49 protein-coding genes, 1 tRNA gene, 1 other RNA gene and 1 riboswitch (1 of these 52 running past the window's edge) are annotated in these 57,045 nt (G+C 62.5%); of the genes, 23 read left to right on the plus strand and 28 right to left on the minus strand.

The features are described from left to right. The 3 genes from FIU85_RS01965 to FIU85_RS01975 form a co-directional block, all read right to left on the minus strand. On the minus strand, positions 1-111 hold the 5' portion of the coding sequence (locus tag FIU85_RS01965; protein WP_152495651.1) for a sigma-70 family RNA polymerase sigma factor. It extends 540 nt beyond the left edge of the window; 111 of the gene's 651 nt are visible here — the first part of the coding sequence; it begins with the start codon at positions 109-111; the stop codon falls past the left edge of the window. Between the two features lie 173 nt (positions 112-284). After that, positions 285-500 (minus strand): hypothetical protein, encoded by a 216-nt coding sequence (locus tag FIU85_RS01970; RefSeq protein ID WP_152495652.1) that lies wholly within the window; start codon positions 498-500, stop codon positions 285-287. Between the two features lie 92 nt (positions 501-592). Continuing rightward, positions 593-2,791 carry a hypothetical protein gene (locus FIU85_RS01975; protein WP_152495653.1) on the minus strand — a complete coding sequence of 733 codons (2,199 nt, stop codon included), beginning with the start codon at positions 2,789-2,791 and terminating at the stop codon, positions 593-595. 122 nt (positions 2,792-2,913) lie between these two features. On the opposite strand from FIU85_RS01975, the gene FIU85_RS22470 reads away from it, so the two are divergent. The 5 genes from FIU85_RS22470 to FIU85_RS01995 all read left to right on the plus strand — a co-directional run bounded on the left by FIU85_RS22470 (position 2,914) and on the right by FIU85_RS01995 (position 5,729). Beyond that, positions 2,914-3,048 (plus strand): hypothetical protein, encoded by a 135-nt coding sequence (locus FIU85_RS22470; RefSeq protein WP_302849162.1) that lies wholly within the window; start codon positions 2,914-2,916, stop codon positions 3,046-3,048. Positions 3,049-3,110: 62 nt separating this feature from the next. Then, on the plus strand, positions 3,111-3,566 hold the full coding sequence (locus FIU85_RS01980) for a DUF2924 domain-containing protein (protein ID WP_152495654.1): 456 nt from the start codon (positions 3,111-3,113) through the stop codon (positions 3,564-3,566). Further along, positions 3,563-4,873: a recombinase family protein gene (locus FIU85_RS01985; RefSeq protein ID WP_152495655.1), complete on the plus strand. Its 1,311-nt coding sequence runs from the start codon at positions 3,563-3,565 to the stop codon at positions 4,871-4,873. The genes FIU85_RS01980 and FIU85_RS01985 overlap by 4 nt, the downstream gene beginning before the upstream one ends. Then, the gene (locus tag FIU85_RS01990; RefSeq protein ID WP_152495656.1) at positions 4,870-5,253 is read left to right on the plus strand and encodes a hypothetical protein; all 384 of its coding nucleotides are present in this window, start codon (positions 4,870-4,872) and stop codon (positions 5,251-5,253) included. The genes FIU85_RS01985 and FIU85_RS01990 overlap by 4 nt, the downstream gene beginning before the upstream one ends. Before the next feature lie 80 nt (positions 5,254-5,333). Further along, positions 5,334-5,729, plus strand: coding sequence for a hypothetical protein (locus FIU85_RS01995; protein ID WP_152495657.1), 396 nt, complete (start codon positions 5,334-5,336; stop codon positions 5,727-5,729). Between the two features lie 795 nt (positions 5,730-6,524). Here FIU85_RS01995 and FIU85_RS02000 read toward each other — a convergent pair. Beyond that, positions 6,525-6,788, minus strand: a complete 264-nt coding sequence (locus FIU85_RS02000; RefSeq protein WP_152495658.1) for a hypothetical protein — start codon at positions 6,786-6,788, stop codon at positions 6,525-6,527. A 772-nt stretch (positions 6,789-7,560) separates the two neighbouring features. Here FIU85_RS02000 and FIU85_RS02005 point away from each other — a divergent pair. Continuing rightward, positions 7,561-8,193, plus strand: coding sequence for a tyrosine-type recombinase/integrase (locus tag FIU85_RS02005; protein WP_152495659.1), 633 nt, complete (start codon positions 7,561-7,563; stop codon positions 8,191-8,193). Positions 8,194-8,486: 293 nt separating this feature from the next. Here the strand turns inward: FIU85_RS02005 and FIU85_RS02010 are convergent, their stop codons facing one another. Continuing rightward, entirely contained in the window at positions 8,487-9,587 is a 1,101-nt protein-coding gene (locus tag FIU85_RS02010; RefSeq protein WP_152495660.1) for a tartrate dehydrogenase, read from the minus strand. A gap of 124 nt (positions 9,588-9,711) precedes the next feature. Here FIU85_RS02010 and FIU85_RS02015 point away from each other — a divergent pair, with 124 nt between their 5' ends. From FIU85_RS02015 to FIU85_RS02025, 3 genes are all read left to right on the plus strand, one after another. Further along, entirely contained in the window at positions 9,712-10,626 is a 915-nt protein-coding gene (locus FIU85_RS02015) for a LysR family transcriptional regulator (protein ID WP_152495661.1), read from the plus strand. A gap of 123 nt (positions 10,627-10,749) precedes the next feature. Beyond that, complete coding sequence (locus tag FIU85_RS02020; RefSeq protein ID WP_152495662.1) at positions 10,750-11,718, plus strand: TAXI family TRAP transporter solute-binding subunit; 969 nt, start codon at positions 10,750-10,752, stop codon at positions 11,716-11,718. A gap of 97 nt (positions 11,719-11,815) precedes the next feature. Continuing rightward, complete coding sequence (locus tag FIU85_RS02025) at positions 11,816-14,017, plus strand: TRAP transporter permease (RefSeq protein WP_152495663.1); 2,202 nt, start codon at positions 11,816-11,818, stop codon at positions 14,015-14,017. Between the two features lie 453 nt (positions 14,018-14,470). On the opposite strand, the gene FIU85_RS02030 is transcribed toward FIU85_RS02025, so the two are convergent. The 10 genes from FIU85_RS02030 to FIU85_RS02075 form a co-directional block, all read right to left on the minus strand. Further along, positions 14,471-14,560 (minus strand) — tRNA-Ser (locus FIU85_RS02030). Positions 14,561-14,653: 93 nt separating this feature from the next. Beyond that, on the minus strand, positions 14,654-17,140 hold the full coding sequence (locus tag FIU85_RS02035; RefSeq protein WP_368372987.1) for a DUF3772 domain-containing protein: 2,487 nt from the start codon (positions 17,138-17,140) through the stop codon (positions 14,654-14,656). Beyond that, the gene (locus tag FIU85_RS22250; protein ID WP_152492317.1) at positions 17,137-18,168 is read right to left on the minus strand and encodes a cysteine synthase A; all 1,032 of its coding nucleotides are present in this window, start codon (positions 18,166-18,168) and stop codon (positions 17,137-17,139) included. The genes FIU85_RS02035 and FIU85_RS22250 overlap by 4 nt, the downstream gene beginning before the upstream one ends. Before the next feature lie 58 nt (positions 18,169-18,226). Continuing rightward, complete coding sequence (locus tag FIU85_RS02045; RefSeq protein ID WP_152492316.1) at positions 18,227-19,189, minus strand: NUDIX domain-containing protein; 963 nt, start codon at positions 19,187-19,189, stop codon at positions 18,227-18,229. A gap of 4 nt (positions 19,190-19,193) precedes the next feature. Further along, the gene (locus tag FIU85_RS02050; protein WP_254701839.1) at positions 19,194-19,598 is read right to left on the minus strand and encodes a TrgA family protein; all 405 of its coding nucleotides are present in this window, start codon (positions 19,596-19,598) and stop codon (positions 19,194-19,196) included. A 44-nt stretch (positions 19,599-19,642) separates the two neighbouring features. Further along, entirely contained in the window at positions 19,643-20,809 is a 1,167-nt protein-coding gene (locus FIU85_RS02055) for a cyclopropane-fatty-acyl-phospholipid synthase family protein (protein WP_152494458.1), read from the minus strand. Positions 20,810-20,925: 116 nt separating this feature from the next. Continuing rightward, complete coding sequence (locus FIU85_RS02060; RefSeq protein ID WP_152495665.1) at positions 20,926-22,350, minus strand: deoxyribodipyrimidine photo-lyase; 1,425 nt, start codon at positions 22,348-22,350, stop codon at positions 20,926-20,928. A gap of 55 nt (positions 22,351-22,405) precedes the next feature. Continuing rightward, positions 22,406-23,632 (minus strand): aminotransferase class V-fold PLP-dependent enzyme, encoded by a 1,227-nt coding sequence (locus FIU85_RS02065; protein ID WP_152495666.1) that lies wholly within the window; start codon positions 23,630-23,632, stop codon positions 22,406-22,408. Positions 23,633-23,739: 107 nt separating this feature from the next. Beyond that, positions 23,740-25,446, minus strand: a complete 1,707-nt coding sequence (locus FIU85_RS02070; RefSeq protein ID WP_152495667.1) for a BCCT family transporter — start codon at positions 25,444-25,446, stop codon at positions 23,740-23,742. Positions 25,447-25,494: 48 nt separating this feature from the next. Then, positions 25,495-25,911 (minus strand): universal stress protein, encoded by a 417-nt coding sequence (locus FIU85_RS02075; RefSeq protein ID WP_152492312.1) that lies wholly within the window; start codon positions 25,909-25,911, stop codon positions 25,495-25,497. Between the two features lie 289 nt (positions 25,912-26,200). Here FIU85_RS02075 and ssrA point away from each other — a divergent pair. Beyond that, positions 26,201-26,549, plus strand: a transfer-messenger RNA (tmRNA) gene (gene ssrA / locus FIU85_RS02080). Positions 26,550-26,602: 53 nt separating this feature from the next. On the opposite strand, the gene FIU85_RS02085 is transcribed toward ssrA, so the two are convergent. Next, positions 26,603-27,040, minus strand: a complete 438-nt coding sequence (locus tag FIU85_RS02085; protein WP_152495668.1) for a DUF2383 domain-containing protein — start codon at positions 27,038-27,040, stop codon at positions 26,603-26,605. Between the two features lie 302 nt (positions 27,041-27,342). Between FIU85_RS02085 and chrA the strand changes: the two genes are divergently transcribed. The 5 genes from chrA to FIU85_RS02110 all read left to right on the plus strand — a co-directional run bounded on the left by chrA (position 27,343) and on the right by FIU85_RS02110 (position 31,021). After that, the gene (gene chrA / locus FIU85_RS02090; protein WP_152495669.1) at positions 27,343-28,587 is read left to right on the plus strand and encodes a chromate efflux transporter; all 1,245 of its coding nucleotides are present in this window, start codon (positions 27,343-27,345) and stop codon (positions 28,585-28,587) included. A gap of 67 nt (positions 28,588-28,654) precedes the next feature. Then, entirely contained in the window at positions 28,655-29,143 is a 489-nt protein-coding gene (locus FIU85_RS02095; protein ID WP_152495670.1) for an SspB family protein, read from the plus strand. 89 nt (positions 29,144-29,232) lie between these two features. Further along, entirely contained in the window at positions 29,233-30,630 is a 1,398-nt protein-coding gene (gene fumC, locus FIU85_RS02100) for a class II fumarate hydratase (protein ID WP_152495671.1), read from the plus strand. Then, on the plus strand, positions 30,627-30,806 hold the full coding sequence (locus tag FIU85_RS02105; protein ID WP_152495672.1) for a DUF4169 family protein: 180 nt from the start codon (positions 30,627-30,629) through the stop codon (positions 30,804-30,806). Before fumC ends, FIU85_RS02105 begins: the two co-directional genes overlap by 4 nt. After that, positions 30,803-31,021: a ribbon-helix-helix domain-containing protein gene (locus tag FIU85_RS02110; protein WP_152492306.1), complete on the plus strand. Its 219-nt coding sequence runs from the start codon at positions 30,803-30,805 to the stop codon at positions 31,019-31,021. The genes FIU85_RS02105 and FIU85_RS02110 overlap by 4 nt, the downstream gene beginning before the upstream one ends. Before the next feature lie 147 nt (positions 31,022-31,168). On the opposite strand, the gene FIU85_RS22580 is transcribed toward FIU85_RS02110, so the two are convergent. The 4 genes from FIU85_RS22580 to FIU85_RS02130 all read right to left on the minus strand — a co-directional run bounded on the left by FIU85_RS22580 (position 31,169) and on the right by FIU85_RS02130 (position 34,976). Beyond that, positions 31,169-31,426: a hypothetical protein gene (locus FIU85_RS22580; RefSeq protein WP_172978774.1), complete on the minus strand. Its 258-nt coding sequence runs from the start codon at positions 31,424-31,426 to the stop codon at positions 31,169-31,171. A 58-nt stretch (positions 31,427-31,484) separates the two neighbouring features. Next, the gene (locus tag FIU85_RS02120) at positions 31,485-32,852 is read right to left on the minus strand and encodes a cytochrome P450 (protein WP_152495674.1); all 1,368 of its coding nucleotides are present in this window, start codon (positions 32,850-32,852) and stop codon (positions 31,485-31,487) included. Beyond that, positions 32,849-34,057 (minus strand): hypothetical protein, encoded by a 1,209-nt coding sequence (locus FIU85_RS02125; protein WP_152495675.1) that lies wholly within the window; start codon positions 34,055-34,057, stop codon positions 32,849-32,851. Before FIU85_RS02125 ends, FIU85_RS02120 begins: the two co-directional genes overlap by 4 nt. A gap of 166 nt (positions 34,058-34,223) precedes the next feature. Next, positions 34,224-34,976, minus strand: coding sequence for a cytochrome c biogenesis CcdA family protein (locus FIU85_RS02130; protein WP_152495676.1), 753 nt, complete (start codon positions 34,974-34,976; stop codon positions 34,224-34,226). Between the two features lie 105 nt (positions 34,977-35,081). On the opposite strand from FIU85_RS02130, the gene FIU85_RS02135 reads away from it, so the two are divergent. From FIU85_RS02135 to thiC, 3 genes are all read left to right on the plus strand, one after another. Beyond that, positions 35,082-35,309, plus strand: a complete 228-nt coding sequence (locus tag FIU85_RS02135) for a sulfurtransferase TusA family protein (protein ID WP_152495677.1) — start codon at positions 35,082-35,084, stop codon at positions 35,307-35,309. A 197-nt stretch (positions 35,310-35,506) separates the two neighbouring features. Next, a complete protein-coding gene (locus FIU85_RS02140; RefSeq protein ID WP_172978067.1) occupies positions 35,507-35,872 on the plus strand; it encodes a phasin family protein in 366 nt (121 codons plus the stop codon). 64 nt (positions 35,873-35,936) lie between these two features. Then, positions 35,937-36,058: riboswitch (TPP riboswitch) on the plus strand. A 106-nt stretch (positions 36,059-36,164) separates the two neighbouring features. After that, positions 36,165-37,964 (plus strand): phosphomethylpyrimidine synthase ThiC, encoded by a 1,800-nt coding sequence (gene thiC / locus FIU85_RS02145; protein WP_152495679.1) that lies wholly within the window; start codon positions 36,165-36,167, stop codon positions 37,962-37,964. 250 nt (positions 37,965-38,214) lie between these two features. Here the strand turns inward: thiC and FIU85_RS02150 are convergent, their stop codons facing one another. The 7 genes from FIU85_RS02150 to purC all read right to left on the minus strand — a co-directional run bounded on the left by FIU85_RS02150 (position 38,215) and on the right by purC (position 47,120). After that, entirely contained in the window at positions 38,215-40,953 is a 2,739-nt protein-coding gene (locus FIU85_RS02150; protein WP_152495680.1) for a ribonuclease E/G, read from the minus strand. A gap of 469 nt (positions 40,954-41,422) precedes the next feature. Next, positions 41,423-42,178: an SDR family NAD(P)-dependent oxidoreductase gene (locus tag FIU85_RS02155; RefSeq protein WP_152495681.1), complete on the minus strand. Its 756-nt coding sequence runs from the start codon at positions 42,176-42,178 to the stop codon at positions 41,423-41,425. Between the two features lie 63 nt (positions 42,179-42,241). Next, entirely contained in the window at positions 42,242-43,576 is a 1,335-nt protein-coding gene (locus FIU85_RS02160) for a sigma-54 dependent transcriptional regulator (RefSeq protein WP_152492296.1), read from the minus strand. Between the two features lie 6 nt (positions 43,577-43,582). Further along, positions 43,583-45,358 (minus strand): ATP-binding protein, encoded by a 1,776-nt coding sequence (locus FIU85_RS02165; protein WP_152492295.1) that lies wholly within the window; start codon positions 45,356-45,358, stop codon positions 43,583-43,585. A 78-nt stretch (positions 45,359-45,436) separates the two neighbouring features. After that, complete coding sequence (purQ, locus tag FIU85_RS02170) at positions 45,437-46,105, minus strand: phosphoribosylformylglycinamidine synthase subunit PurQ (protein ID WP_152495682.1); 669 nt, start codon at positions 46,103-46,105, stop codon at positions 45,437-45,439. Further along, positions 46,105-46,344 (minus strand): phosphoribosylformylglycinamidine synthase subunit PurS, encoded by a 240-nt coding sequence (gene purS / locus FIU85_RS02175; RefSeq protein WP_103761394.1) that lies wholly within the window; start codon positions 46,342-46,344, stop codon positions 46,105-46,107. The genes purQ and purS overlap by 1 nt, the downstream gene beginning before the upstream one ends. Positions 46,345-46,358: 14 nt before the next feature. Next, positions 46,359-47,120 carry a phosphoribosylaminoimidazolesuccinocarboxamide synthase gene (gene purC / locus FIU85_RS02180; protein WP_152492292.1) on the minus strand — a complete coding sequence of 254 codons (762 nt, stop codon included), beginning with the start codon at positions 47,118-47,120 and terminating at the stop codon, positions 46,359-46,361. 159 nt (positions 47,121-47,279) lie between these two features. Here purC and FIU85_RS02185 point away from each other — a divergent pair, with 159 nt between their 5' ends. From FIU85_RS02185 to bmt, 3 genes are all read left to right on the plus strand, one after another. Beyond that, on the plus strand, positions 47,280-47,594 hold the full coding sequence (locus tag FIU85_RS02185) for a DUF1476 domain-containing protein (protein ID WP_152495683.1): 315 nt from the start codon (positions 47,280-47,282) through the stop codon (positions 47,592-47,594). 162 nt (positions 47,595-47,756) lie between these two features. After that, entirely contained in the window at positions 47,757-49,670 is a 1,914-nt protein-coding gene (locus tag FIU85_RS02190; RefSeq protein ID WP_152495684.1) for a phosphatidylglycerol lysyltransferase domain-containing protein, read from the plus strand. Between the two features lie 32 nt (positions 49,671-49,702). Continuing rightward, a complete protein-coding gene (gene bmt, locus FIU85_RS02195) occupies positions 49,703-50,725 on the plus strand; it encodes a betaine--homocysteine S-methyltransferase (protein WP_152495685.1) in 1,023 nt (340 codons plus the stop codon). Between the two features lie 293 nt (positions 50,726-51,018). Here bmt and FIU85_RS02200 read toward each other — a convergent pair whose 3' ends face one another. After that, positions 51,019-53,451 carry an FAD-dependent oxidoreductase gene (locus FIU85_RS02200; RefSeq protein WP_152495686.1) on the minus strand — a complete coding sequence of 811 codons (2,433 nt, stop codon included), beginning with the start codon at positions 53,449-53,451 and terminating at the stop codon, positions 51,019-51,021. Between the two features lie 490 nt (positions 53,452-53,941). On the opposite strand from FIU85_RS02200, the gene FIU85_RS02205 reads away from it, so the two are divergent. Next, the gene (locus tag FIU85_RS02205; protein WP_152495687.1) at positions 53,942-56,359 is read left to right on the plus strand and encodes an FAD-dependent oxidoreductase; all 2,418 of its coding nucleotides are present in this window, start codon (positions 53,942-53,944) and stop codon (positions 56,357-56,359) included. A gap of 32 nt (positions 56,360-56,391) precedes the next feature. Then, a complete protein-coding gene (locus tag FIU85_RS02210; RefSeq protein WP_152495688.1) occupies positions 56,392-56,988 on the plus strand; it encodes an NTP transferase domain-containing protein in 597 nt (198 codons plus the stop codon). Positions 56,989-57,045 lie beyond the last annotated feature (57 nt).

Below are 57,045 nucleotides of genomic sequence, written 5' to 3' on the forward strand. Positions count from 1 at the left end.
GTTGGGATCGCCGTACCGTGCATGCTGGTGTTCCAGCAACGCCGGCACGTCCGGAAAACCTGCCAGATCGGGATGTTTGCTTTGAATGTCGCGGAAGTAGTTTGTGATCACCAGCCGCTCCGTCTGCCGGAGAAGCTGCGCGTGAAGCGCGTGCCAAGAGGCTCGCATGAGACGCCTGCCTTTCGGCCGGGCGTCAGGCGCCTCATCGTGGCCAGGTCAGGGCGTCGCGCGCCTCTCGGATTGAAAAAGAAAAGCGTGCGACCGTCAGGCCGCCCGCTTGGAGATCAGGTTTCGTTCAAGGTGTCGCAGCTCCGGCACACCGCAGATGCAGGGCGCGAGATGCGGTAGCGGTGCCCGCGCGCGAACTGCACCAGGATCGCCGATCCGTGCCGGCGGCCGAGCAGCTTGCCGCAGCAGGTGCAGCGCCAGTCGGCGCTGACCGCTGGTCCGCTCGTGTCATGTGCAGAAACTTTGTACTGGATGGTGGTTCGTGTCGTCATTTGTAGGCTCCTGACATAGTGGAGCCCGTCACATGACGCTTGGAATCAGAGTTAGTCAGACCCCGTGACCGGAGCCGGACCGGAGTTGAACGTCAGATGGCAATCTGCCATTTGCCCTTCCCAGGACTTCGAAGGAATTCTGCTTTCAACTTGTTCCAAAGCGGTTGGTTGAAGATGTTCGCCAGCGACTGGTCCTTGGCGATCCCGTCGACAAGGTCGGCCGTCGCCATCGGCATCGGGCCAGAGTTGTGGGCATCGACCAGGCGCTGAATAACTACGATGCGGTTCTCACCCTTAATATCGATGGTACCTGTACCTGGAACAAATAGGATTGCCATGTTGTCGCCAACGCGGGCAAGTTCCACGGCCTGTCCACCTCTGGCAAGCAGTCGATGTCGACGAAATACAGACCGGAGCTTGTCTGCAACCAACGCGATTTCCGGTTGATCACCTTCGATCTGATCGGCAAGCGGCGTCATTACATTCGCGGCCAGACACGGCCCCGCCGCATTTCCTGCCTGAAGGACGAGTCCTATCCCGAGGTGGTGGCGGGCCCGAAGCTCCGTATCGACAGAGGACCTTATCTTCTCATTATCAATACAGCGAACGAGGTAGACCGGAACATCCCTCTCGTCGACGACAAGCATTCCGAGGTAGAAAAGGTACTTGTTGATTTCTTCGATGGCTGGCGCATCCAGTGTGCCCTCAAGGCGCTCCTTCAGGTGGTCTTCGACCCAACCGTTGCGCACCCTGTAAAGCCTGTAGTAATCCGGGATTCCCGAAGCTACGTGCCCGTCCGTAATGGTTAATTCTGCCACTTTGTAGTTTTTCGAGTCTGCATCTCTCTGTTCGACCTTGACGTCCACCCCGGCCACTACAGGACCGATCTGGTCCTCGTCATCGAGCAGATCGTCTCCCTCCCATCCGACAGGCACCAGAAAGCCCAGCTCGGTCAGAATGCCCGGATCTACCTTACGCGCCTGAAGCCACGCGCCGGATACATTGTCGCGCCCGATGTCCCATATGGCCAACAACGCAGGGATGACAGCCGTACTCTCCTTATCGGTGGGCGCGCGGCCCTCGCGGAGGATGTTCCAGTGACGCAGCAGACGATGTCCCAGTACCCGTTCAAACGGATCATCAAGGCTAAGAAGGCTGCTGGTGTTGCGATCGGTCAGCGTGAAGTTGAGGGTTTTCACCTCTGCACCAGCCCGGCGATACCGAACCGCGATTTCGACGAAGCGGATTGCAACTGCCTTTTCGAAGGTCTTCGCGAGTCCCGGCTGATCGTCAATGATCTCAGAAATGGACTGATCGATCGTGGTGGAGAGCGAGAGACGGTTTGCCAAATTGCCAATGCTAATGTCCGCACGGATGACCCTCGCGCGGTCAATCACAGCCTCCTCAAGATCCGGCAGCTCCAGGTCGAGCTCCTTCAGGAAATGCGAGATATCATAAGCCTGAAAATCTACCGGCTGATTAGAATAAGTCTGGTCCAGCGCCGTTTCAACGAAGCGCTCGGCAATGGTGTGCCGTAAGTTTCTGTTGCCCGCTCGAACGTGAACACGTCCGGTGGACGGCGTATAGACGATCATCGCCTCTCCGGGCGGCCGAAAATAGATGCTTTTGCGGTTGCCTTCGTCGTCAATCTCCCGAACGCTTGCAGGCGCATTGGGATGAAAGAGCAGATACATCTCTGCGGAAGGTTCATCTCCATCCTCGGGTATTTCAAATTTGTCGATACTGTAGCCTTCGCCACGATCAAGCTCGGCGTTGAGGTCCGCGAGAAGATCATCGAGCACTTTGCTACCTTCCTCAGGCCCACCCTCGATCGAGGGTTCGGCCATGAAGGTCTGATAGTGTTTGTCGTAGCGGCGATATAGACGCAGGTGCAGACTATTTTCCACGGCTTCGAATAAGCCAGGATCATTGAGAAACAGCCAAAGACTTCTGGCAAGTCGATCTCTCTGATTTCGCAAGTCCATGGCGCGTTGGGGTTCTAGTCGGGTGCGTGCCAGACCTTCCAATACATAATCGCCTCTATCGCTTGCCACCGTGACGATTCTCGCAGCCTGTTCTTCGAGTGGGCTGAGTTGCTGCTTGGTCTCTGTTCTGAGCATGCTGCTTACGTCAATATCGACGTCCTGTTCCCAACCTTCAGATTTGTAGGGGTCGAGCCACTTGAGGCGGTCGAAGACTCCACTTCGAAGAAACGCCGCCAGCAGTTCTGGCTCGGCGTCATCGAACAGACGAGATAGGTTTGGACATGTCTTAGCTGGCGCACGTACCAAGTCGTTTCCTCAATGCCTTTTTCATAAACTATAGGTTGTAGGTCGTGCCGCACGCAAATTATTGGGAATTGAACGTCCCAACGGGCCCCTAAAACTGGCTTTTCTCCGAAAAGGAGAAACGCATGAAACGGCCCAACCCGCTCAATCCGTCCCACATGAAGGCAATGGAACGCCGCGCCGAGCTATGCAAGCTCCTGGCGCTCGGCCTAGTCCGCCTGCATCAGCGCCAGTCAAGCGAAGTATCTACACGGATTTGAGAAAGTTCGCTTCACTCTCCGCCCGACCGGAGCGGTCATGCAACCGAACCAGGAGGACACGCATGACAAAGCAAGACCCGATCCCCGCACGCCTGGCTGCACTGAAGACCGCCTCGACACCGGAACTGAAGGCGCAATGGCGCGACCTCTTCGACAGCGAGCCGCCGCCCTTCAACCGCCGATACCTGGAAAGCCGCCTGGCCTACCGCATCCAGGAACTGACGTATGGTGGGCTGAAGCCGGAGACCATCCGGCGGCTGGAGCGGCTAGGCGAGGAACTCGACGGCGGCGATCGCAAGAAGAGCCGACGCCGTGCCGATCACGGCATGCCCATCGCCGGCACGCGCCTCATCCGGGAATGGCAAGGCGTCGAACAGGTCGTCACTGTCACCACGGATGGCTTCGAGTGGCAAGGGCGACCCTACAAGTCGCTATCGGCCATCGCCCGCGCCATCACAGGCACCCGCTGGAACGGATGGATTTTCTTCGGGCTCAAGAACCGGAGGGCTCAGACATGACGAAGCCAGTTATCCGCAAGCTGCGCTGCGCGATCTACACCCGCAAGTCCTCCGAGGAAGGGCTGGAGCAGGAGTTCAATTCGCTCCACGCTCAACGGGAAGCCTGCGAAGCGTTCATCGCAAGTCAGCGCTCCGAGGGCTGGGTTCTGGTCCGCGATCAGTACGACGACGGCGGCATCTCGGGTGGCACGCTCGACCGCCCTGCCCTGCAGCGTCTCACGGAAGACATCGAGGACGGGCTGGTCGACGTGGTCGTAGTCTACAAGATCGACCGCCTCAGCCGCTCGCTCACCGACTTTGCCAAGCTGGTCGAGGTGTTCGACCGCAACGGTGTCACCTTCGTGTCGGTGACGCAGTCCTTCAACACCACCACGTCCATGGGGCGGTTGACGCTAAACATCCTGCTCAGCTTCGCGCAGTTCGAGCGCGAGGTTACGGCTGAGCGCATTTGCGACAAGATCGCGGCATCTCGGCGCAAAGGCATGTGGATGGGCGGCGTGCCGCCTTTTGGCTACCGGGTCGAGAACCGGAAGCTGCGGATCGATGAAGAGAAAGCCGAACACGTCCGATGGATCTTCGCTCGTTTTCTTGAAATCGGCTCGGGAACAGAACTGGCGCGCGAAGTCGATCAACGCGGAATCCGTACACCGCGTGGCAATCGGATCGACAAGAAGTACCTGTACCGGATGTTAAACAACCGCGCCTATATCGGCGAGGCGGTCCACAAGGGCGAGAGCTACCCCGGCGAACACGACGCCATCATCGACCGCGAGACTTGGGAACGGGTCCACGCCATCCTGAAGGAGAGCCCGCGCAAGCGAGCCGCCCGCACCCGCGCCGAGACACCTGCCCTGCTAAAGGGGCTGCTGTTCGGGCCCGAAGGTGCGGCCTTCTCGCCGACGCACACCCGAAAAGGCGAAAAGCTCTACCGCTATTATGTCAGTCAAACAGTTTTGAAACATGGTGCCGGATCCTGCCCGGTCGGCCGCTTGCCGGCAGGCGAAATCGAAGCGGCCGTCATCGACCAGTTACGCGCCGTGTTTCGCCAGCCTGAAATCGTGGCAGGGACATGGAAGGCGGCACGTGGCCATGCCGATGACATTGCCGAGGCCGACGCCCGCACTGCCCTGCAACAGCTTGATCCGCTGTGGGACGAACTCTTCCCCGCCGAGCAGGCACGGATCGTCGCGCTGCTGGTCGAGCGCGTGGAGATCGGTACGGACGGATTCAACGTTCGCCTGCGCGTCGATGGCCTCGGCGGCCTCGCGCGCGAGATGCTGTCCGATGGGATCGGAGAGGCCGCATGACACGCGGCATGCCGATCCCCGAGACTGTCACGCTCCATGTCCCGTTCCGCGTCGTGAAGCGCGGCGAGCGGAAGGAGATGCAGATGCCGGACGGTGCCATGCAGCCGTGCCGGACAGACAGCACTCTCGTCAAGGCGCTGGCCCGTGCCTTCCGCTGGAAACGGATGCTGGAGTCGGATGAATTCGCCACCATCGCCGAACTCGCGCAGCGAGAGGGCATTGCGCCCTCCTATATGACGCGCGTGCTACGGCTCACACTGCTAGAGCCAAAAATTGTCGAGGCGATCCTGGACGGGATCCAGGGACCGGAGATGACGCTGGCGCGGGTGCTGGAGCCGTTTCCGGCGGAGTGGAGTTTGCAGACAGTCAATCACCGGTAGTCGCTTGTTCGACATTCGCTTGGCATGGCGGCTCGCCCCTGCGACAGTCCCCTGATCCGCCCTGAATATTGATAACGAAGATGACAGAGATAAGGTTTTCAAGCTTCCCGCGCACGACGCCGCCTCCTGAGTTTACCACTGACTTGATCAATGCCTTCGTAGAGGTTGAACAGGAGATTGGGACGCAGCATTTGGAAAAAGGTCTCACCAGCGATGCCGTCCTAGAAAAGCTCAGACCAGCACTTTTGAAGCTCGGATTTGAGGTCGAACATAGTAAAACGGCAGATGGCAAAGTTCGCAGACCCGTATTCTTCGGGGAGAATGGCGCTCCCGACCTTCAGTACGAGATCGACGCATTTCAACCTAGTTGGGGCTGTGGACTGGAAGTGGAGGCTGGCCGTGCATGGATGGGCAACGCAATTTATCGGGACCTTATCCAGGCGCTGGTAATGGACAGGTCGACGTTTTGGCTCTAGCCGTACCTATCGGGTATAGATATCGATCCAGCGGTCGCGGTGTCGTCAGCAAGGATTACACAAACACATGCGCGGTTGCAGATGCCTTGTACGGGCACAGTCGCATGATCATGCCCTATAAACTTTTGCTAATTGGGTACTGACCGAATCTCCTATTGGGGACCCATGATACGTCGTGAAAAGCAAATTCGGCCCAATGCCGACCTTCAGCTTTGGATTAGAATGCCGCATCGCAGCCCGTCAAAGCTGCCGTTCGCCGCGCTTGCGAACCCCGGCGGGGTCCGAAGGTCCCCAGTGCGGGACAAACCCGCCTTTTGCTCACGCGGCTATTGCTAGCGCAGCATTCTCTCGCCCGTGCAGAACGTTTGTTGTTGCAGTGCAGCGCAAGTCACCGAAGCAGTCATTCCACGGCGTTGATTTGGTTCGAACCGAAACTGAACTTCCGCCGCACTCCGATCCAACAACTAAGACGCGGACATCTTGTCCGGAACGTCGCGCTCAACCATGGGTGCATAGCGCGAAAGCGGACGTTCGCTGCTTTCAGGACAAAGGTCAGCAATGGGCCGTCCTTATCGCTACCCGAACGCCGCGACAGTAGAGATGCCGCGCCGCATCCGAGGTCCAGAGTGAGCCCTCTATGACATGCGAGAAGATGCAGCATTTTGCGGGCGCAGCAAGACTGCGCGGGAAAGGAGGGCCCGAAGTAGAAGTCCGCATCGCAATCCGAATGCCGCGGTGAAGCCCTTCAGACCAGACTTGCGTGCGACGAAGGTTCCCACTCCGCCTATCACTAAACTAGATCACACCGCGTGCCATCAGGATATGAAATGCTGAGCCGATGAGCGCCAGGAGCCAGCCCGCCAGTAGCGTTGCGGCCAGGCCGACCTCGTCCAGCATCACGCCGATCAACCGCGTCAGGTCGGCGCCACGTCCGCCGGTAACAGCGGTTGCCGGATCGTGAGTCACGCAGGCAGCGGTAAGCAGGCAGCCCAAGGCGAGATAGGCGACCGCAAAAACGTAGTGCGTCTGGCTTCCGCTTTTAGGGAGAGGAATGGTCATCGCCAGTCTTTTCCAGTCTGTTGGCGTTCGGTTGTGATACCACTGATTCGTCCTAAATATGGCCATCTTGCGGAGCATTGTGGTCTAAACGATGAAAACACCGTTGCCTCCGCGATCTAGCGGGAAGCAGCACTGCATTCGTTTGTGCCGCTCTAAGGTGTGAGTGGGCGGGAAGCCATAGCGGTTTGCACTGCAATCTTGGATTATCGGATACCATGGAACACTCAATAGGCGACAAGTACGGTAGCTGCTGTTTATGACGCAAGCACAGACTTTTCGCGTAAACGGTGAATGACCACTTACAATCAGGCCTTCCAATTCCTTCGCAAGAGTAGCAGGGATTGAGCATCTCCGGCGAACGGCAACTCTGCCCCGCGAAGGTTCGACCGTGTCGCGATTTTGCGCCAGCAGCGAATGACAGGAAAGCGGGCTGCAACCGCAGAAGTTCGAAGACACGGTGAAAGGCAGCAATGGGCCGAAAGCGTCGGTTGTAGGGGATCTACCCTACGCCCGCTCCGTCTCGCGACCTGGTCCTTGCCCTTCGTGACCTCGCTGCTTGATGTTTGAACGGCAGGTTGTCACGCTGCACCGCGATACCAAAAACTGAGCAGATGCAGAAAATTCTCTGCCGGGTGCGCGCGCAGCGAAATATCGTCACTTCTGCTGTGGGCTCGAAGCGGACCTCGGATGCGACGCAGCATCCTGTGATATATTTGCATCGTCAACGTCGGGTTGTCGTTGTGGGAGGGCATGGCGGATCGGAGGATCAGTCATGGAAACACCAAACTTACCAGCCATTCGTGCGCTTCGCCCGGCTTGGAACAAGGGACGCATCGTCGGGCAAAAACGGCCACTGAAACCAAAACACGTCTGGGCAATCCGCGTTCGACTTGAATTGGCAGAAAATCACCGTGACCTCGCCCTGTTCAACATGGCGATCGACAGCAAATTACGCGGCTGTGACCTGGTAAAAATGAAAGTCGTCGACGTCATGGCGTCTGGTCAGATCAAAGAACGGGCATCGGTGCTACAAAGCAAGACACAGAAACCTGTGCGGTTTGAGATATTCGAAGGAACACGCGCCTCTGTCAAAAAATGGATGGAAGACGAACTCATGGTCGGCTCGGAGTACCTTTGGCCGGGTCGGTTCCATGAACGTCTGCACATCTCGACACGCCAGTACGCCCGGATCGTCCGGGATTGGGTCACGTCGATCGGTCTGGAAGCAAGCGCATACGGAACGCATTCGATGCGGAGGACGAAAGTCACACAGATCTACAAGAAGACCGGTAACCTGAGGGCGATCCAGCTGCTACTTGGGCACACCAAAATGGACAGCACCGTCCGGTATCTCGGCGTTGAACTGGAAGATGCCCTTGCGATTGCAGAGGCCATTGAAATCTAACAGCTCGGGCTGTCTTCGCGGACGGCCCAAAGCGGGCATTCGGACCTGCCTCTGTGAAAGGCAGCTCGTTGAACTTTTGCAAAGAGGTCGATAGCGGCCCAAGATGGGCGGCGTCCGATAAACTGGATACTCTTCAGATCCGTGAAGAAGCGAACAGTTGGCTGTTGTCTTCGAACGCCATGCACGCGCTCGAAGTGCGGTCCGGAGCAGAGCGTCTCCAGACGAAATGGATTGCCGGGTGCATGCCGATCATGTGCAAGTGAGTGCGCATGTCGGCCATCGGCGGGATGACCTCAGATATTGTCGCCGCGTATCGCCTCGCAGACCGCGTCGGTCACCTCCTGTGTGGTGGCCTTGCCGCCCACATCGGGTGTCAGTACGCCGTCGGCACAGACTTTTTCCACGGCGCGCATGAGCCGAGTGGACGCATCCGCCTCGCCAAGGTGATCGAGCATCTGACTTGCGGTCCAGAACGTGGCCACCGGGTTTGCGATGCCTTTGCCCGTGATATCGAAGGCCGACCCGTGGATGGGCTCGAACATCGAGGGAAAGCGCCGTTCAGGGTCGATATTGCCAGTGGGTGCGACCCCGAGACTTCCGGCAAGGGCGCCGGCGAGGTCCGACAGGATGTCGGCATGAAGATTCGTGGCAACGATCGTATCGAGGCTCTTGGGGTCCCGGGTCATCCGGACAGTCATCGCATCGACAAGGATCTTGTCCCAAGTCACATCCGGAAACTCGTTGGCGACTTCAGCGGCGATTTCGTCCCACATCACCATCCCGTGCCGTTGCGCGTTGGACTTGGTCACGACGGTCAGCAGCTTGCGGGGCCGCGATTGCGCCAGCTTGAACGCGTAGCGCATGATCCGCCGAACGCCCGTCCGGGTGAAGATCGAAACCTCTGTGCCGACCTCTTCGGGCATGCCCTGGTGGACACGGCCACCGGCGCCTGAATACTCGCCCTCTGAATTCTCACGAATGATTACCCAATCCAGGTCGCCGGGGCCGACCCCTGCCAGCGGAGAACTGATGCCCGGGAGGATCTTTGTCGGACGAACGTTTGCGTACTGGTCGAAACCCTGACAGATCGGCAGGCGCAATCCCCAGAGCGTGACGTGATCCGGTACGTCAGGAGCGCCGACAGCGCCAAAGAAGATCGCATCGAAATCCTTGATCTGGTCTCGCCCGTCTTCGGGCATCAGAGCGCCCGTCTTCTTGTAGCGGTCCGACCCCCAGTCGAATTCTGTCACGTCAAAGGAGAACCCGCCATCGCGCTTGGCCAGAGCATCAAGCGCTTGCAACCCTGCGGCAATGACCTCCGGGCCGATTCCGTCTGCCGGAATGGACGCGATCCGATAAGTCTTTCCTGCCGTTTTTTCGTTCTGGCTCGTCATTTGGTTACCTCCCGATGCCCCGTAATATCGCCCGGTGACGGTACATGCGGTGGTTTGCTCTTCTCAATGGTCGACGAATTATATACGGTTCTGCAATAAACGAAGTGTCCGGACACTCCCGCTCATGAACGTCAGTCAATTGAGGTGCTTTCTCGCTGCAGCCGAAACGTTGCACTTTGGTCATGCTGCGCAGTCTTTGGATATTCTACCCGCCACCCTGGGCCGGCATATCAAACAGTTGGAAGACCACCTCGGCGTGCCTTTGTTTCTGAGGACGACGCGCGCGGTCTCTCTTACAGAAGCGGGCGCCGTTGTCCTCGAAGATGCGAAAGATTTGTTGGCCCGGGCCGAAGCCTTTGAACGCAAAGCGCGCGAGATCCGCGGAAACGAAGCGCATGTGCTTCGGGTGGGTGCCATCGACAGTGCCGCCGCCGGCCTCATCCCGCAGATCCTGCTTCCGATGCACGAAGCTTTTCCCGAGCTCGAAATTCAGATCGTCGAACAGAAAACCATTCACCTGTTGCCGAAATTGCTCAGCGGAAGTCTGGACATCGCTTTCTGTCGTCCGCCGGATGTGCGTGACCCTCGTCTGGTATTTCGTACGTTGTTCTATGAAACCGCCGTTGTTGCACTGCCGAAGTCGCATCCGCTTGCAACGCGGTCTCATATCGAGATCGAGGATCTGGCAGAGGAGCCGCTGATCGTTCCGGACAGACGCTCGCGACCGCACTCGCATGACCTGACGATCAGCCTTTTTCTGGGCGCGGGACTGACGGCGCGGATCGCACAAATCGCGGAAGAAAAGCAGACAATCGTGAACCTTGTCGCGGCGGGCACCGGCTTGGCGATCGTACCACGCTGGACAGCGCGCTTGCGGGTCGAGGGGGTCCGCTTTATTCCTTTGGCAGTAACCGATGCGACCTCTCAGGCAAAACTGATCCTGGCTGCGTCCTGGGCCAGAGGCACGCGTGATCCCCTGCGGGATTCGTTCCTCTCGGTAATATCTAATAAGATCAACTCGTTGGAATCTTCGGCCTGATTATATCAATAATGAATATAATCTTGTCCGAATTGAGTTAAGACACGGTCCTCGCCCACTGTGTTTCTCGGAGGATGTGCCGCACCCCGGCGCACTTGAAAGAGTTCAACGGAGGAGAGACTCATGAAACTCACGACAATTATCGCCGCTGCCGCCTGCGCTGTCGCGCTGCCGGTCGTGGCTCAGGATAAATCCGATTGGCCCGCCAGCATCACGATCGGCACTGGCAGCCAAGGCGGGACTTACTTCGGCTACGGCAGCGGCTTCGGCGCCATGATTAGCGAAGAACTGGGCGTGAATGCGGGTGTCGAGATCACCGGCGGCCCGGTGCAGAACGTCACGTTGGTCGAAACCGGCGAACATCAACTGGGCTTTGTCACACTCGGCCCGGCCGACGAGGCGCGTCGCGGGGAAAGTCCGCTGATGCCGGGCACGCCGCATGAGGCAGTGCGTGCGCTGTTCCCGATGTACCAGACGCCGCTGCAGGCGGCCGTTCTGGCCTCGTCGGACATTGAAAGCTTTCAGGACCTGCAGGGCAAGCGCGTGGGCGTCGGTCCGGCAGGCGGGACGTCGGCCACCTATTGGACGCGCTTCTTCGAGAACGCCGAGGGCTATGACGGCGTGACGATCTCGAATGCCGGCGGGTCCGACACGGCAGGCCAGCTGAAAGATGGCCTGATCGACGCCTTCGTCTACGCGGCGGGCCTGCCCACTGGTGCCTATTCGCAGCTGGCGGTCGAGAATGACGTGCGTTTCCTGTCGATGGATGACGAGACATTGGCAACGATGAAGGAAATCGTACCTGCCATGGCCGATTTCACCATCCCGGCCGACACCTACGAGGACCAGCCCGAAGACCTGCAAACGGTCTCGCTCTGGAACTTCGCCATCGCGCATGAGGACATGCCCGAGGAGCTTGCCTACCAGATCACGGCACTGGCCATGGAAAACCATGACCGCATGAAGACGAACCACGCTGCCGCACGCGAAACCCTGCCGGAAAATGTCGGCAAGAATACCGTTATTCCGTTCCACCCGGGTGCAGCCCGCTGGTTCGAGGAAAATGGTTTCGACGTGCCGACTGTAGAGTAGGCCCAAGCGGTAAAAACGGTTGATCGCAAACCGCCCGGGCAAATGCATAGCGTATTTGCCCGGGTCTGTTCTTTCCCTCTCGAATGACCGGACCTTCATGAATACTTCGCATGAAAAGCAGCCCGACACGGATGCAACCGACAACGACTCCCTCGAGCAGGAGCTTGCCCGCGCGAACGTGGATGCCGATCCGGTCGCTCTGAACCAGCGCCTGTTCACCGGGTCGCGCAACGTCGTCATCGCCGCGCTGTGCGCTGGCTACACGGTGTTTCACCTGCTGGTCATGAACGTCTATCCGCTCGAGACATGGGCTTATCGCCTGAGCCATGTGGGCGGTGGCTTGTTCCTGGGGTACCTGCTTTTCGGGGCAAAGCCCTTTCTGTCTGGGGCGCAGGACACCCCGCGGCAAGGTCTGGTATCCAAGGTATTGCTGATCGTCGCGGGCGGGGGCATCCTGTTCGGGTTCTTCAGTGTCGTCGCAATCTGGATAAACGGCCGTGTGCTTGGCGAGGCAATGCCTTTGCAATGGGCCATGTCCACCTTCGGTATTCCGCTGACGGCCGGGACCGCGCTGGCGATCCTGCATGGCTGGCTATTCCCCAACCCCGTGCGGACGCGGTTTGCCCCCGGCGACGTGTTGCTCGCCATTGCGGCGCTTGCGTTCACGGCCTACCTGATCTTCTTTGCCCGCCAGCTTCAGCTTAGGGCGGGAATGCCAATGGCACTGCCCGGCGATATGTGGGCGGCCATCACGGGTGTGCTTTTGGTGATAGAACTGACCCGCCGCCTTGCCGGGATGGCGCTGGTTATCATCGCGGCGGTCTTCGTGGCGTATGCCTTTGCCGGGCCGTGGTTGCCGGGAATTTTCGAGCATCGCGGCTACGACGTAAAGCGGTTCTTTTCGTATATCTTTACCGACAACGGCGTCCTGGGCGCGCCGATCGCCATCTCTTCGACTTACATCATCCTTTTTGTCGTTTTTGCGGCCTTCCTGCAAACCACGCGGGTCGGCGAGTACTTCGTGAACCTCGCGTTTGCCGCCGCCGGACACCGGCGCGGTGGACCGGCGAAGGTCGCGATCTTCGCGTCGGGGCTGATGGGCATGATCAACGGTACTTCGGCGGGCAACGTGGTGGCAACCGGGTCTTTGACCATTCCGATGATGAAAAAGGTGGGGTACCGAAACCAAACCTCGGCCGCGGTTGAAGCAGCCGCCTCCACCGGGGGACAGATCATGCCCCCGATCATGGGCGCCGGCGCTTTCATCATGGCCGAGATCACCGGCATTTCCTACATGGAGATCGTCTGGGCTGCCATCATTCCAGCCGTGATCTATTTCGTCTCGGTTTACTTCATGGTCGATCTTGCGGCCAAGAAGGTGAACATGAAAGGCCTGCCGCGCGACCAGCTGCCCAAGTTGGCGAAGCTGGCCAAGCAGATCTACCTGTTTCTGCCTATCGTCGTGCTGATCTACGCGCTTTTTGCAGGCTATTCCGTCATACGCTGCGGCACGCTGGCAATGGTGACCGCTGCCGTCGTTTCATGGCTGACGCCCCACCGCATGGGCCCGCGTCAGCTTTTCCAGGCGCTGGACAATGGTGCGCGTATGGTGCTGCAACTGGTTGCCGTATGTGCCACCGCGGGCATCATCGTGGGTGTCATCGCCCTTACCGGCATCGGCTCACGCTTTTCCACCGTGCTGCTGACGCTGGCGGATCAAAGCCAGATCCTTGCGCTCTTTTTCGCCATGGTCGTGTCCATCATCCTTGGCATGGGGATGCCGACGACGGCAGCTTATGCCGTCGCGGCCAGCGTCATCGCCCCCGGCGTCATCAATCTCGGGGTGGAGCCGCTGACGGCGCATCTGTTCATCTTTTATTTCGCGGTGATGTCCGCGATCACCCCGCCGGTGGCACTGGCCGCCTATGCGGGTTCCGCGCTGGCCGGATCGGACCCGATCCGCACCAGCGTCGAAAGCTTCAAGATCGGTCTGGCCGCTTTCGTCGTGCCGTACATGTTTTTCTATTCCCCTGCGATGCTGTTGCAGGGAAGCTGGTTCGAGATCGCTCATATCACCGTCACCGCGCTGGTCGGGGTCTACCTGCTGTCCTGTGCCGTACAAGGGTGGTTCTTCGGTCACGCGAACATGGCAGTCCGGGCTGGCCTTGCCGTCGGCGGCTTGACGATGATCGCGGGTGGCTGGATCACGGACGCCGCCGGACTGGCAATTGCGCTGGTGCTAACGTTGGTCCAAAAGAGATTTATGACAGCGCCTGACATCGTCCGGGGACCTGATTGAAACCCGGCCTGGTGTCGCTCGCTACCATTTCGTCAGTCGTACAATCCTGAGAGGCTTCGCCAAAAAGTCACTGGTCCGAAGTACATCCACTGAGCGGACCTTGGTGCAGACCGCAGCGAAGGTCGGCTCTCCGCCCAATCTGACTGTAATCACACACGGAGTTCCGACTTGAACCCGTAACCCGGTGCAGTTTGACGCTAGTCGCTTTTTGGCAATCGCCCCCGAAATCGAAGGCAAAAGGCAAGGTTCTTCGAAACGCGTTTATTATCAGCCCCTTGAGAGGCTATTCACCAAATCGGCGTAGTCATCAGGTCCAGAGAATATCGGCTCTGAGAGACCGCTTCCGGGCCTCCTGGCGCCAAGGCCAGTGCTCAGCCCCTCTTACATAACCCTCGAAAACAACGGAAAATTCCGGTCGTAGCCGGATCGAGAGAACTCTTTCGAAAGGGCGAATGGCGGAGAGACAGGGATTCGAACCCTGGAGACGGTTTCCCGCCTACACGCGTTCCAGGCGTGCGCCTTCGACCACTCGGCCACCTCTCCGGTCTGGCCTCTTTATCGTCAGCGACAAGTCCAGTTCAAGCGCTTTCTTGCGCGTGACCGCACCCTCGGAGCACGGCCATCCTGCAAAGCCGATCAACGGCCGTCTCCCGCTCCGCCGCCGCCATCGGCGTCGCCGTCCATGTCCGGTGGCTCGTCCTTTTGGCGTGGGGCGGTCGGAACGTTGGGGCTGGACGGCTTGGTGGCTTGCGCCGCCACCCCGTCTTCGCGGGTCCCGCCGTTCAGGACCTCGGCATTGCGGATCCAGATGTCGCGCTGGGCGAACGGTATTTCTATTCCGGCTTCCGCGAAACGGTGTGCAATCTGATGGTTCATCTCCGAATGCACGGTCAGGATATAGTTGACGTCACGCAGGATCGCCCGGATCTCGAAATCCAGTGAATCGGCACCGAAACCGCGGAACACCACAAAGGGCGGCGGGTTCAACAACACCAGCGGGTGCGCCTCCGCGATTTCCTGCAGGATCCTGTCGACCATCTCGGTGTCTGTTCCATAGGCCACGCCGACCGGCACGATAAGACGCCCAACGGTGTTGCCGCGGGTATAGTTCGTCACGCGGCCCGACACCAGATCGGCATTCGGGACAATCACGTCCGAGCGGTCAAAGGTCTGGATGATCGTCGAGCGCACAGAGATATCCTTGACGTTGCCGTGAATGCCGCCGACCTCGATCCAGTCGCCTTCGGAAATGGGACGCTCCACCAGCAGAATGATACCGCTGACGAAATTGGACACGACGTTCTGCAGACCGAACCCGATACCGACGGACAATGCCCCGGCGACATAGCCGAGGGCGGTTAGGTCGATGCCCGCGCTGGTAATGGCGATCACGGCTGCAAGGAATATCCCGACATACCCCACACCGGAGAGGATGGCATGGCGGCCGCCGGTGTCGATCCTGGTCTTGGGCAGGATGGTATTCTTCAGCGCCCCCTGTAAAAGACGCGTGGCGAAGTAGCCCAGTACGAAAATGAACGCGAATGTAAGAAATATCGTGGGCGATATCCGCGTCTCACCGATAAAAAAACCTTCGGCGGCCCGGCTGTAAAGTTCCGTCAGGTCTGCAACCCGAGCGCCCCACAAAAGCGCGAAAATCGGCAATGAGAGAACAACCAGAACCACCCCGGCCAGGATCGGGATCAAAGATTCGGCCGCACCGGCACGGTTCTTGGTGATAAGGACGTAGACCTCGACCACGACACGCTGCAACACAAGCAGCATCGCCAGAAGCTCAATCGAACCCAGCGAAGGATACAGCAGGGCCTGCGCCAGCCGGAAATAGCCCACCGCGCCGAGCACCGGCACAATGATGGCCAGTGCGGTCATGAGAAAGGCCAGGATGCCAGTCATGCGCGAGCGGTAGGTTTCCTCACCGTCATCCTCGGCATCGGCCTTCACATGTTCGCGCAACAGATTCGCAATCCGGAACACGAGGAGGCAGCACAAGACCATCAACGGGTACAGGATCACGACCGAGGCAGGCCTGCTCCATTGCGCGATCTCGCCGACCTGTTGCAGAAAGAAGCTTCCCGCGGCCAATCCGCCGAGAAGCATCCCGTAGAACCGACCCTTGCGGCGGCTTTGCGGCGACAGGTTCAGAGGTAACGTGCGCGCTTCCTTTGCCGGGAAAACGCGCGAGGCAAGCCAACGCGCCAGAAGGAATGCGAAGACCAGCGGCCCGAACACGTCCAGAATCCGTCCGCCGCGCAATCCCACAAAGCCACTGCTTGAAAGCGCTTCGATCAGGAAATAGACCCCGAAAAAGGGCAGGAACAGGCTACCCATCGAGACTATGAAACCGATGATCCAGCGCGCCGCGCCCGGGTCTTCTCCGAGTATCTTGCGCGTCAGGGCGTGTGTCCATTTTCGTCCCCTGCCGACCAGCACGAGGCCGATCGCCGACAGGACGAGGATGACCGGAATATCCTTCCTGGTTTCATCGCGCTGGATCGGATTGCGCCAGGCTGCGTCGGCTTCGGATCTGAGGGCTGCGAAGGTACTGCCGAGCGCGGCCAGCCCTTCCGGCCAATGGACCGGGTTCAGCGGAGACGGCCCGAATTGCATAATCTCGTCTCTCTGACGCTCCCGGATGATCGCGTCGATCCCTTGGATCAATCCGTCGGCGCGGGTATGAGCCAGTTCGGCCAAGCGTACAGGTTCACGCAACCGCGCCATGCGATCGTTGAGAAGCTTGCGCGCCGAGGCGATTTCCGCAACTTCCGACTCGCCGTCCTCGGGTGGCGGACCCAGGGCTTCGAGTTGCCGCGTCACTGTCTGTATCGCGTTTCGATTGGTGTCCTGCTCGTCCAGGAACCGCTGTCGCCAATTCGCCAACTCGCTGCGCAGGGTCTCCAGCGCATTGGTCGAGGCACGACCGGCCTCGATCGCCTCGTCGGCGCGGGATGCCACCCGGTCCCATGCCTCGTAGTCAATCTCGGTGGATGACCCCTGCGACTGTGCCATGGCGGGCGGCGCAGTCGCGACAAGTGACACAATAACCGGGGCGGCAAGCCCGGACATCAACAGCGCTACGGCAATCAGGCAGCGCTTAAGGTGGGTCATTCGACAAAGACCCCGGGAATGCTGCGCGGCGCCTCGGTCAGCCAGCCGGGTGTCGGCAGGTTTTTCTCGCGCAGGAATTCCGGGTTGAAGAGCTTGGACTGGTAGCGCGTGCCGTAATCGCACAGAATCGTGACGATCGTGTGCCCCGGCCCCATGTCGCGGGCCATGCGCATTGCTCCTGCCACGTTCACCCCGGTAGAGGCCCCCATGCACAGCCCCTCATGTTCAAGCAGGTCGAAGACAATCGGCAACGCCTCTTCGTCCGGTATTTGGTAGGCGAAATCAGGCGTAAAGCCTTCGAGGTTGGCGGTAATCCGCGCCTGACCGATGCCTTCGGCGATGGAACTGCCCTCGGCTTCCAGTTCGCCGGTCGTGTACCACGAATAGAGCTTTGCTCCCATCGGGTCGGCGATACCCATCTTGACGCCCTTGGACTGAAGCGCCATCGAAACGCCCGCCAGTGTGCCGCCCGACCCGCAAGCACAGATGAAGCCGTCGACCTTGCCGTTCGTCTGGTCCCAAATCTCGGGGCCGGTGGTTTCGACATGGGCCTGACGGTTGGCGGTGTTGTCGAACTGGTTTGCCCAGATCACGCCCTTCTCGGCGGTCTCGGACAGCTTCTGCGCCAGCCGCTCGGAGTAGCGCACGAAATTGTTGGGGTTCGAATAGGGCGCGGCCGGAACCTGAACAAGCTCTGCGCCTGCAAGCGTCAGCATGTCCTTCTTTTCCTGGCTTTGCGTTTCCGGGATCACGATCACGGTCTTGAAACCCATGGACGCGCCGACCAGCGCCAGCCCTATGCCGGTGTTACCGGCCGTTCCTTCGACGATCGTCCCGCCCGGTTTAAGATCACCGCGAGCGACAGCATCCGTGATGATCGACAATGCGGCCCGATCCTTGACCGACTGGCCGGGATTCAGGAACTCGGCTTTGCCATAGATGTCGCAGCCTGTTACTTCGCTGGCCTTGCGCAACTTGATGAGGGGGGTGTTTCCGACCGCGTCGGCCAGATCCTTGGCGATCCGCATCGCTGAGGCTCCTTAAATCGGGTATTCCAAGTCTGATTAAGGCGGAACCGCCGTGAACTCAAGCAGATGCGCGCAGGCGCGTGCGTTCCCGTTCGAGCCAGAGCAACAATGCAAAGAGCGGGCCTATATTCACTTCGCCCGTGCGCGTCATCGCCATGGCTGCGTCAAAGCCGATGACGTGGCGGCGCAGGTCCTCATGCTCGGCCTCCAGCCCTCCATGTGTCTCTCCTGTTTCCGGCAATTCGCACAGCCCGACATAGCAGTGAAACAGCTCGGTCGAGCATCCGGGTGAGCAATAATGGGAGCTGACATGCAACAGCTGGGTCAATTCCAGATCGGCCTCCTCCCGGCATTCGCGCCGCGCCGCCTGTTCGGGTGTTTCGCCGGCATCGACACGGCCCGCGACCGGCTCAAGCACCCAGGGCAGCGGATCACCACGGTCAAACGGACCCATGCGGAACTGCTCGACAAGCAGAATTCTGTCGCGGCGAGGATCGTAGGGCAGCACGACGGCCGCGTCGCTGGCGACAAAGACCTCTCGGCTTACGGTATTGCTCATCCCGCCATCGAACTGCGGGTGACGCAGGCGATAGCTGCGGGTCAGGTAGAACCCTTCATGCGGTGTGTCGTGGGAGACTATCTCGACCTCGGCGCCACGCGTGGCACTTCGAAGGTCCGCCGGTGCCGGCATCCGTTCGGCGGCGGCTTGCGTTGCGGCGCGCGCCAAGATCATCTGACGAAGAGGTGCCAACTCTTGCAGGGATCGTCGCCCGAAATATCCCATGATCTCGTCCGCGGCGCATTCCAGTACCCTTGCGGAAAGGGCTTCATCCGCCCGAAGCACGGTGTCGTCAGACCTCTCTTTGCGTGAAAGGCCGGCGACTTCGGCGAAAAAGATCGCACGATCTGCCGCCACCCCCTCCAGCATTCGCACTGTCTCGTCGGGCACCACGGTGGTGCCAGCGACGCGCCAGATCAAAGCGTCGGTCCACGCCGGACCGTCAAGAACCACCCGCGTCATCCGGTCAGCGCCAGCGTCGCGCAACCCATTCCGAGACCAGACCGATCACGATGCCGCCCACCACGAGCAGCACGATCAGCGGTATGTGCCACATCGTGAAAAGGTAATCTATTCCGATCTCGAAAATGGCGATGATCCCTTCGACGGGACCGTCATAGCGCTTTTCCAGCGCCAGCCGCAGCATCTCGTTGAAGCTCTGCAGGAAGAGCGCCCAGAATACCAGAGCGCCCACGCCTGTCAGCCCCGCACCGATGGCGTTGCTGTAGCCATAGTTCAAACGCGATCCGATCACGATCCACCCCGAAAGAAGCCCAAGCACGACATTGACCTCGTTGAACCAGCCAAAGCCGGTGCCCTCCGGCATAAGCGGCCGGAACATTTCGGACGCGTACCAGGCCAGGATCGCCATCAATATCGCAGCGACGCCTCTTCCGGTGGTGGGCATACTGTCGGTTACGGGCATTCCTTGCAGGGCCTTGCGATTGTAATCTGTGTTACATCGCAGTTACCCGTATGAAACGCCGCCGCACAAGAGGTGAGATAAAAATTCCACATCCGCCTGAAGCGGGTATCGAAGCCCATCCTGGCGATCTGGTCCCATTTCTCGTTGAAGGTGTCGTGCCAGCGACGCAGAGTCTGGCTGTAGCTTTCGCCGAACTCGACCGACTGCCGGAACAGCAGACCGGCCCGTTCCACTTGGGCTTTTAGCGCGCCGGGGCTGGGTAACATGCCGCCCGGAAAGATGTACTTCTGGATGAAGTCGACATCGTTTCGGTAGGATTCGAAGCGATCGTCCCCCACGGTGATTATCTGCAGCGTCGCTTGACCTCCGGGTTTCAGACGCTCGCGCACCGCGTCGAAATAGACCGGCCAATATTGTTCGCCGACAGCCTCGAACATCTCGATGCTGGCGATGCCGTCGTAATGGCCTGTCTCATCGCGGTAATCCTGCAACTTGAAGGTCACGAGGTCGGACAATCCGGCAGTCGCGATTCGGTCCTGCGCGTACTTGAACTGCTCTTCGCTGATCGTCAGGCAGGTGACCCGCAGCCCCCTCGTCCCGGCGGCATACTCGGCGAATCCGCCCCAGCCACAGCCGATTTCGAGCACGTGATCACCCGGCTTCGCGCCCATCTGGTCGACCATCGAGGCATATTTCGCGGTCTGCGCAGCCTCCAGGCTTTCCTGCCCGGTTTCGAAGATGGCACTGGAATACGTCATCGTCTCGTCCAGCCACAGACGGTAGAAATCATTGCCCAGGTCGTAATGATAGCTGATGTTGCGCCGAGCCTGTTTCCTGGTATTCCGCTGAAACCAAAAGCGGAGCTTTTCATAGAGTTCGACGATTTTCTGGCCGGGATAGCCATTGTACATGTCGTCGTTGTCGCTGTTGACGAGGTCCATGAAGGCCTGAAGGTCCGGCGTGGTCCACCACCCGTCCAGGTAGGCATCGCAAAAACCCAGGTATCCCTCGCGCAGCATACGGGCAAAGAGGTCGTGATTGTGAACGTCGATCCGTGCCACGGGGCCCGGCGCCTGGCCCTCGACACGAAAAACGCGGCCATCCTCGAGGCCGATATCAAGTCGTCCGTGCTGAAGTGTTCCGGCAACCTCGAACATCTTGGTGAAATACCGTGGCAGCGCGGTCTGGCCGGCCGTGTCGGTCAGGATCGTCTCACGCGCCGCCTTCGCGGTTGCAATCGGCGGCGCGGCGCCGGCAGATGGTCTCGGGGAATTCAAAACGGTCTCTCTTCGTAGGCTCTCAGCGCACGCTCACGGCCTTCTGAAAGGCTGATGATGCGCTCGGGATAGGTGTCGTCTGGCCGCATCGTCCAACTGCGCGGGATCGCATCGAAATAGCTGAGGGCGGTTTTCGTCGGGCGGCTTCGCCCCTCTGCGATCCAGCGATGGCGGTACGCCCCGTCCGGATCGAACTTGTCCAGCTGGGTTTCGGGGTTGAAGACGCGGAAATAAGGCGTCGCGTCCGGTCCGCTGCCGGCCGCCCATTGCCAGCCCATCGCGTTCGAAGCCACATCCCAGTCAGTCAGGCAGTCGTCGAACCACGCCTGGCCCACTTTCCAATGTGTCATCAGGTGCTTGGTCAGGTAACTGGCGACGATCATCCTGGCCCGGTTGTGCATTTTGCCCGTGACGTACATCTCGCGCATGGCGGCATCGACGAAGGGTTCGCCGGTACGGCCCTGCTTCCACGCCTTGACCTCCGCGCGGCGTTCGTCGTCGTTCCACGGAAACGCGTCCCATTCCTCACGCCAGTTGCGGTCTTTTATCCGGGGTGTGTGATAGATCAGGTGATACGCGAATTCACGCCAGACCAGTTCCTGCAGCCAGGTCTCGGCGCCCTTGCCGCCTCCGTTCTGCAACGCCCGCTGCCCGGCATGCCAGCATTGTCCCGGGGAAATCTCGCCGTAGGTCAGGTTTTCCGACAGCCCCGAGGTGCCGTCTTCCGCCGGAAAGTCGCGCTGTTTTCCGTAATCGGAGATCGCCTGGCCGGTGAACCACCCCAGCCGACCATGCGCCGCCTCTTCACCCACGCGCTGGTGCGGCAGGCAGACCTGGGCGCCACGGTCCATTGCGGCGCCCAGGTTCCAGCCGTCCAGATCGTCGGATTTCGGCCAGCTTGAAGGCGCGGGAAATTTCGAGGGGGCAGACAACGGCGCATCCACGTCGCGGTCGCGAACGGCCCGCCACATCGGCGTGTAGACCTTGTAGAAACCGCCGGCCTTCGTCTCGACGGTCCAGGGCTCGAACAACAGGTGGCCGGTATGACTTTCGGCCTCGATGCCTGCGTCCTTGAGGGACGATTTCACCTCGGTGTCCCGTTCGATCGCGTCCGGGTCATAGGCCCGCGACCAGTAGACCGCCCCTGCCCCGGTCTCTTTCGCCAGGTCCTTCAGAACATCGACAGCCTTGCCTGCGCGGAAGACGATGCGGCTGCCCTTGTCGCGCAGCCGTTTGTCGAGGTCCGCCAGAGACAGACCCAAGCGCCATTTCGACGCCGCCCCAAGGTCATCCACCAGCTTGTCGCGAACAAACACCGGAACCACGGGACCGCCACGGTCGACCGCGGCGGTCAGCGCCGGATGATCCGACAGCCGCAGATCGCGGCGCAACCAAAGAAGTGTGGGTTTTGTATCTGCCAAGCTCGTCGTCCCCCCGCGTCAGTCAGGGGCTATACGGCCTGCATTTCCCCGTGGATCAAAGACAAGTTTCCAAAGCAGTCAACAGTTTGTCCACTTCGGCCTTGTTTGTGTAATGCACGAAGCTAAGCCTCAGAACGCCCTTGTCCAGATCAATCCCCATGGATTGCAACGGCCGCGCCCCGTAGAAGTCTCCACCACCGGCCATGATGCCATGAGCCGCCAGTTTTTCGGCCATCTCGCGCCCTGAGCCGGGCAATTCGACCGCCACTGTGGGCGCTTTCAAAGCGGCGTCGCTCGGCCCGATCAGGCGTAGCGTATTCCTGTCCGCCAGGTAATCCAACAAGGGTTGAAGCAACGCGGTCTCATGCGCCCGCATGAGATCGTGCACACCGGCGCTGCGCTCTGCCGCGTCCCCGGTGCAGCCATGATGTTCCGCCAGTGTGTCGTAATAATCTGCCATTCCGGCGCAGGCCGCCACCTGCGCGTGGTCGGGCCCCGCCGGCGTGAACCGCTTGTACAGGCTGTCGGCATTGAACCAATGTGCCTGGTTGGGCAGCATCTCGCCAAGCTCGCGCCGGATCGTCATGATCCCCTGATGCGGCCCGTATGTCTTGTAGGCCGAGAATAGGTAGATATCGGCACCCAGATCGCCCACGTTGACGAAGCCGTGCGGCGCGTAAGAGACGCCGTCCACGCAAACGAAGGCGCCGGCGGCATGGGCCGCGGCCGTGATCTCGACCACCGGGTTCACCGCCCCGACGATATTCGAACAATGCGGAAAACAGACAAGCCTGACCCTTTCGTCCAGCAAAGCCTCCAGATCGTCCAGCCGCAAGAGACCCGTTTCGCTGTCGATCCTCCATTCGCGAATCTCGATACCCGCATCGCCCAGGCGTCTCCATGGGCCGGAATTCGCTTCGTGATCCTGATCCGTCACGATGATTGCGTCGCCAGGGTTCATCCAGTCACGGAAGGCCTGCGCCAGGACATATGTGTTCTGCGTCGTGGAAGGCCCAAAGCTCAGCTCGTCGGTTGCGACGCCAAGCATCGCGGCCAACCGTGTTCGCGCCTCGTCCATCTCCTCGCCGCCAAGACGACTGGCCTCAAAAGGGCCATAAGGTTGAACCTTGCGCTGATGGTAGAACCGCGTCAGCCGCTCTATCACCGGCGCACAGGTGTAGGACCCGCCCGCATTCTCGAAAAAGGCCTGTCCGTTAAGGCCGGGTTCGGCGAAGGCTGGGAACTGCGCCCGCACGAAATCAATGTCCAAAGCTTTCGTCATCCATCCCTCCCCGATTGTTCGGGCTGACCAAACAGCAAAGCCCCCCGAGGTGCAAGAACTCGGGGGGCTTCAAAGTTATTGTGGTGCCAGCGTTGCCGCTGGCTAAGTCAGGCGCGTTTCTCGGACGCCAGACCGCGCCAGATTGCGTAGCACATGACCAGCAGTACCAAGGTGAACGGCAAGCCTGTCGAAATTACCGCCGATTGCAGCGAGGAAAGCCCCCCGCCGATCAACAGCACGACGGCCACGGCGCCCTCGAAGATGCACCAGAACACGCGCTGCGCCACCGGAGCATCGACCTTGCCGCCCGCCGTGATCGTGTCGATCACAAGGCTGCCCGAGTCCGACGATGTGACGAAGAACACGATCACCAGCACGATGCCGATCACCGAGGTGATCGTCGCCAGCGGCAACTGGTCCAGCATGTAGAACAGCTTAAGTTCCAGAGCCGCATCTTGTGCGCCGGTGTATCCGTCACTGACCACCTGGTTGAGCGCGGTGCCGCCGAAGACGGTCATCCAGAGCACGCAGACAAGCGTCGGGATGATCAGGACACACGTCACGAATTCGCGCACCGTACGACCGCGGCTGACGCGAGCGATGAACATGCCGACGAAGGGCGACCAGCTGATCCACCACGCCCAATAGAACGAGGTCCAGCCCTGGCTGAAGTTCAGGTCTTCACGGCCAAGCGGATTGGACAGGGCAACGAGGTTCTGCAGGTAGGCCCAGATGCTGTCGAAAAACAGCGTGATCAGGAAGATCGGCCCGCCCACGAAGAACACGAACAACAGCAACAACGCTGCAAGGCCCATGTTGATCTCCGACAGGACCTTCACGCCGCCATCCAGACCCCGGACGACCGAGACCAGGGCAACCGCGGTAATGGCCGAGATCAGGATCACCAGCAGAAGCGGGTTGTTCTCGACACCGCTTTCCTCGTTATTGCCATAGGCGATGCCCAGGAACGACCGCGTGCCTTCAGCCGCGTCACCGCTGCCGAAGAGATAGGTCAGACCCGACGCCGTTTGTTCCGCACCGAAACCCAGCGAAGTGGCGAGGCCGAAAAGCGTGGCGAAAACCGCCAGCGTGTCGATGATATGGCCGGTCCAGCCCCAGACACGATCGCCGAAGATCGGATAGAAGGCCGAACGCAGCGTCAGCGGCAAACCTTTGTTGTAAGAGAAAAGTGCCAGTGCCAGTGCGACGACCGCATAGATCGCCCAGGGATGCAGGCCCCAGTGAAAGATGGTCGCGGCCATGCCCAGACGTTGTGCCGCCGCCTCGTCACCGCCCGCGGCTCCAAGCGGCGCCCAGTCCGTCCGCACGCCCTCTTCCATCGATGTTCCACCCAGCGAACTGGAGAAATGGCTCATCGGTTCGGACACGCCAAAGAACAGCAGACCAATGCCCATGCCGGCAGCGAACAGCATCGCGAACCAGCCCAAGTAGGAATAGTCCGGCGTCGCATCCGTCCCGCCCAGTCGGACCGAGCCATAGGGTGTCACGATCAGGAAAAGGCAGAAAATCACGAAGATGTTGGCAGCGCCAAGGAAGAACCAGTCAAAACCCTTGGTGACGGCGCTGAAGAGCCAGTCAAACAGACCCGAGGCCTGCTCAGGCAGGGCCAGCGCGTAAAAAACGAACGCGACGATGGCGAGACCCGAAATCAGAAAGACCGGATTGTGGATATCAAGGCCGAACGGCCCGATCTTGGTTTCGATATTGTCCTGACCGATCTTGTAGTCGGTCTGTATGAGGTTCGTGGTGCCTTCCGGCTCCGGGATCCCCTGGTTTGTCGTTTCGTCGGCCATGCACGACCTCCTCTGTGTAAAACTTGATTTGGGCAGCGCTAGACGCGATCAGGTGCGGACAACCATGACCGAGCATTCGGCGTGTTCCGCGATCTTTCCGCCGTTGGACGGCCAAACGTAATCCATGATGTTCGGGACATGACTGGCCATCACGACCAGATCAGCGCCAGTGTCCTTGACCGCCTTCAGCAGGATGTCGTCCACGTCGGAACTCGGATCGTGGCTGACCAGCGCGTCGCCTGACGCGGTGAAGCCGTTGGCCGATCCCTGATCTTTCGCGAACGCGTCGAGCTTTTCCGCGTACTCGGCAGGCGTGTGGGCCATGGAACTCGGGGTAGAACTTGTGACGCCGACAAAAATCACTTCGGCATCGTAGTGCTTGGCCAGGTCTGCGGTACATTTGAGCGCCTTCTCGAGACGATCCATATGTGCCAAATCGACCGGAGCCATGATCTTTTTGAACATGTGTGTCCCTCCTGTTGCGCACCGTTTGTCGCGGCTCTTTTCGGCTGCGTGCGCAGGTCCCCAGGGATCCATGGCGAACCCACGGACTGCCCTGTCTGGGCAAGACTAACCCGTTTGACGACCGAACTTCAATGAAATGCGGCCTATTTCCTGGCGCATGCGACATGACACATGCACGGCAAAGGGGATTTGCGTGCTTGTCTAAGGGCGCACTGAACGGGTGCCATGCAATTTATCCAGGCGCATCGGCAACGGATTCGCCCGAATTTTCGGCATTCATGGTCCTGCATCCCGTTGCAAAATCCCATGACGTAACTATGTTGAAGGTGTCCTTCGGGACTATGGACATAAACGCGCTCGTAATAAGCGGATCGGACCCGGGGGCGGTACCCGGCGGCTCCACCAATCACCCGTCGTTGGAGGGATATGGGGCCGAAACAGGATCGACGAACGTCTAAAGGGGTTTGCTTTGTCCCGGTGAGATACCACCGTTATCGGTTCGCTAAGCATAATTGCCAACGACAATCGTGCTCCGGTCGCAATGGCTGCGTAAGCAGTCGGAGTAACCGAAAATTAAGTCCTGGCCTCTAGCAAGGTCAGGCGGGGTTCGCAGGCACCTGGCAACAGAAGCCTGCACTTCACCTAATTTCACAAAGCTTTGGGAAGCCCCTTGATGTCGCGTCAGCGCGCGTCAGTCGGCGAGGTGTCTCGCATTCTGCACCAGCCGTGCGACCTGCCCCCGCTGGCGGCTGAGAAGCGACAGATCCTCTTCATCGCGCGCTGCGGCCATCGCCTCATCGTAAAGCTGCATGATCCGTTCCTCGCCTTTTATCACCGAATTGAGCACATCTTCGTCGATGTCATCAAAGACCGCACGGGTCTTGATGACGAGGCGCTGCACGGTGGAAAAGAAACTGCCGTCCTCGTCTGGCACACATCCATGCGTGCGCAACTGCGCCGACAAATCTGCCTCGTGCGCCGTATGCGTCGCGGAAAACTTTTCCATCAGAGGGCGAATATCGGGCTCTGCCCGATCGAGGATCTCGTCATAGCCCGCCAACGTGTCCCTGATCCGAACCTGCAATTTGGCAAGTGCGTCGCGGTACTCGGCAGAAGTGTTCAGTGTCATGAAACAAGCCCCATCAATCCTTATTAACGCGCCGACGTCGCATCATGTTCCGACAGGCATTGCCCGACTTGCCAATTCGCCACACCAGGTTGTGGGGCACATCTGCGACGACCCCGTGAGGCTTTGACCCAAAGTCGCATGCACTGAACCTTGCGCAATCTCGTTTCGGTCGGCCTGTCACGACAGCTTCGAAACGACCATGTGCAGTTGATGTCCGGAATTCCGATCCACGATGCACTGTACCGATGGGTCCGCGACGGGTATGACGAAGGCCATGACTGGCCAGTGACGCGAGATGCGCGATGACGGTATCGCTTAGCAAGATGTTCCGCGTGTTCGGGCGGATCGGGATATTGTCCTTTGGCGGGCCTGCCGCGCAGATTTCCCTTATGCAGACAGAACTGGTGGACCGCCACAAATGGCTGACCGAGACGCAATTTCTGCAAGCGTTGTCCTTCTGCATGCTTCTGCCCGGACCCGAGGCGATGCAACTGGCCACCTACGCGGGCTGGAAGCTGCGCGGCGTTCCGGGCGGGCTGCTGGCGGGACTGTTGTTCGTGCTTCCGGGCGCCGCGGTCATCTTCGCGCTGGCGTTCGGCTACGCCTATTTCGGCCAGTTGCCCCTGGTGCAGGTCTTGTTCGCCGGCATCAAGGCCGCCGTGGTCGTCATCGTCTTTCAGGCCCTGTATAAGCTGTCGCGCCGGGCATTGAAAGGCGGGCTCGCCTATGCGCTCGCGCTCGCCGCATTCGTCGGAATTTTTTTCCTGTCGGTCCCCTTTCCCGCCATCATCGCGCTCGCGGCCACCGTCGGCCTCGTTTTCGCGTCCGCAAACCCGCCCGAAGCCAAGGCGTCGACGCCGGTGTACCCGGGCAATACCCTGCGCACGGTTCTGCTGTGGGGGGCGGTCTGGGCCGCGCCCCTCATGATTCTGTGGGTCGTGAACGCCTCTCTGCTTTTGCAGATAGGTCTGTTCTTCTCCAAGCTCGCCGTGGTGACCTTCGGCGGGGCTTATGCCGTGCTGGCCTACATGACTCAGGAAATCGTGCAATCCTACGGCTGGCTCAGCACGGACCAGATGATCGACGCGCTCGGGCTTGCGGAAACCACGCCGGGGCCGCTCATCCTCGTGACGCAATTCGCTGGTTTCATGGCGGGCTTCCTGCAAGGTGGCCCCGGACTGGCCACAGTGGCCGCGCTCGTGACGCTTTGGGTCACGTTCGTCCCATGTTTTCTCTGGATTTTTGCCGCCGCTCCCTATGTCGAGTCGTTGTTGTCCCGCCCCCGCCTGAAGGGCGCATTCGATGCGATATCCGCCAGTGTCGCGGGCGTGATCCTCAACCTTGCTGTCTGGTTCACACTGCACGTACTCTTCACAGAGACAGCACAGGGCGGATATGGCCCCGTCCTGCTGCTCGAAAACCTTTCGCCTCAGAATGCGCTTTTGGTCGCACTTGCGTCGTTTCTCTATCTGGTGATGCGTGTGCCGATGGTTGCCGGCCTGCTGATCATGGCCTTACTCGCATGGGGCGTGGATCTGTTGATCTGAGATGCGCGGCCTCTTTTGTTTTGCTTCGAATCCCTTATTGTGAGGTGCAAGAGGTTCGGGGACCAAGATGCCGCATTCGATTGATTATGGAAAACTGATGCATCGCGCCATGCGCGGCCTGATCCAGGAGGTGCTGTGCAGCGTGCGGGACAATGGACTGCCCGGCGCGCATCATTTCTTCATCACCTTCGAGACGACCCATCCCGACGCGGAACTCGCCGACTGGCTCCGCGAACGCTATCCCAGCGAGATGACCGTGGTGATGCAGCACTGGTTCGACGATCTGGACGTCACCGACGAAGGGTTCACCGTCACACTCAATTTCGGCGACAGCCCCGAGACGTTGTATATCCCCTATGACGCGATCCAGACCTTTGTGGATCCGTCGGTCGAGTTCGGGCTTCGCTTCGAGTCTCAGGACGACGACGAAGAAGACGAGGACAACGACGACAGTGCCGGCGAACCGGAAGAAGCCGATAGTGTCGAGGTCGACGAAGATGACGTCGCCAAGCCTCGGGACGCCGAGGTCGTGAGTCTCGACAGCTTCCGCAAGTGACGTGCCGACAGGGTAATTCATAAGACACGGCGTTGATCTTTCCGCTTGGTCCGGTATGAAACCCAAAAGCAGTTCCAGGAGACGCCGACATGACCTCTACCCGTACAGAATCCGACAGTTTCGGCCCGCTGGAGGTTCCTGCGGAAAAATACTGGGGGGCACAGACGCAGCGCTCGTTGATGAATTTTCCCATCGGCTGGGAAAAACAGCCGGTTGCGATCGTGCGTGCGCTCGGCGTGATCAAGAAGGCTTGCGCCATGGCCAACAAGGAGGCGGGCGTTCTGGACGCCAAGCTGGCGGACGCAATCATCGAAGCGGCGGGTGAAGTCGTCGAGGGCAAGCTGGACGACCATTTCCCCTTGGTGGTCTGGCAGACGGGTTCGGGCACGCAATCGAACATGAACGCCAACGAGGTCATCGCCAACCGCGCGATCGAGATCCTCGGCGGCACCATCGGCAGCAAGGACCCCGTTCACCCCAACGATCACTGCAACATGGGGCAATCCTCGAACGACACCTTTCCGACCGCGATGCATATTGCCACGGCCATGTCGGTGCGTGATGTCCTGCTGCCGGGGCTGGAGAAACTCGCCGCAGGGTTGGAGGAAAAGTCCAGCGAATTCAAGGATATCATCAAGATCGGCCGCACCCATACGCAGGATGCGACGCCGTTGACTCTGGGCCAGGAATTCTCGGGCTACGCCCACCAGGTCCGCCAGGGAATCGCTCGGGTCGAGACCGGCCTTCCGGGCATTTACGAGCTGGCCCAGGGAGGCACGGCCGTGGGCACGGGCCTCAACACCCGCAAGGGCTGGGGCGAAACGGTGGCGGCGAACATGGCCGAGATCACCGGCCTCCCCTTCGTCACCGCTCCCAACAAGTTCGAGGCGCTGGCGGCCCATGACGCGATGGTTTTCCTGTCCGGCGCAATCGCGACCGTGGCAGGCAGTTGCTACAAGATTGCCAATGATATCAGGTTCTTGGGAAGTGGCCCACGCTCTGGCCTGGGCGAGTTGATCCTGCCGGAGAACGAGCCCGGATCGTCGATCATGCCGGGCAAGGTGAACCCGACGCAGGCCGAGGCACTGACCCAGGTCGCGGCGCACGTGATGGGCAACGATGCGGCGATCAAGTTCGCAGGCAGCCAGGGGCATTTCGAGCTCAATGTCTACAACCCGATGATGTCGTATAACCTGTTGCAATCCATACAGCTTTTGGGTGACGCGGCGGACAGCTTCACCGAGCGGATGCTGCTGGGAATCGAGGCCAACGAGCCCCGGATCGAGAAGCTGATGAAGGAAAGCCTGATGCTGGTGACGGCGCTGGCGCCGACCATCGGCTATGACAATGCCACCAAGGTCGCCAAGACAGCGCACAAGAACGGTACCACGTTGAAAGAAGAGGCAATTTCGCTGGGGTTCGTGGACGAAAAGACCTTTGACGAAGTGGTGCGGCCCGAAGACATGATCGGCCCGAAAGACGCATGAGCGAGGTCGTCAATCTCAACCGCGTTCGGAAGGCGAAGAATCGCGTGAAAAAGCGGACGCAAGCTGATGAAAACGCAGTGAAATTCGGTCGAACCAAGGTTGATCGAGAGGTTGACGAGGCAAGAGCGAAAAAGGCGCGGGAAGCGCTGCGGCAGCATCGCCTGGACGACGAGTGAGCCGGCCGGTCAAACGGTCTCTGACCCTGCGCGGGCACCGGACAAGCGTGTCCCTGGAAGATGATTTCTGGAAGGCTTTCAAGGAGATAGCTGGCGAAGAAGATGTGCCGGTAAACCTGCTGGCCGCCCGGATCGACGCGGCGCGGGGCGTGGAGATGGGGCTGGCGTCGGCGATCCGGCTCTACGTTCTGCGGCATTACCGGGAAAAAGGTTAACGGATCCGGTAGCGCCGAATCCCACGTCGGTATCGCGTCGGTATCCGAGTGGTAATGCGGCGGTGCCGTTGTCATTCGACGGCCCGATTAACACACCGCACGGGCTTTACCCGTTCTTAACCCTGATCGCGTCAACTTGGGGCCATGTCAGAGCTTCGTCTTTTGTTGCCCGCGGACCTTTGGATGCGGAAGATCTTCGACGCGAAAGCGGCGCGGGATGGCGGCGTTGTCCGACGCAGCGTGAGGGACATCGAGCGGATCGTGGGGCGTGAGCGGTTCCGGTGCGAGATAACGCGACGGGGCTATCACGCGGTCGAGAACGCCGGACAGGTCGTAATCTTTTGCAATAACGAGCGTGTGTCGGTTTGGTGCTGAAGCCAAAAGCTTTGAGAAAGCTTTTGGCAAATCTTTTTTGAAAAGATTTGCCCCGGCCCAAAGTGTTTCCGGGACACATTGAATCGCTTTAGTCGCGCGGCGTGACCTTGAGCCAGATGCCGTCCTTGCCGCGCACGGTCAGGTGCGCCACCGGTATGGCGGGGCGCTCGGACACCAGATCGAAGCGGTAGGCGGCGACCAGCATGGACAACAGGAGCGGCCCCTCGATCATCGCGAATCCGGCCCCGGTGCAGACCCGCTGGCCGGCGGAGAACGGCATGTAGGCATTGCGCAAACAGGTCTTGCCGTTCTCGGTGGCAAAGCGGGCCGGGTCGAAATCGTCGGGGCGGTCCCACAGCCGTTCGTGACGGTGCTGGTGCCACGGGCTGAGGACGATCTGGCTGCCTTTCGGAACCGCGCGGTCGCGGAAGGTTTCAGGACAGGCGGCCTCGCGCACCATCATCGGCACGGGCGGGTAAAGGCGCAGGGTTTCGCGAAAGACATCGCGCGAGACGCGCAGTTTGCCCATGTCCGAAAAGCCCATCGTGCCGTCCGTCAGCACGCCTTGCGCCTCGGCGGCGAGGCGGTCCTGCCAGTCGGGATGCATGGCCAGCAGGTAAAGCGCCCAAGAGAGCGCGGAGGCCGAGGTCTCATGGCCCGCGAGAAAGAAGATCGCCACCTGGTCGACCATCTCGGGCGTGTCGAAGCGGTCGCCGGTTTCGGAGTCCGTGGTGGTCATGATCTTGGTGGCCAGATCGTCGGGCGCGGTGCCCGCAGCGATTTCGTCCATGCGGCGGGTCGTCAGGCGGGTGATAAGGTCGCGGATGGTGCGGGCGGTGGCCTTGGTTTTGGCCCGGTGAAAGCGGGGGAACCAGCGCGGCAGCGGCAGGAAGGCGGCAAGGTTCAGCATGGGCTGGGTTCGCTGGTGCTCGCGGAACTCGTTGAAGACGCGGGTGGCAATCTCGTCCTCGATCGGGATCGAGAAGAGCGTGCGGAAGATCACGTCGGCGGCGACGTGGCTGGTCTCGGCCTCAATCTCGACGGGCTGGCCGGTGGCGTGCCCGGCCAAACGGGCCACGGCGCCCTGCCCCGCGGCGAGCATGGCTGGGAAGGTATCGCGCAGGCGCCCGCCCTCGAAGGCCGGGTCGATGATACGGCGCTGGCGTTTCCATGTCTCACCGTTCGTGACGAAGACGGAATTGCCGAGAAGCGGCGTGAGGCCCTCACGCACGCGGTCGGATTTGGGGAAGTCGTCGGGGCGGTTTTTCAGCACGAGGTCAACAAGCTCTGGCTGGTTGCAGAGGTAGGAGCGGAAGAACGGCGTGCGGAATTCGGCCATCCACGCGCGGTAGAGCCGTGCGGGCTGGGCCGAGAGGATGTCGGCCCGGAAGAGCCGCATGTAGCGCCAGAGTGAAACGCGGCCCTCGCGCGCCGGGGGCTTGGGGGGCTGCGTCATGCCGCCATGCTCGTGAAACGGGAGGTGGCGCGGGTGATGCGGCTGGGCGACGGGGCGCGGTCGGCGTAGCGGTGGCCCAAGGTCTGCGGGCCGGCGGTGATCTGGAAATAGTCGTAGTCGCCGGGGCGGTCGAAGGCGCAGAGATACTGGAAATGCAGGCGGAAGAAGCGCCAGCGCAGGGCTTTCCAGCGCTCGGGGCTGAGTGTTTGAGTGAAGGCGGCCGACAGGATCAGGGGCCAGCGCTGGTTTTCGGGGGCGACGCCCGAGACGCAGACGGGATCGCACAGCGCGAAGGCGCAGCCGTCGCCGGGGGCGGTGACGTCGACCCAGGTGAGTTCATCGCGGATCGAAAGGTAATGCAGGTCGGCGCGGAGGCGGTGGGCGTTTTTGAGGAACGAGACCATGGGGACGACCTGCCCCAGCGTGAGGAAAGAGAGTATCGGGCCGTTGTGCGGTACGCGGCCCTGGCGGATCAGGTCGGCGAGGATGGAGACACCCAGATGCGCGCCGGAGGAATGGCCGACCACCAGCACCTCGTCCACGTCCGTGGTGAGCGCCGCGGCGATCTCGTCGGTGAACTGGGCCATCCGCGCCTCCAGCTCGGGCGGGTTGGCGCCCTTGGATTGGGCCGAATAGGCGTAGTCGTGCATGAGGTAGTAGGCGAAGAGCTTGTTGTCGCGGGCCTTGAACCAGTGGAGCACGGGCGGGACCACCGCGAGGCCCGCCCAGGCCGCGTAGGGGTGCAGGAGCGCCAGCAGGCGGCCCAGAGCGTAGGCCAGCGCGAGGGCAATCAGAAGCTGCACGATCAGGAACCCCACCGGGTAGAGCGCGGCGATGACCGGCCCCTTGCGCAGGCGCATCAGGCGGAAGAGCGCGCCCGAGGCGATATAGGTCCAGGCGGTGCGGATGAGTTGCAGGTAGGTGCCGGCGATGCCGCGTTCCATGCTGTCGCGGACGATGTCGGACCAGACCAGCACGTCGAACTCGGTATGGATGTCGTGCCCGTCGATCTGCGCATCGACCTGCCAGCCATAGCGGCCTTCGGATTTGCGGGCGGAAAGGGTGAGGTCATAGCCCGAGAGGCCCGCCTGTTCCGCGCCCTCCTTGCGGTAGAGCTCGCGGTAGCGGCGCGGGTGGATGGGATCGTATCCCGGGATGTAGAACACCCGGCGGCGGGTGACTTGGGCTTGGGTGGGGCTGCTCATGCCAGACCTGTCTTGGCCTCTTCTTTGGGGAGAGGTTAATCGAAGTCTTGGGCAAGAGTAAGGCTGATGTGCGACAGAGAATCCCGGACCCGATCCGGGATCTCATGCCGAGGCGCGGCTGGGCGAGGTCGCGGGACGGGGGCGCAACGGGGGCGGACAGAGGCCCCTAGCCCACCATGGCCAGCGCCGGGAACATCTCGAGCAGCCAGTAGGAGAAGGCGGCGAACCCGCCGGTCAGCATCAGGAGGCCGATGGTCCAGAGCAGGAGCCCCATGATACGCTCGATCTGGTCCATGTGGCGTTTCATCCAGGCCATGAGCCCGGAAAGGCGCGGCAGGAAGGCGGCCACGAGCAGGAACGGGATGCCCAGGCCCGCGGCGTAGACCGCGAGCAGGAGCGTGCCGCGCGTGACCGAGGCCTCGGAGGCGGCGAGCGACAGGATCGCGCCGAGCTGCGGCCCGATGCAGGGGGTCCAGCCGAAGGCGAAGGCGAGGCCGAGGATATAGGCGCCGAAACTGGTGCCGCCCTTGTCGCCCACGTCGAGCCGGGCCTCGCGGTCCATGATGCCGATGCGGAAGATGCCCAGGAAATGCAGGCCGAAGATCATCACGATGAGGCCCGCGGCGGTGTTGAACCAATCCTGGTATTGCAGCAGCTCACGGCCCATGGCCGAGGCGGCGAAGCCCAGCAGAAGAAACACTGTCGACAGGCCCAGCACGAAGAAGAGTGCGGGCAGGATCGCCTTGTTGCGGGACGTTTGCGCGGTTTGCAGGTCGGTGACGGTGACGCCGCTCATGTAGGCGAGGTAAGGCGGCACGATGGGCAGCACGCAGGGGCTGAGAAACGAGAAGACGCCGGCCACCAGCGCGATGGCCATGGCGGGGATCAGGGTGGCGTCTATGAGATCGATTCCGAACATGGACCCCCGTGTATTGCAAAACGAAGGGGGCGTCACGCGACGCGGGGTCACGGGGCGGTCACATCTCGGTGGACAGGCTGTAACGGTTGGATTACCTCCCGAGCCATGAGCGAACCTGAGATCATCGACGCCGTGGGGCTCTTGTGCCCCCTGCCCGTCTTGAAGCTGCGCAAGCGGATGAAGCCGCTGGCGGCAGGCGACGTGATCGTGCTGCGGGCGGATGATCCGGCGGCGGTGATCGACGTGCCGCATTTCTGCGCCGAGGCGGGGCATGAGCTGATCGAGACGGTCGAAGACGGGACGGCCACGCTTTACCGGGTGCGCAAGGGCTGAGCCGCACGGGGGGTGCGACAACGGCGCGGCTCCCAGCGGCCCGGTTGCGCTGTACCTCGGGCCGGCTACGTCATATAATTGTTACAGTTCCGAATGGCGCGAGGCGCATGTTTCGGTGTGGTGTGCCAGTTCGGACGACATTCCCGCAAAGACCGCGCCACCGCGGCCTTTGCCGAAGCTCGGAAGGAGTGGCGCAGATGGCAAAATCGACGAAAAAGACCACCGAAACCCCGGACGCGACCGACCCGGCCCATGCCGGCATGGTCGCCGCGATGGCCGCGTTCAGCCCCGTGGCTACCACGGCGTGGTTCGACATGATGCAGGAAAGCATGCGCTTTGTGACCGAGCGGCTGGAAAAGGACCTGGAGGCGCAGCGCGCGATGCTGGCCTGCAGGACGCCGCAGGAGCTGATGCAGGTGCAGAGCGATTTCATGAAGAAGGCGTTCACGGACTACACCGAAGAGACGCGCCGGATGATGGAGATGATGGGCGTGGCGTTGCGGGTCGATATCAAGGACACCACCCCCACGACCCGGCGCAATTACGACGACGTGCCGGTCTGATCCGAAACCCGCCGCAGCTTTTTCCGAATATCCGTTGAAATCACGGCGACGCTTCGCTAGCCTCCCGCTTACGCAGGGGGGTCCCGCCCAGGGGACTGAGAGGCTGACGAGGGCATATGCCCGGTGACGCGACCCTTTGAACCTGACCCAGTTGACACTGGCGTAGGAAGCTAGGATCGCATCCCCGGCCCGCCCGGGTTGTGGTCCGAAGACGGGGCGCATCGCCCCCGCGTTTCCCCCAAGCCACGACTCATCTGGTGTCTTTTCGAGTAACCGCTTGAGGAGCGCCAAAATGAACGTACCCAATCCCAAGATCACCACGGGCGAGCTGCCCGCATCGCGCAAGATCTATGTGAACGGCACGCAATTCCCCGAGATCCGCGTGCCGATGCGCGAGATTTCCGTGCATCCCACATCGGGCGAAGAGCCCCTGCCCGTCTATGACAGTTCCGGGCCTTACACCGACCCGAACGTGCTGACCGATATCCGCGAGGGGCTGCCGAAGCTGCGCCGCGGCTGGATCACCGCGCGGGGTGACGTGGAGGAATACGAGGGCCGCGTGGTGAAGCCCGAGGACAATGGGTTCGTCGAAGGCGACCGGCTGACGCCGGAATTTCCCAACCTTGCCGCGCCGATGCGGGCCAAGGACGGCAAGGCGGTGACGCAGCTGGCCTATGCGCGGGCGAGCATCGTCACGCCGGAGATGGAGTTCATCGCGATCCGCGAGAACCAGATGCGCGAGACGGTGGCGGAGGCGCGGGACGGCAACGATTGGGGCGCAAATATCCCTGATTACGTGACGCCCGAATTCGTGCGCGACGAGGTGGCGGCGGGCCGGGCGATCATCCCGGCAAACATCAACCACCCCGAGGCTGAGCCGATGATTATCGGGCGCAATTTCCTGGTGAAGATCAACGCCAACATGGGCACCTCCGCCGTCACCTCGTCGATGGAAGAGGAAGTGGACAAGCTGGTCTGGGCGATCCGCTGGGGCGCGGACACGGTGATGGACCTTTCCACGGGCCGCAACATCCACAACACGCGCGAATGGATCATCCGCAACAGCCCCGTGCCGATCGGGACCGTGCCGATCTACCAGGCGCTGGAAAAGGTGAACGGCATTGCCGAGGACCTGACCTGGGAGGTGTTCCGCGACACGCTGATCGAACAGGCGGAACAGGGGGTGGATTACTTTACCATCCACGCGGGCGTGCGCCTGCACATGGTGCCGATGACGGTGGACCGGGTGACGGGGATCGTGTCGCGCGGCGGGTCGATCATGGCCAAGTGGTGCCTGCACCATCACCGCGAGTCGTTCCTTTACGAGCATTTCGAGGAAATCTGCGACATCTGCCGGGCCTATGACGTGAGCTTTTCTTTGGGCGACGGGTTGCGGCCCGGGTCCATCGCGGATGCCAATGACGAAGCGCAGTTCGCCGAATTGGAGACGCTGGGCGAATTGACCAAGATCGCCTGGGCCAAGGATTGCCAGGTGATGATCGAGGGGCCGGGCCACGTGGCCATGCACAAGATCAAGGAGAACATGGACAAGCAGCTGGAATGCTGTCACGAGGCGCCGTTCTATACGCTGGGACCGCTGACCACGGATATCGCGCCAGGGTACGATCATATCACCAGCGGGATCGGGGCGGCGATGATCGGCTGGTTCGGCTGCGCGATGCTGTGCTACGTGACGCCGAAGGAGCATCTGGGCCTGCCCGACCGGGACGACGTGAAGACCGGCGTGATTACCTACAAGATCGCGGCCCATGCGGCGGACCTCGCCAAGGGGCTGCCGGGGGCGCAGCGGCGCGACGATGCGCTGTCACGGGCCCGGTTCGAGTTCCGCTGGGAGGACCAGTTCAACCTGTCGCTGGACCCCGAGACGGCGCGCGAGTTCCATGACCAGACCCTGCCCAAGGAGGCGCACAAGGTTGCGCATTTCTGCTCGATGTGCGGGCCGAAATTCTGCTCGATGCGGATCAGCCATGACATCCGCGCCGAGGCGCAGAAGGAAGGGATGGAGAAGATGGCCGCGAAGTTCCGCGAAGGCGGGGATTTGTACGTGCCGGTGGACGAGGCGGAGGAGTGAGTGCCGGGTTGACCCGGCACTCATCCCGGACCTGATCCGGGATCTCTTCGCGTGGAGATCCTCGGGTCGAGCCCGAGGATGACGGCGCGTGGGGGGCGAGTGGCATCCCGGACTTGAGTCGGGATCTCTGACCGATGAGGTCCCGGGTCAGGCCCGGGACGGCGTGGGCAAGAGGCGCGCGTCGCACCATGTGCATCAAATAAAAACGCCGGGGTCCTGCCCCGGCGTTTTTCGTTTTGGTCAGAGCAACTTAGCCGCCGAAAGACCACCAGCCCTTGCGCTTGGGCTTATCATCGTCCGCCGCTTGCTTGGCGGCCTCGCCCGTGTCCGCGGCTTCGGCGGCGACCGGCTCGGGCTTCTTGCGGGTCGAGGTCGAACGCGTGCGCGGTTTCCTGGCAGGCTTGGCCTCGGCTTCGGGCGCCGAATCCTGAGCCGTTTCGGCGGCTTCGGGGGCGGGTTCTGCCGCCGTTTCCGCCGCCACCTCGGGTGCAGGCTCTTCCTTTTTCTTGCTGCGCGAGCGCGGCTTGGGCTTGGGCTTCTCCGCAGGTTTGTCCTCTGGCGGGGCCTCGGCACTCTCTGCCGGGGCCTCGTCCTGCGCGGCCTCTTCCTTGGGCGTGTCGTCGGTCTTTTTCTCGCGGGACCGGCTCACGCGCTTGGGCTTTTCGTCTTTCGGCGTCTCGTCGGAGGCTTCTTCGGACTTGGCCGTGACAGGCTCGGCCTCGGACGGTTTGTCTTCCGTCTGCGGCGCGTCCCGGCGCTCGGACTGGTCGTTGTCCGACGCGTCGTTGTTGTCGCGGGTGTCGCCGTTCTGCCCGTTTTCGCCATTGCCCGACTTGGAGCGCGAGCGCGACCGGCGGCGGCGCCGGCGCTTTTTCTTGGGCTGGCCGTCGCCGCCGTCGTTGCGCCCGTCATTGCCCTCGTTCTCGGGCGCGGGAGGCGCCTCGGCGGGATCGGGCGTCTCGGCCTCCTCGGCGGCGTCGATATCGTCCATCAGCGAGCTGTCGACGGACACCACCGCCGCGGCGGTCTGCTTGACGTTGCGGGTGGCGGTCTTGAATTTCTCGAGCGAGAAATCGGGGCTGACCAGCGTCGGATCGCCCTCGATCCGCACCGACAGGCCGTAGCGGCCCTCGATCTGGGCCACGTGCTCGCGCTTCTGGTTCATCAGGAAGTTGGCGATGCCCACGGGGCATTTCACCAGCACCTCGCGGGAGCGGCCACGGGTGCCCTCCTCCTCGATCTGGCGCAGGATGCTGAGCGACATGTTGTCGTCCGAGCGAATGAGGCCGGTGCCGTGGCAGGCGGGGCACGGTTGCGTCGTGGCCTCGATCATGCCGGGGCGCAGGCGCTGGCGCGACATCTCCATCAGGCCGAAGCCCGAGATGCGGCCCACCTGGATGCGCGCGCGGTCGGTCTTGAGCCGGTCCTTCATGCGCTTTTCGACGGAGGCGTTGTTCTTTCGCTCGTCCATGTCGATGAAGTCGATCACGATCAGGCCGGCAAGGTCGCGCAGGCGCAACTGGCGGGCGACCTCGTCGGCGGCCTCGAGGTTGGTCTTGAGCGCGGTTTCCTCGATCGAGCCTTCCTTGGTGGCGCGGCCGGAGTTGACATCGATGGCCACCAGCGCCTCGGTCACGCCGATGACGATGTAGCCGCCCGACTTGAGCTGCACGGTGGGGTTGAACATTCCCGCGAGGTAGCTTTCGACCTGGTAGCGGGCGAAGAGCGGCAGGGTCTCGCCATACTGTTTCACGTTCTTGGCGTGGGACGGCATGATCATCTTCATGAAGTCCTTGGCGATGCGGTAGCCGCGCTCGCCCTCGACATGAACCTCGTCGATATCGCGATTGTAGAGGTCGCGGATCGAGCGTTTGATCAGGTCGCCCTCTTCGTAGATCTTGGCGGGCGCGATGGATTTCAGCGTCAGCTCGCGGATCTGTTCCCACAGGCGTTGCAGGTATTCGTAGTCGCGCTTGATCTCGGACTTGGTGCGCTTGGCGCCTGCGGTACGCACGATCAGGCCCGCGCCCTTGGGCACATCGATCTCGTTCGCGATCTCTTTCAGCTTCTTGCGGTCGGTGGCGTTGGTGATCTTGCGCGAGATGCCGCCGCCACGGGCGGTGTTGGGCATCAGGACGCAGTAGCGGCCCGCGAGGGAAAGATAGGTGGTCAGCGCCGCGCCCTTGTTGCCGCGCTCTTCCTTGACGACCTGCACCAGCAGGATCTGGCGGACCTTGATGACCTCCTGGATCTTGTAGCGGCGCGGGCGCGGTTTGCGCGGCGGGCGGATATCCTCGTGGTCGTCGTCATCGGCGACGGATTCGATCGTCTCGTCCTTGGAGGAGGCGTCGGTGCGCTTGGTCTCGTCGTCGTGATCATGGTCATGGTCATGATCGTGGTCGCCGCGGTCCTCGTCGCCGTTGTCCTCGTCGACGCCCTCGTCCGTCTCCGGCGTCGCGGCCTCGGCATCGTTGTCGCTGGGTTCCTCGACCGGGGTTTCGGCCACGGTTTCCATGGGCGACAGGCCCTCGTCGTTGTCCGACCCGGCATCATCGAGGTCGATCGTTTCCATTCCCTCGATGTCGGACTTGGCGACCGCGTCGCCGTTGTCGGCCTCGGCCGCCTTGGACGACCGCCGCCGGCGACTGCGCTTGGGCTTGGGTTTTTCGTCTTCCTCGTCGCGCGACTTCATCGCCTCGGCATAGGCGCGTTCCTCTTCCAGAAGCGCCTCGCGGTCTGCGACGGGGATCTGGTAGTAATCTGGATGAATCTCGGAAAAGGCGAGGAAACCGTGCCGGTTGCCGCCGTAATCGACGAAGGCCGCCTGAAGCGACGGTTCGACCCGTGTGACCTTTGCGAGGTAGATGTTGCCAGCTAGCTGGCGCTTGTTCTCCGATTCAAAGTCGAATTCCTCGACCTTGTTTCCGTCGACCACCACGACGCGGGTTTCCTCCGCGTGGGTGGCATCGATAAGCATTTTCTTAGCCATGTATGTCCGTTGCATGACGAAGGCCGCCGCCCCCCGGGGGGTGCGAGCGTGCGTTGGTCATGTCTTTTTCGAGCGATATGCGACGCGCGGCAGGCCCGACCGGATCGGGTCTTGCTGTGGAACATCGATGTTCTCGCGCGCGTCATCGCGGTTCTTCTCCAGGGCTGCGGGACCTCGGCCCCTGCCCCCGTTCATGTGCCGCATCATCCCTTGGAATGTGCCGGCGTCTCGTGGTCCCTGAGGGACCCAATCGGTTGCCTCACCACCCGTCGCAGGGTTTGAAGCAGCGAAACTCGGAATTGATCCACAGGGTGGATCGTCATTCCTAAATAAGGGTTTCGTGCGGTAAAACACAATGGGTAATCTTGCGCCGGCCGCAAATCGCGGCCCGGCACCGATACACGTTTAGCGAGATTGCCCACAGAGGCGGCATCCCCGCGCCGGTTGCATGGCGCGGGGGTCGCAGGTGTCAGGCCGAGAAGTTAGGTTGGCCGTTCGACGCCGACAGGCCGCCATCCACCGGCAGCACGACGCCGTTGACGAAGACCGCGTCGGCAGAGGCCAGGAACGCGATGACGCTGGCCACCTCCTCGGGCTTGGCGCCGCGGCCCATGGGAATGCGGTCGGTGAAGCGGTCCAGAAGTGCTGCGTCCTCGCGGATGCCCTTGGACATGTCGGTTTCGGTCATCGAAGGGGCCACGGCATTGACGCGGATCTCCGGCGCAAGGTCCAGCGCTATGGCGCGGGTCATGTTGCTGACCGCGCCCTTGGAGGCGTTGTAGCCGAACATCTGCCAGTCGCCGCCGAGGCCCGACACCGAGGACGTGTTGACGATGCAGGCGCCGTCGGCCTTTTTCAGTTCCGGCAGGGCGGCGGTGACGCAATTGAACATGCCACCGACATTGATGCGCATCTGGGCGTCAAAATCCTCGTGGCTGAGTTCGCCGGGCGCGCCGCCGCGGGCGATGCCGGCGTTGTTCACCAGGCAGGTCAGGCCGCCGAACGTGTCGACCGCCGCCTCGACCAGCCGGGCGGCATCGTCAGGCTCCGCAACGTCGCCGGGCGCGATGTGGGTATGGCGCTCGGGCAGGTCCTTGGCGACATCTTCCAGCTTGTCCCGGGTGCGTCCGTTGAGGACGACGTTCCAGCCGTCCTCGGCAAAGCGGCGGGCGGTGGCGGCGCCGATGCCGGAGCCGGCCCCGGTGATGATCACGGTGCGGGTCATGCTGCTCTCTCCTTTTGTGTGTTGCAGGAGAAACGCATGGCCACGGGCCGGGTTCCGGCCGAACTAGAGGTAGTCCGACCGTTGCAGGCCGTATTTCGCCATCTTCTCGTTCAGGGTGCGGCGCGGCAGGCAAAGCTCGTCCATGACGGACGCGATGGAGCCCTTGTGGCGGCGCATGGTGTTGTCGATGAGCATCCGCTCGAACGCCTCGACATATTCCTTGAGCGGCTTGCCTTCGGTGGTCATCACCGGCTGCATGTCCTGGTGGTCGGACATCAGGAGCGAGGCGATGGTGCCCGAGCCCCGGCGCGATTGCAGCACGGCGCGTTCGGCGATGTTGATCAACTGGCGCACGTTGCCAGGCCACGGTGCCTGCAAGAGTTGCGCGGCCTCCTGGGCGGAGACCTGCGGCGCCTCGCAACCGTAATCGTCGGCGAAGGCGTCGGAGAAACGGGTGAAGAGGGTCAGGATATCCTCGCCGCGCTGCCGCAGGGGCGGCACGGTGATGCGCAGCGCGCCGAGGCGGTAGAAGAGATCCGAGCGCAGCGCGTCCTCGCAGGTGCGGTCCTGTTCCTGCATGTTGGAGATGGCAACCACGCGGGTTTCGGGCGGCGTGCCTTCCTCGTTGACGAAGGTCAGCAGCTTGGCCTGCGCGGCCTCGCTGAGTTTCTCGATATCCTCCAGCACCAGCGTGCCGCCGCGGGCCTCTTCCACCGCAGGCAGGCGGGTGTCCTCGGGCTGCATCGGGCCGAAGAGGCGCTTCATCAGGGCGTCTTCCTCCAGCGCCGAGCAGGAGATCAGGACGAATTTCTTGCCCGCGCGCGCGCCGACGGCGTGCAGGGCGTGGGCCACGAGGGTCTTGCCGGTGCCGGTCTCGCCCTCGATCAGGACATGGCCGTCGGCCTGGCCCAGATCCAGGATGTCCTCCTTGAGGCGTTCCATCACCGGCGAGGCGCCGATCAGTTTCTTCATCAGCTGGCCGCCATCGGACAGCTCGCGGCGCAGCGCGCGGCTGTCCAGCACCATGCGGCGGGCATTGGTGGCGCGCTTGGCCAGCTCGTTCATCCGGTCGGGGTTGAACGGCTTTTCCAGGAAATCGTAGGCCCCCACCCGCATCGCTTCGACCGCCATGGGCACGTCGCCGTGGCCGGTGATCATGATGACGGGTAGCGAGCTGTCGGTGCCCATCAGCTTTTTAAGGAACTGCATCCCGTCCATGCCGGGCATCTTGATGTCGGTGACGACGATGCCGGGGTAATCGGGCCCAAGAACCTTGAGCGCCTCCTCGGCGGAGGGGAATGCCTCGGTGTCGTACCCCGAAAGCGCCAGCCATTGGCTGATCGATTGGCGCATGTCCTTTTCGTCGTCGATGATGGCGATCTTCATGGCGGTCGGCATATCCTTCTACTCCGCTGCTCTGGTCTCATCGGGCTGAGAGTCTTCACTTAATATGGGCAGCTGCATTTCGAATACAGCCCCACCGATCGTGGCATTGCGTGCCGTGAGCCGGCCGCCAAGGTCGTTGACGATGCCCGAGGAAATGGCAAGCCCCAAGCCGACACCGTCACCGGGCTCCTTGGTGGTGTAGAACGGCTCGAACAGGTTCTCGATATCGGCGATGCCCGAGCCGTTGTCGCGCACGGTGAGCACGGCGGTCTCGCCCGCGGCCAGCAGCACGTCGATGCGCGGTTCGGAAGCGTTCTGGGTGGCGTCCATCGCGTTGCGCAGCAGGTTGATGATGACCTGCTCGATGCGCACCCGGTCGCCCATGACCCAGACCGGGTCTTCGGGCAGGGTGCGGGTGATGTCGACCTTGCGTTCACGCAGTTGCGGCTCCATCAGGGCCAGCGCGGAATAGATCGCATCGCCCATGTTTACTGGCTGAAACTGGTTCGCGTCGCGCCGGGCGTAGGATTTGAGCTGCTTGGTGATCGCGCCCATCCGCTCGATCAGGTCGTCGATGCGCTGGAACGAGCTGACGGCCTCGTCGGGGCGGTTGCGCGACAGCAGAAGGCGGGCGCCGGCGAGGTAGGTCTTCATCGCCGCCAAGGGCTGGTTCAGCTCGTGGGAAACCGCCGCCGACATCTCGCCCAGCACGGCCAGTTTCGAGCTTTGCTGGAGGGTCTGTTCGGCCACGGCGAGGTTCTCCTGCACCCGTTGGCGCTCGGCGATTTCCCGCTGCAGCCGTGCGTTCAATGCGCGAAGCTCCGCCGACTCGCGCTGGAAGAGCGAGGCGCGCGCCGCCGTCTTGCGGTTGAGAAAGTAGAAGGCGAGCGCCAGAAGGATGGCGAAGACCATGATTTCGAGCGCCAGGACGCCGTTCACCTTGTCCCGGACCGAGGCATAGGTGGTGAACGAGGCGATGCGCCAGCCCCGGAAGGCCACCCTGCCCTCGACCCGCATCACCGCCTCGCCCTCGACATAGGCGTCGGGCGGCAGGCTGGACCAGTCGGTGGTGGCCTGGATGGCGCGAAAGATCGCGGAACTGGGCGGCTCGCGCGTCAGCGCCGCCTGTTCGGTCAGGCCGCGCCAGCGCGGCTCGGTCGCCAGGATGATGCGGCCCTGCGAGTCGGTGACCAGCACGGCGTCGGAAATGCCGGCCCAGGCGCGTTCGAACTTCTGCAGGTTGATCTCGACCACGATCATGCCGGCGAGCGTCTGGTTGCTGTCTACGCGGCGCGAGTAGAAAAAGCGGAAGGCGCCGGTTTCGTCCTGCACGATGGTGAAGATGTTGTCGCGGCTGCGCAGGGTATCGACGAAGTAAGGCGCGTCGCGCGCAGATTGCCCGATGCGGGCGCGGTCGGTGGCGGCCACGACGCGCCCGTCGGCATCCAGAAGCGTCAGCGAGGCGGCCTCGATCTCTTCGTTGAAGGTGATGAGGCGTTGGGACGATTGCGTGAAATTGCCCGCGTCAAGCGCGCTGATGAGCGCGGGGTCGCGGGCCAGAAGCTGCGGCACGATGGCATTCTGGCGCAACTCGGACAGAAGGTTGCCGGAGTAGAGCGCCAAGCGCAGCTCGGCCCGGTTGCGGGTGTTCTCGGTAAAGCGGTCGGTCAGCAGGCTGTTGGTGACGGCGACGACCCCGATGGCGAGCGCCACCAGCGTCAACAGCGCCAGACGCGCCCGCCAGCCCAGCGTGCGCCCGTTCCTGTCCTCGCTTGAAAAGAAGCCCGTGGCCATGCCTCAGATTACGCTGTCGCCAAGGGCGGAACAAGGGCGGTCGACGGCGCCTTTGGCAGGTTGCCGCCGGCGCGGCGCTCAGGCGGTTTCGAGGCTGCCGACAAGGCTGGAAAAGAGCGTTGCGCCCTCGGTGTTGCCGTGGGTTTTCTCGGCCATCCGCTCGGGATGCGGCATCATCCCGAGCACGCGGCGGTTTTCCGACAGGATGCCGGCAATGTCCTGCTGCGAGCCGTTGGGGTTTTCGACGTACCGGAAGGCGACGCGATCCTCGTCGTTGAGCCGCGCGAGCGTGTCGTCATCGGTGTAGTAATTGCCGTCGTGATGCGCGATGGGAATGGTGATCGTGGTGCCCGCATTATAGCCCGAGGTGTAAGCGGAATTCGAAGTTTCCACTTTCAGATCAAGGGCTTTGCAGACATACTTCAGGCCCGAATTGCGCAGAAGGACCCCCGGCAGCAGCCCGGTTTCGGTCAACACCTGGAAGCCGTTGCAGATGCCCAGCACGTAGCCGCCCTTGTCCGCGTGCGCCTTCACCGACTGGCAGATCGGCGAGTTGGCCGCAATCGCGCCGCAGCGCAGGTAGTCACCGAAGGAAAAGCCGCCCGGCACGCCGATCACGTCGACACCGCCGGGCATCTCGGTGTCCTTGTGCCAGACCATCGACACCTTGGCGCCCGCGTTCTCGAACGCGACCTTCATGTCACGGTCGCAGTTGGAGCCGGGAAAGACGATGACGGCGGCGTGCATCAGGCGATCTCCACCGAATAGGATTCGATCACCGTGTTCGCCAGCAGTTTTTCGCACATCGCCGTGACGGTCTCTTTCGCCTTGCCGGGATCGGTCTCGGTCAGGTCCAGTTCGATGATCTTGCCCTGGCGCACGCCCTCGACCCCGTCGAAGCCCAGCGACCCGAGCGCATGGCGCACGGCCTCGCCCTGCGGGTCGAGAACTCCGTTTTTCAGCATGACGTGTACGCGGGCTTTCATGTGGTCGGGGTCCTTCAGTTGATCAGCGTCGGTTTGGTCACGGGCGGGTTGGTCTTGGGCATGACGCCCAGGCGCTTGGCCACCTCGGTATAGGCGTCGGTGAGGCTGCCGAGGTCGCGGCGGAAGACGTCCTTGTCGAGCTTCTGGCCGGTCTCGATATCCCACAGGCGGCAGCTGTCGGGCGAAATCTCGTCGGCCACGATCAGGCGCATGAAATCGCCGTCATAGACACGGCCGATCTCGATCTTGAAATCCACCAGCTTGATGCCGACGCCGTACATCACCCCGGCGAGGAAATCGTTCACGCGCAGGGCGAGCGACAGGATATCGTCCATGTCCTGCTGGGTGGCCCAGCCGAAGGCGGCGATATGCTCCTCGGTAACCAGCGGATCGCCCAGGGCGTCGTCCTTGAGGCAATATTCCACGATCGGGCGCGGCAGTTGCGTGCCCTCGTCCATGCCCAGCCGCTTGGCCATCGAGCCGGCGGCATAGTTGCGCACGATCACCTCGAGCGGGATGATCTCGCAGGCGCGCACCAGCTGCTCGCGCATGTTGATCCGCTTGAGGAAGTGGTTGGGAATACCGACATTGGTCAGGCCGGTCATGAAGTATTCCGAGAGCATGTTGTTGAGCACGCCCTTGCCTTCGATCACATCGCGTTTTTCCGCGTTGAAGGCGGTGGCGTCATCCTTGAAATACTGCACGATCGTGCCCGGTTCGGGGCCTTCGAACAGGGTTTTCGCCTTGCCTTCGTAGATTTTCTTGCGCCGCGCCATGGGCTCTCTTTCATCTGGGGCCGCGACAAGGGACTCGCGGCATCTGGCGTTCTCATAGTCTATGCGGCGAAATGGGGCAAGGCGGCCTTATGCCCTTGCGTCTTTGTGGCCGTGCGGCCATATCTGGGAGGACTGAAATACCTGCCCGGGGAGAGCCTGATGAGCACCTTCGACGATCGTGAAAACGCGTTTGAGAACAAGTATGCCCACGACGAGGAAATGAAATTCAAGGCCGAGGCGCGGCGCAACAAGCTGTTGGGCCTGTGGGCGGCCGAAATCCTGGGCAAGACCGGGTCGGATGCCGACGCCTACGCGAAAGAGGTCGTGCTGTCGGATTTCGAGGAAGCGGGCCACGAAGACGTGGTGCGCAAGGTCGCGGGCGACCTGGGCGACATGGCCGATGCCGACAGGATCCGCTCGAAGATGGACGAGCTGCTGCGCGTGGCGCAGGAACAGCTGATGAAGGAAACCTGACGGCGCGTGGGTTTTCACCCACCCTACGCGGGCGACGGCCGGGCCGCAAAGGTCCGGCGAGGCCCGGCGCGGTGCGGGATTTGCATTCAATTTGACACGTTAAACCGACGGTAACGCCGTGGTCTTACCCTGTGCCGACATGGGCCAGGGAAGGATCTGAACATGACATCACCGGGGCTGCACATCGCGATGCCCGGCGCCGGAGGCTGGGTGCGGGTGGCCGCGCCGTTCGGGCTGGGTGCGATCTGCATCTGGATTCTCGCGGGCCAGATCGAGGACGGCGCCTTCGCCGGCCTGGGGGCCGTCATGGCGCAGCTGTCGGCCTGGCAGTGGCTCGGGGCCCTGCTGGCCACCGCGGCAAGTTTCGCCGCGCTGGGCCAGTATGACGTGATATTGCACCGGCACCTGCGAACGGATCTTCCCTCGGCACAGGCACGGATCAGCGGCGCCGCCGCGATCGCCATCGGTCAGACCGTGGGCCTGGGCGTGATTTCGGGCGCGCTGGTGCGCTGGCGCCTGTTGCCCGGGCTGAGCCTGGTCCAGGCGACGAAGCTGGCCACCGGCGTCGCGGTGACATTCCTGATCGGGCTCAGCTTTGCGCTGGGGCTGGTCGCGCTTTTCGCGCCCCGGGGGCTCTTTCCACCCGCCCTGCCCGCCCTTCTGATTTTGGTGTTCGGTGTCAGCGGGCTCCTGGTCTTTCTTCACCCGCGCATCCGGCTGAGGGCGCTGACCCTGCGGATGCCCAGCCTGGGTGCGCTGGGGGCAATCGCCGGGTTGACGCTGATCGACACGCTGGGTGCGGCGCTGGCGCTGTGGTACCTGATGCCGGACGGCATGGCGGTCTCGTTCGCGGCGCTGCTGCCGATCTACATGATCGCGCTCGGTGCGGCGCTCCTGAGCGGCACGCCCGGCGGGCTGGGACCGTTCGAACTGGTGCTGGTGGCGCTTCTGCCACAGGTTCCGGACACCGAGCTGCTCTGTGCCATCGTGGCGTTCCGGCTGGTCTATTACGCGTTGCCGGCGGTGCTGGCGGGGGCGCTGCTGATGCGACCGCTGCGGGCCGGAGCCCGGCCCGGCACGATACGCCGCCCGTTGAGCGAGGCCGACCTGAGCGGGCCGTGCATGGCCGAGGCTGGCCTGTGCCGCCAGAGCGGTGCGGAAATCGTGGCGCTCGGCACGGTGCGGCTGCCGGTGATCCGCCCGGGCCAGACGCTGTGCCTGCTGTTCGGTCCGCTTGCCGCCCCGGGGGCCGCCGGATCGCGCAACGCGCTGACGCTTTTGCGACGCCATGCCGGACAAGAATCGCTCGTCCCTCTGGTCTACAAGGCCGATGCGAGGCTGGCCGCCACGGCACGGCGGTTGGGATGGCGGGCGCTGCATGTCGCCGACGACATGGTGCTGCACCCGGCCGGGTTCCGCCCCGAGGGCCGCGCCTATCGACAGCTGCGCCGCAAGCTGCGCCGGGCCGACCAGTCCGGGGTGAGCGTGGCGCGGGGCGCCCGCCTGCCCTTGGCCGCGATGCGCGAGACGGATGCCGCATGGCAAGCGCGCCAAGGCACGGCCCGCGGCATGACGATGGGCCGCTTCTGCCCGGTCTACCTGAGCCACCAGGCGGTGTTCATCGCGCGCCAGGACGGTCGCGTCGTCGGCTTTGCCAGCTTCCATACCGGACGGCGCGACTGGTGCCTGGACCTGATGCGCACGGACGACGATGCGCCCGAGGGCACCATGCACGCGCTGGTCACCGCCGGTATCGCCGCCGCCCGCGAGGCCGGCGTCGCACAGCTGTCGCTGGCGGCCCTGCCCCCGGAAAACGGCCCCGTGGCGCGTCTGGCCGCGCGGTTCGCGCCTTCGTCCGGCCTGGCGCAGTTCAAGACCAGCTTCGGCGCGATCCGCGTGCCACGCTACGCCCTTGCCCGCAGCCGTGCGGGCCTGTGGCTGGGCCTGCTGGACCTCTGGCTGGCGATACGGCGGCCCGCGTCTCGCTCGGACCAGGCCGAGGCGTCCAGGGCCGATGGTATCCCGGCTCAGGATGATGATGAAGATTTTGGGTTTGCGCAGGCAAGGAATGTATGAGATTTCCTGCGCGAGACCACAAAGGGCTGCGCATGACCAACGCATTGAGCAAGATGATCGCCGAGCGGGACTGGATCCTTGCCGACGGGGCAACGGGCACCAATCTTTTCAACATGGGGCTCGGCTCGGGCGATGCGCCGGAGATGTGGAATGTCGAGCATCCGGACCGGATCACCCGGCTTTACTCCGAGGCGGTGGACGCGGGCAGTGATCTGTTCTTGACCAATTCCTTCGGCGGCAACGCCGCCCGCCTGAAGCTGCACGGTGCCGAAAAACGCGCCCGCGAGTTGAGCCGCATCTCCGCCGAAATCGGCCGCGACGTGGCGGACCGGCGCGACCGTCCGGTGGTCGTGGCAGGCTCGGTCGGCCCCACCGGCGAGATCATGGCGCCGATGGGCAAGCTGACCCACGAGCTTGCGGTGGAGATCTTTCACGAACAGGCCGACGGTCTGAAGGAAGGCGGCGCCGACGTGCTGTGGCTGGAGACCATCAGCGCCCCGGAAGAATACAAGGCCGCGGCGGAAGCGTTCCGGCTGGCCGACATGCCCTGGTGCGGCACGATGAGCTTCGACACCGCGGGGCGCACGATGATGGGCCTGACCTCGGCCGACATGGCGACGATGGTCGAAAAGCTGGACCACAAGCCGCTGGCCTTCGGGGCCAATTGCGGCGTGGGCGCATCGGACCTGATGCGCACGGTGCTGGGATTCGTGGCCCAGGGCACCGAGCGCCCGATCGTGGCCAAGGGCAATGCGGGCATCCCGAAATACGTGGATGGGCATATTCATTATGACGGCACGCCGGAGCTGATGGCGGAATACGCGGTCCTGGCCCGCGACGCGGGCGCGACCATCATCGGCGGCTGCTGCGGCACGATGCCCGAGCACCTGTCGAAGATGCGCGAGGCGCTGGAGACGCGCCCGCGTGGCGCGCGCCCGACGCTGGAACAGATCACCGAGGCGCTGGGGGCTTTTTCGTCCGACGTGGACGGCACGGAAGGCGACAGCGGCGACACGCCCCGCCCGGCGCGGCGCAACCGGCGGCGGCGCGGGTAAGCTGCGACGCGGCTTCGGGCCGGAACTTGCCGGGCGTAGGGAGGGTGAAAACCCACGCCTGTCAGCGATCAAGCCCCGCGCCCGTCGCCCCGAGGGCGTCGCACGAGTGCGGCATCCCGACAATGCGCCATGCCGAAGGTTCTCCGTCAGAACCGGACGAACCGCCTGCTGGAGACCCTTTGAACCCTCGCTCAAGACGCCCGCGCCGGCTCCCTCGCCTGCGGGACAACGGGCGTCATCCACCTGCGCCAGGCCAAGTTTGAAGCCCCCGACCGGCGCAGGCAATCCGCATTTCAGGCGCGCAGTTTTTCGCCCTTGGGATCGAACGGCGGCTCGTGCAGGATGCGGGCCTTGTGCGGGCGGCCCAGCACCATCACCTGCACGTCGTCGCCGGGTTGGACCGTACCGGACTTGACGTAACCCAGGGCCAGGCTCATGCCCACGGTGTAGCCGTAGGTGCCCGAGGTGACGCGGCCCACGGGTTTGCCATTCGCGTCGCGGATCGGCTCGCCGCCCGTGGCGTCGGCGTTGGAGGCGGTGACGTCCTCCTCGTCGATATGGATCAGCACCAGTTCCTCGCGCGTGGGTTCGGCCATGGCCCCTTCTGCCGCCGCTTTGTTGAGGAAGTCCTTGTCCATCTTGCAGAGCGGCTTGAAGCCAACCTCGTGCGGGAAGTATTCGGGGCTGTATTCCCGGCTCCACGAGCCATAGCCCTTTTCGACCCGCATGGACATGAGCGCACGGGCGCCCACGGGACCAGCGTTGAACTCTTTGCCTGCTTCGAGCAGCGCTTTGTAGAGTTTCTCCTGGTCCTCGGTCTTGCAGTGCAGCTCCCAGCCCAGGTCGCCGGTGAAGCTGACCCGCAGGGCGAGGCAGTGCACACCCGCGATGTCGATCATCTTGGACCGCATGAAGGGGAAATCCTCGGTGGCGAGGCTTTCGTTGGTCAGGCGCTGCAGCATCTCGCGCGACTTCGGTCCGGCGACGTTGAAGCCGCACATGGCCTCGGTCTTGGACTCAAAGGTGGTGCCTTCGGGCAATGGCACCATGTCGAAGAACCGCTTGTGATAGCGTTCGGCCATGCCCGAGGAGACGACCCAGAATTCATCCTCGGCCACCCGCGTGACGGTCGCGTCGCCCGCGATGCCGCCGCGCACGCCGATGAGCGGCGTGAGGCAGGAGCGGCCGACGGATTTGGGCATCCGGTTGGCGAAGACGGCATTCAGCCACTCCTCGGCCCCCGGCCCCTTGACGTGGTACTTGGCGAAGTTGGAGATATCGATGATGCCTGCGCGGTCGCGCAGCATCCTGCATTCCTCGCCCACCGGGGCCCACCAGTTCTGGCGGATGAACCCGTTGGTGTCCTTGGTACCGGGTGCATCGGCGAACCATTGCGGATGTTCCCAGCCATAGTTCAGGCCAAAGACCGCGCCCATCTCCTTCTGCATTTCGTAGACGGGGCGCGTGCGCAGGGGGCGGCCCGCCGCGCGTTCCTCGTTGGGGTAATGAATGGCGAAGCGGTGGGCATAGACATCCTCGACCTTCGCCTTGACGAATTTGCGGTCGTTGGCCCAGAGGCCGAAGCGCGCGATGTCCCAGGCGAACATGTCGTATTTCATCTCGCCCTCGACGATCCACTGGCTGACCATCAGGCCCATGCCGGCGGATTGCGAAAAGCCCGGGATGATGCCGCCGACCATGAAGTAGTTCTTGAGCTCCGGCACGGGGCCCAGGATCACGTTGCTGTCGGGCGACCAGATCATCGGGCCGTTGATGACCCGCTTGATGCCCGCCTCGGCGGCGACCGGGACGCGGTCCATCGCGCGCATCACGTTTTCCATGATGCGTTCCAGATCGTCTGGGAAGAGGTCATGGGCGAAGTCGAGCGGCGTGCCATCCTCGGCCCAGAAGCGCATGTCACGTTCATAGGCACCGATCAGCAGGCCCTTGCCCTCTTGCCGCAGGTAGTATTCGCCGTCGCGGTCTGCGACGGATGGCAGGCGGCGGTCCATGCCGTCGATCTCGGCGATGGTCTCAGTCACGAAATACTGGTGTTCGGTGGGTTGCAGCGGCACTTCGATGCCCGCCATTTTCGCCACCTCGCGGCCCCAGAGACCGGCGCAGTTGATGACCCATTGCGTGTGGATCTCGCCCTTGGGGGTCTCGACGATCCAGCTGCCGTCCGGTTGCGGCACGGTGGCGGTGACGGGGGTGAAGCGGTGGATCTCCGCGCCGCGCTGGCGGGCGCCCACGGCATAGGCGTTGGTCACGCCCGAGGGGTCAACGTTGCCGCCATCGGGTTCCCACATGATGCAGCGGATGCCCTCGAAATTGACCAGCGGGTGCTTTTCCTCGGCCTCTTCGCGGGTGATCTCGTAGAAGTTCATGCCGTAGAGTTCGGCCTTGGCGGCCTGAAGTTTCAGCTGGTGCTCGCGGTTTTCGGTCTGCGCGAGGTAGAGCGAGCCGGGCTGGAAGACGCCGCAGCTTTGGCCGGTTTCCTCTTCCAGGCTGTTGTAGAGGTTCATCGTGTAGTGCTGCAGGCGGCTGATATTGGCGCTGTCATGCAGGCCGTGGATGTTGGCCGCCGCGTGCCAGGTCGAACCGGAAGTCAGCTCGTCACGCTCGAGCAGGACGACATCGGTCCATCCCAGCTTGGTCAGGTGATAGAGCACCGAGCATCCGATAACGCCCCCTCCGATGACAACGGCCTGTGCGTGAGTTTTCATGTTGCTTCCCATTTCGCTGTTTGGCGGTACACTGCCCCAGCGGGGCCGCGCGCGTGTGTCGGTTCCCGACATCATCGGTCGTGTGGAGGCATTTTGCCCTGTCGTTTCCGACAGGGGATTTCGGTTTGCGTCAGGGGACTAATGTCGGGGATTGGCGGCTATGGTCGCGCGATCGATAGACCGCGGGGTGGCGATCAGTCCGGAATTCAGTGCGCTTTATGGAAGCCAAATCCGGATAACCTGCAATCGAAGCACGTACTTCTGCCAATCGCCAGCCCGGGGGGCGGCCCCCTTTCGGCGATTGCGTGCAATCGCCTTTCGGTCAGCGGACGATCGCGCGGCGGCGCGGCAAAGCCGCGCCTTGACTCCGCGCGCAGTCATACACCGACGCCACGTCCAAGCTTTTACGACAAAACCCGTCGCAAATGGACATGCCGTCCGACCGCAGTCATACAGTCTGGTCGCAACAGTGGACGGAAAGGAATCCCCCATGCAAACCACCACCCGAGTGGCCGTGATCGGCGGCGGCGTTGTCGGCTGCAGCGTGCTGTACCACCTGACGAAACTGGGCTGGTCGGATGTGATGCTGATCGAACGCTCGGACCTGACCTCGGGATCGACCTGGCACGCCGCCGGGGGGTTTCACACGCTGAACGGCGACACCAACATGGCCGCGCTTCAGGGCTATACGATCAAGCTTTACAAGGAGTTGGAAGAGATCACCGGCATGTCCTGCGGGCTGCACCACGTGGGCGGCGTGACGCTCGCGGACAACAAGGACCGCTTCGACATGCTGCTCGCCGAGCGGGCCAAGCACCGCTACATGGGGCTTGAGACCGAGATCGTCGGCCCCGAGGAGGTGCGCAGGATCGCGCCGGTGACCAACACGGACGGCATCATCGGGGCGCTTTACGACCCGTTGGACGGGCATCTGGATCCGTCGGGCACCACCCATGCCTATGCCAAGGCCGCGCGCATGGGCGGCGCCACCATCGAGACGCATTGCAAGGTACTGGAAACAAACCCGAAACCGGACGGCTCGTGGGAGGTCGTGACCGACAAGGGCACCATTTTGGCCGAGCATGTGGTCAACGCGGGCGGTCTCTGGGCGCGAGAGGTGGGCGCGATGGCGGGCGCCCACGTGCCGATCTACCCGATGGAGCACCAGTACCTGGTGACCGAGGAGGTGCCGGAGATTGCGGCCATCATCGACGCGGGCGGAGAGCATCCGCATGTGATGGATCCCGCCGGCGAAAGCTATCTGCGGCAGGAGGGGCGTGGCCTGTGCATCGGTTTCTACGAGCAGCCCTGTCGCGCCTGGGCCGTGGATGGCACGCCGTGGGAGTTTGGCCATGAGTTGCTGCCGGACGACTTTGACAAGATCGAGCAATCCATTGATTTCGCTTACAAACGCTTTCCCGCGCTGGAACGCGCCGGGGTGAAATCGGTCATCCATGGCCCGTTCACCTTTGCGCCGGACGGCAACCCGCTGGTCGGGCCGGTGCCGGGTCTGCGGAACTACTGGTCGGCCTGTGGTGTGATGGCCGGGTTCAGCCAGGGCGGCGGCGTGGGCCTGATGCTGGCGCAGTGGATGGTCGAGGGAGAATGCGAGCGGGATGTCTCGGCCATGGACGTGGCGCGTTACGGCGATTGGATCACGCCGGGCTATACCCTGCCCAAGGTGATCGAGAACTACCAGAAGCGGTTTTCCGTCAGTTACCCGAACGAGGAACTGCCCGCCGCGCGCCCTTTCCGCACGACGCCGATGTACGACATTTTCGACGGCATGGGCGCGGTCTGGGGGCACCAGTTCGGGCTGGAGGTGGTGAATTATTTCGCGACAGGCGACGAGCCGCGCTTCGAGACGCCGAGTTTCCGCCGCTCGAACGCGTGGGAGGCCACCGCGCGCGAGGTGAAGGCCGTGCGCGAAGGTGTTGGAATCAATGAGGTTCACAATTTCGGAAAGTACCTGGTGACCGGCCCCGGCGCGCGCGACTGGCTGGACCGGATCATGGCCGGGCGCATCCCCAAACCGGGGCGCATCAGCCTGACGCCGATGCTGTCGTATGCGGGGCGGCTCATTGGTGATTTCACGGTGTCCTGCCTGTCGGACGAGGCGTTCCAGCTTACCGCGTCTTACGGGGCGCAGGCCTATCACATGCGCTGGTTCCAGCAGAACGCCGCGGAGGGCGTGACGGTCGAGAATATCTCGGACCGGCTGAACGGGTTTCAGATCGCGGGGCCGAAGTCGCGCGACCTGCTGGCGGCCTGCACGCGGGCGGATATCTCGGACATGGCGTTCATGGATCTGCGGCAGATCACCGTGGGAATGATCGATTGCCTCGTGCAGCGCGTGAGCTATACCGGCGACCTCGGGTTCGAGATCTATTGCGATCCGATGGCGCAGCGGGCGCTGTGGGACGAATTGTGGCGCAAGGGCGAGGGCTTCGGCCTGAAACCTTTCGGGATGCGGGCGATGATGTCGCTGCGGCTGGACCGCTTCTTCGGCTCGTGGCTGTCGGAGTTTTCGCCCGATTACACGCCGGGCGAGACCGGGATGGATCGCTTCATCAGTTTCAGGAAAAACACTGATTTCATCGGGCGCGCGGCGGCCGAGACAGAGCGGGCCGAAGGCGCCAAGCGTGCGCTGGTGGCGTTCGAGGTGGAGGCCACGGATGCGGATGTGAACGGGTATGAACCCGTCTGGATCGACGGGACCGTGCAGGGCTTCTGCACCTCGGGAGGCTATTCGCACCACGCCGGGAAATCCGTCGCGCTGGCGCTGATACCGGCCGAACACGCCCAGCCGGGCTTGCAGGCCGAGATCGAGATCCTGGGCGAGATGTGCGCGGCGAGACTGCTGACAGAGCATCTGTTTGACCCTGACATGAGCCGGATGCGAGGATAGTCCCGGGATCATCAGCGAAAGGCCCGGAAGACGTGACATTGGGGATCGTGCTGCCCGCCGCGGGGGCGTCGTCGCGGATGCGCGGGCGCGACAAGCTGTTGGAAGAGGTGGACGGCGTTCCCCTGTTGCTGCGGCAAACGCGGCGGGCGTTAAACCTCGGTTTACGTGTCCTTGTTACGTTGCCCGCAGGGTCCGGTGCGCGCGCCGCCAGCCTTGGGGCGGCAGGCACGGGGCTTGAGACGCGGCCCGTCGCCGATGCGGCGGCCGGGATCAGTGCGTCGCTGCGCGTGGCAGCGCATTGGGCGATGGAACGGGACCTGGCCGGGCTGATGATCGTCCTGCCCGACATGCCGGATCTGACGTCCGGGGACATGCGGGCGGTTGCGGCGGTCCACGCGCACCATCCGCGCGACGTGATCCGCGCCACGGACGAGGACGGGCAGTCCGGGCACCCGACCCTCCTGCCCGCCCGGCTGTTGCCGGCGCTGGTCACGCTCACCGGCGATACCGGCGCGCGGGAGGTGATCGCGCGGGAAGAGATACGGCCCTGCCCCCTTGGCGGGACGCGGGCGACGATGGATCTGGATACGCCCGAAGCATGGGCGAACTGGCGGGCGGCAAGGGATTGACGCGGCCAGCCCGTGACCCGGCGCGTTTGGGTCAGATATCCGCGCGCAACGCGTGCA

The sequence above is a fragment of the Roseovarius sp. THAF8 genome (genome assembly GCF_009363735.1).
Classification (GTDB): domain Bacteria; phylum Pseudomonadota; class Alphaproteobacteria; order Rhodobacterales; family Rhodobacteraceae; genus Roseovarius.

Bases quoted from the DNA above. Each gene is read 5' to 3' on its own strand.
- purQ (WP_152495682.1), bottom strand. From the start codon at position 46,105: ATGCACGCCGCCGTCATCGTCTTTCCCGGCTCCAACTGCGACCGTGAC.
- FIU85_RS02015 (WP_152495661.1), top strand. From the start codon at position 9,712: ATGAACGTCAGTCAATTGAGGTGCTTTCTCGCTGCAGCCGAAACGTTG.
- thiC (WP_152495679.1), top strand. From the start codon at position 36,165: ATGAACGTACCCAATCCCAAGATCACCACGGGCGAGCTGCCCGCATCG.
- bmt (WP_152495685.1), top strand. From the start codon at position 49,703: ATGACCAACGCATTGAGCAAGATGATCGCCGAGCGGGACTGGATCCTT.
- FIU85_RS01970 (WP_152495652.1), bottom strand. From the start codon at position 500: ATGACGACACGAACCACCATCCAGTACAAAGTTTCTGCACATGACACG.
- FIU85_RS01980 (WP_152495654.1), top strand. From the start codon at position 3,111: ATGACAAAGCAAGACCCGATCCCCGCACGCCTGGCTGCACTGAAGACC.
- FIU85_RS02095 (WP_152495670.1), top strand. From the start codon at position 28,655: ATGCCGCATTCGATTGATTATGGAAAACTGATGCATCGCGCCATGCGC.
- fumC (WP_152495671.1), top strand. From the start codon at position 29,233: ATGACCTCTACCCGTACAGAATCCGACAGTTTCGGCCCGCTGGAGGTT.
- FIU85_RS02155 (WP_152495681.1), bottom strand. From the start codon at position 42,178: ATGACCCGCACCGTGATCATCACCGGGGCCGGCTCCGGCATCGGCGCC.
- FIU85_RS02075 (WP_152492312.1), bottom strand. From the start codon at position 25,911: ATGTTCAAAAAGATCATGGCTCCGGTCGATTTGGCACATATGGATCGT.
- FIU85_RS02010 (WP_152495660.1), bottom strand. From the start codon at position 9,587: ATGACGAGCCAGAACGAAAAAACGGCAGGAAAGACTTATCGGATCGCG.
- FIU85_RS02125 (WP_152495675.1), bottom strand. From the start codon at position 34,057: ATGAGCAGCCCCACCCAAGCCCAAGTCACCCGCCGCCGGGTGTTCTAC.
- FIU85_RS22470 (WP_302849162.1), top strand. From the start codon at position 2,914: ATGAAACGGCCCAACCCGCTCAATCCGTCCCACATGAAGGCAATGGAA.
- FIU85_RS02185 (WP_152495683.1), top strand. From the start codon at position 47,280: ATGAGCACCTTCGACGATCGTGAAAACGCGTTTGAGAACAAGTATGCC.
- FIU85_RS01995 (WP_152495657.1), top strand. From the start codon at position 5,334: ATGACAGAGATAAGGTTTTCAAGCTTCCCGCGCACGACGCCGCCTCCT.
- FIU85_RS02160 (WP_152492296.1), bottom strand. From the start codon at position 43,576: ATGCCGACCGCCATGAAGATCGCCATCATCGACGACGAAAAGGACATG.
- FIU85_RS02020 (WP_152495662.1), top strand. From the start codon at position 10,750: ATGAAACTCACGACAATTATCGCCGCTGCCGCCTGCGCTGTCGCGCTG.
- FIU85_RS02205 (WP_152495687.1), top strand. From the start codon at position 53,942: ATGCAAACCACCACCCGAGTGGCCGTGATCGGCGGCGGCGTTGTCGGC.
- FIU85_RS02150 (WP_152495680.1), bottom strand. From the start codon at position 40,953: ATGGCTAAGAAAATGCTTATCGATGCCACCCACGCGGAGGAAACCCGC.
- FIU85_RS02005 (WP_152495659.1), top strand. From the start codon at position 7,561: ATGGAAACACCAAACTTACCAGCCATTCGTGCGCTTCGCCCGGCTTGG.
- purC (WP_152492292.1), bottom strand. From the start codon at position 47,120: ATGGCGCGGCGCAAGAAAATCTACGAAGGCAAGGCGAAAACCCTGTTC.
- FIU85_RS22250 (WP_152492317.1), bottom strand. From the start codon at position 18,168: ATGCGGATCGCCAAGGATCTGGCCGACGCGGTCGGAAACACCCCCCTC.
- FIU85_RS02130 (WP_152495676.1), bottom strand. From the start codon at position 34,976: ATGTTCGGAATCGATCTCATAGACGCCACCCTGATCCCCGCCATGGCC.
- FIU85_RS02065 (WP_152495666.1), bottom strand. From the start codon at position 23,632: ATGACGAAAGCTTTGGACATTGATTTCGTGCGGGCGCAGTTCCCAGCC.
- FIU85_RS01990 (WP_152495656.1), top strand. From the start codon at position 4,870: ATGACACGCGGCATGCCGATCCCCGAGACTGTCACGCTCCATGTCCCG.
- FIU85_RS02165 (WP_152492295.1), bottom strand. From the start codon at position 45,358: ATGGCCACGGGCTTCTTTTCAAGCGAGGACAGGAACGGGCGCACGCTG.
- FIU85_RS02050 (WP_254701839.1), bottom strand. From the start codon at position 19,598: ATGGCGATCCTGGCCTGGTACGCGTCCGAAATGTTCCGGCCGCTTATG.
- FIU85_RS02200 (WP_152495686.1), bottom strand. From the start codon at position 53,451: ATGAAAACTCACGCACAGGCCGTTGTCATCGGAGGGGGCGTTATCGGA.
- FIU85_RS02085 (WP_152495668.1), bottom strand. From the start codon at position 27,040: ATGACACTGAACACTTCTGCCGAGTACCGCGACGCACTTGCCAAATTG.
- FIU85_RS01985 (WP_152495655.1), top strand. From the start codon at position 3,563: ATGACGAAGCCAGTTATCCGCAAGCTGCGCTGCGCGATCTACACCCGC.
- FIU85_RS02120 (WP_152495674.1), bottom strand. From the start codon at position 32,852: ATGACGCAGCCCCCCAAGCCCCCGGCGCGCGAGGGCCGCGTTTCACTC.
- FIU85_RS02190 (WP_152495684.1), top strand. From the start codon at position 47,757: ATGACATCACCGGGGCTGCACATCGCGATGCCCGGCGCCGGAGGCTGG.
- FIU85_RS02045 (WP_152492316.1), bottom strand. From the start codon at position 19,189: ATGACGCGGGTGGTTCTTGACGGTCCGGCGTGGACCGACGCTTTGATC.
- FIU85_RS02070 (WP_152495667.1), bottom strand. From the start codon at position 25,446: ATGGCCGACGAAACGACAAACCAGGGGATCCCGGAGCCGGAAGGCACC.
- chrA (WP_152495669.1), top strand. From the start codon at position 27,343: ATGACGGTATCGCTTAGCAAGATGTTCCGCGTGTTCGGGCGGATCGGG.
- FIU85_RS02135 (WP_152495677.1), top strand. From the start codon at position 35,082: ATGAGCGAACCTGAGATCATCGACGCCGTGGGGCTCTTGTGCCCCCTG.
- FIU85_RS02140 (WP_172978067.1), top strand. From the start codon at position 35,507: ATGGCAAAATCGACGAAAAAGACCACCGAAACCCCGGACGCGACCGAC.
- FIU85_RS02025 (WP_152495663.1), top strand. From the start codon at position 11,816: ATGAATACTTCGCATGAAAAGCAGCCCGACACGGATGCAACCGACAAC.
- FIU85_RS02105 (WP_152495672.1), top strand. From the start codon at position 30,627: ATGAGCGAGGTCGTCAATCTCAACCGCGTTCGGAAGGCGAAGAATCGC.
- FIU85_RS02055 (WP_152494458.1), bottom strand. From the start codon at position 20,809: ATGTTCGAGGTTGCCGGAACACTTCAGCACGGACGACTTGATATCGGC.
- FIU85_RS02000 (WP_152495658.1), bottom strand. From the start codon at position 6,788: ATGACCATTCCTCTCCCTAAAAGCGGAAGCCAGACGCACTACGTTTTT.
- FIU85_RS02035 (WP_368372987.1), bottom strand. From the start codon at position 17,140: ATGACCCACCTTAAGCGCTGCCTGATTGCCGTAGCGCTGTTGATGTCC.
- purS (WP_103761394.1), bottom strand. From the start codon at position 46,344: ATGAAAGCCCGCGTACACGTCATGCTGAAAAACGGAGTTCTCGACCCG.